We start from the raw sequence: 56,977 nt of genomic DNA on the forward strand, positions 1-56,977 counted from the left end.
AAACGCTCCGGCGCTGGTTCCCGCCACAGTGGGCGGAAGCGGTGATGGATGCAATGGCGGCGGAAAGCGCTCCTGAACTTCCCGCTGCGAGCGAATGTCGATCAGCCAGGCAATTCCGCCTGGCCGGAAATCGCCCTGGGGCCATTCCGGTGAAATCCGGTTCGCCGGAAAGGTTTTAGTTGGGAACCGTCGGCTTCGGCGGCGCCTGTCGCGCCAGGGCGTCGATGAGTTGCGGACGCAACCCTTTCAGGCTGGTCAGAAACGCCCGCGTCGCGTCATCGCCCTCCGCCCGCCGGCTGAGGCCAAACAGCGTCACCCCGCCGCCCTGGCGCGGCATGTAACGATAGGCGTTCCACTCGACGATATACTGACCGTCGGAACGCTTGCTGCTGAGCACGAAATCCAGCAGCACCTCGCCGCTGCGCGCATTGCGGATGACCGACATGTTGACCAGGGGATCATGCGGCTTGCGGGCGTTCAGGCTGGCGATCTGGGCGCGCACGGCGCCTGCGACGTCAGTGCCCTGGGCAATGACTTCGAGCAGGACCATGCGACTGTGCCGGCCTGGCGTTTCGCCAGCGGGCAGATATTCCTGCTTGAAATAGCCTGGCCGCGGGGCCGCGGACCAGGCCAGCCCGTAGTGGTCGCCAGCGATCTCGATGGGACCTGGAACGCCCAGATAGTCCCTGACCTGCTGCGCCAGCCCCGCAGGCGCCGGGAGCAGAATGGCGGCGACAAGCGCCAGGCGCGCCACCCAGCCCGGACGCCAGCCGGTCCGCCGGCCCAGCATCGTTGCACGCGCCGCCAATCCGCCCGTCATCTGGCTCACCCTGCACCGGTTGCCGCCTGGGGCGCGATGCGTTCAGGCTGCAACGCATCGCCGCTCCAAGCTTTTAATTTCGCGTGATTTTTCGACAACAAGCGGTATCAACCTGTTGGCATCATGCTCCAGGGACACAGGTTCGCCCGTCGCTCCCGGCTGGCCAAGCCAGCTTCACGCGATCGTCAGCCCTTCAGTTGCATGGGCAGGCCGGCGGCCAGAAACAGCACCCTGCCGGCGATGGCGGCCACCGCCTGGTTCAGACGGCCAGCTTCGTCGCGAAACCGGCGCGCCAGCGCATTGTCCGGAACGATGCCGAGGCCAACCTCGTTGGCGACAACAAACCACGGGCCGCGCGGGGCCTGAAGGGTAGCGACCAGGCGCCCGGTCGCCGCCGCCACATCGTCGCCAGACAGCATGACATTGGTCAGCCAGACGGTGAGGCAATCAACCAGAACCGGCTCGCCCGCCGGCAATCCCACCAGGGCGCCCGGAAGGTCGAGCGGCGCCTCCAGCGTGCGCCAGCCAGCGCCGCGGCGGTCAACATGATGGGCGATGCGATCGCGCATCTCATCATCAAACGGCTCCGCCGTGGCGATATAGCGCCACGGCGGAGCCAGCTGTTCGATCAGCAGTTCTGCGTGCCGGCTCTTGCCGGAGCGGGCGCCGCCGAGCAGCAGGGTCAGCGAAGGAGCCTGCAACTCACCCATGCAAGTTACCCATGACGCCCCCGCCCCTCGCCCGGCTTCAGTGCCGGAAGTGGCGATGGCCGGTGAAGACCATGGCGAGGCCGGCTTCATCGGCCGCCTTGATCACCTCGTCATCGCGCATCGAGCCGCCAGGCTGGATCACCGCCGTGGCGCCAGCTTCAGCGGCGGCCAGCAGGCCGTCGGCGAAGGGGAAGAAGGCGTCCGACGCCACCACCGACCCCACGGCGAGGCTCTCGGGCAGACCGGCGGCCTTCGCTGCTTCAGCAGCCTTCCAGGCCGCGATGCGCGAGGAATCGACGCGGCTCATCTGGCCAGCGCCGACGCCGACGGTCGCGCCATCCTTCACGTAGACGATGGCGTTGGACTTCACATGCTTGGCGACGCGGAAGGCGAAGCGCATGTCGGCCAGCTCACGCTCCGACGGCTGGCGCTTCGTCACCACGCGCAGGTCCATGTCGTCGACCACGGCGTTATCGCGGCCCTGCACCAGGAAGCCGCCCGAGACAGTACGCACGGCAAGGCCGCCTGCGCGCGGATCCGGCAGGCCGCCCGTCAGCAGCAGGCGCAGGTTCTTCTTGGCCGCGACGAGGGCGATGGCCTCCTCGCTGGCGTCCGGGGCAATGATCACCTCGGTGAAGATCTCGACGATCTTGCGCGCCGCGGCGGCGTCGAGCGTCTGGTTAAGGGCGACAATGCCGCCGAAGGCCGAGACCGGGTCGCAGCGCAGGGCGCGCTCATAGGCCTCGACGAGGCTCGCGCCCTCGGCCACGCCGCAGGGGTTGGCGTGCTTGATGATGGCGACAGCCGCCGTGCGGGCCGGATCGAACTCGGCGACACATTCGAAGGCGGCGTCGGTGTCGTTGATATTGTTGTAGGAAAGCTGCTTGCCCTGAAGCTGGCGGGCCGTGGCGACGCCAGCGCGGGCTTCCGGGCCACGATAGAACGCGGCGCTCTGGTGCGGGTTCTCGCCGTAGCGCATGGCTTCCGCCAGTTCGCCGCCAATGGCGCGGAACGCCGGATTGGCTTCGCCGAGCTGGGCCGCGAACCAGTTGGAGATCGCCGCGTCATAGCTGGCGGTGCGGGCGTATGCCTTCTGGGCCAGGCGCCGGCGCAGGGTGAGCGAGGTCGCCCCCTTGTTGGCCTCCAGATCGTCCAGCACCGCCTGATAGTCGGCGCCCTCCACCACCACGGCGACGTCGCCATGGTTCTTGGCGGCGGCGCGGATCATCGCCGGGCCGCCGATATCGATGTTCTCGATGCAGTCGTCGTAACCGGCGCCAGAGGCGACGGTCGCCTCGAACGGGTAAAGGTTGACCACCAGCAGGTCGATGGGGCCGATGCCGTTGGCCAGCATCGCCGCCTGGTGCTCCGGATTGTCGCGGATGGCGAGCAGGCCGCCATGCACCGCCGGATGCAGGGTCTTGACGCGGCCATCCATCATCTCGGGGAAGCCGGTGACTTCGGAGACGTCGAGAACCGGCAGCCCCGCCTGGGCCAGCGCCTTGCGGGTGCCGCCCGTCGAAATCAGCGTGATGTTGCGATCCGCCAGGGCCCTGGCGAACTCAATCAGGCCGGTCTTGTCCGACACGGAGAGAAGTGCGCGGGTCACGCGCCGCAGTTCGTTCGACATGTAAGATCCGTGTATTGTCCGATGTCATCCGGCCGCGCGGCGCCCGGCGCCAAAAAACGTCATGAAAGCGGCGCGATAGCACGTATGCGCCGGTGATCCAATCACCGTCGCGTCACATGCCCGCAAGGCAGGCATGCGCCAACGCCGCGTCAGGGCGCGCAATGGGTGAAATTCTCCGCTCAGGACGCCGGTTGCGACGCCTGGCCGGGCGCGACGCCATCCCAACCCTCGCGCACGAACCGCCAGGCGATCTCGGCGGAGGCCGTGCGCTCGGGCGCCGTCATGTCGATGACCAGCTGCCGTGAGGCGCGGGCCCCGCCTGGCGCGGCGAACCAGACGCTTTCCTCAATGTGCGCCACATGGCCAGGCGCCTCGAAGCGCCAGAACTGCCCGTCAGGCAGGCGCAACGACACCGCCATGCCATCTTCCTCCGGCGCAACCTCCACGGCGGGGTGCAGGTGGAAACGGATGACCGCCGAAACCCGGCCGGAGGCCGATTTGACCAGCCGGTCCATGCCGGCGAGCTGATCGCCCTGGGCCGAGAGGCGCCACTGGCGCTCATGCACCACGCCGTGGCGGGGGAAGAAACCATCATGCGATGCGGTGAGCGCATGGCCGCTGGCGTCGCTGGTGCGCTCGGCCTTCACAATGGCCGGTCCCGCGAGAATCACCGGGCCGAGCAGCCGCTCCAGCCAGCCGGCGAGGCGGTCGCCGCGCGGCGCGCCGGCAAAATGACACGACGAGGTGTCCTCCACCGTCACGGTGGAGTGGGCCGCCGTTGAGCGCGCCGCCAGCCGCGCCGCCGCCGAATCCACCGGCGAGGCGCCGCAATTGACCACCATCATCGAACCGGCGACAGACATCTCGAACGACAGGCATCCGGCGTGCGCCTCGGCGGAAAACGCCCGTGGCGGCGGCGCGCCAACGTCGGCGATCACCAGCGTCCGTCCCGCCGTCATGCGCTCGTAGCCGCTCCATGGCGCATGGGTCATCGGCCGGGCATGGGCGTCATCATAGGCCAGCACCGTCGCCAGCAGATCCGGCGCCGACTCCCCCATGCCATTGAACAGGGCGATGGCCCCATCCTCGTGCCGGAACAGCCGCAACATCGGCATCATGCGATCGATGGCGGTGATCAGGGCGAGCGGCGGCTCCATGCCGCGCGTGGCGTAGACCTGCCGCAACGGCAACAGATCGGCCAGCAGTTCGATCAGACGGCGCGGATTGCGGCTGACATGGCCGCCGTCCTGCAACACGTGCTCGCCGAGCAGCGAACCCAGCGTGGCGTCGGTGCGGGTCTGCGAGCGAGACGGCGCTGCGACACACAGGCTGGCGAAACTCTGGGCGATGGCGATCAGCAGCCTGTCATCCGCCGCCACGTCCGGGCCGGCGGCGACGCGCAACTGGGCCAGCGCACGACCGATCGTGCGCATGAAGCGCAGATAAAACGCGCGGTCCGCCCCCTCCAGAAGCAGCGGCGCCTGGGACAGGAACGAGATCAGGCGACGGGAAACGACGCGCGGCAGGGCGCCGCCGCCGCGCCGGTCGCCGTCATGACGCAAAAAGTCGTCGACAAGACTGCGGGCGTGGGCGCGGGCGATATCGGTATTGGCGGCGCGCAAATGGCGCAGCCAGCCGAAACCACACAATTCCTCATCCCAGGCCTGACTGGGGGGCGCAACGCCGAACGGCGAGCTGCCGCGGGTTTCCACCATCCGGCCAGCGAAAGCGAAGCGCCCGGCATAATAATCAGCCGCAAGGGTGGGATCGGCGGTGCGCAGATCCTGCGGCGCAACCAGCAGCCGCTCGGGCGCCCGCGCCGGGGCCGGGAAGATGCGGAGCGCGAGCGAACCGGCCAGCGACAGGGCGTTGCGCGCGGTTTCCCGCACAACAAGCGCATAGAGCCGCAATCTGTCGCCTGTCGCCGCCACCCAGAACATCCCTCCGGAGCATGCTTCCAGGACGTGGCGCGCCACATCCGGATCAAGCTCATGCCAGAGCGTCGCCGCCCAGACCGCCTGCGGAACCACGCCAATCCGCCGTCATCACCCACGGTCACGCGGCGCGGGCCTGTTTCGCCGGCAGTCGCGCGATCCAGCGACGCGAGAACCACCCAAGCCTGAAAACCGCGCCAGCAAGCCAGGGCAGGCCGGCGCGCTGGCAGGGGACGCTTCCAGGCCGTGTCGCCGTTGCCGGCGACTGGATGAAAGCGGCCAGTGAATCGGCCCGCCGCGCGCCCGGAGACTATACCGCGCCGCCCGGCGACGGGAAGCATGGCGCCGCCATGAATCCACGCGCTTTCAGGTTTTACGCTGCAATCGTGCGGCGAAAAATCCGTCAAGGCCGGACATGCGGGCTTCAGCGTCTGGCAGCATGGAGGGGAAAGTGCGCACTTCGCCAGCCGCATTGATGGCTTCCGGCAACCCGGGCAATTCCGCCGCAACGACGGGAACGCGCTGCATCTGCGGGTTGCGCTCAAGGAACCGGGCGATCTGCAATTCGCCCTCATCCGGCTCCAGCGAGCAGGTCGAATAAACCAGACGCCCGCCGGGCTTCAGCAATGCGGCGGCGCAATCGAGCAGCCGCGCCTGCAGATCGGCGAGCGAAGCTATATCGCCCGGGCGTTTGGTCCACGCCACGTCGGGGTGACGGCGGATGGTGCCCGTCGCCGAACAGGGCGCATCGAGCAGCACTGCATCAAACGGGCCGCCTCTGATCTGCTCCGGAGCGATCGTCGCCAGATTGACCACGTGGCGCTCCGGCGCAAAACCGAGCCGGCGCATATTCGCGGCCAGCCGGTCCATGCGGGTGGGGGAACGGTCAAACGCCGCGACCTGGCCACCCGCCGCCAGCAATTGCGCTGTCTTGCCGCCAGGGGCGGCGCACAGATCGGCCACGCGCTCGCCAGGCTGCACGTTCAGCAAGCGCGCTGGCAGCGCCGCCGCGGCATCCTGCACCCACCAGGCGCCTTCCGCATAACCTGGCAGCTCCTCGATGCCGCGCGTCGTGCGCAGGCGGACAGTCTGCGTCGCCGCCGAAGCCGGCGCCAGCGGCAGGGCCACGCCGTCGAGACGCTCCGTCCAGGCCTCGGCCGGGCCGCGCACGCTCACGTCTACCCCCGGCTCCTGACGGAGCGCTGCGGCAATGGCTCTGGCCTGCGTCTCGCCCCACGCGGCGCGCCAGCGGGCGGCGAGCCAGCGCGGCGCATCGACATCCAGCGGATCGTAGCCAGCAACGTCATCCTTGCGCGCCACGACATTGCGCAGCACCGCATTGGCGAGCCCGGCGAAGGGCCCGGCGTTCCTGTCGGCGCGGGCCAGGTTGATGGCGGTGTCGACAGCGGCGTGATCGGGCGTATCCATGAACAGGATCTGCGCCGCGGCCGTGACGAGGATCGCCTCCAGCGGCCCGCATTTGCGTGGGTAGCCACGCTCCATCAATTGCGCCAGCAGATGCTGGATCGAGCCCAGACGCCGCAGGGAGGCGGTGACGATGGCGCGGGCCAGCCCGCGATCGCGATCATCAAGACCGGCGGTGGCGTCCGCCAGCAGGGCGTCGACCTGCGGCGCCTCATCGGGCTGCTCCAGCACCGCGCGCAACACGATGACTGCGGCGCGCCGGGCGGCCATGCCCGGCCCCATAACGCCGCCGCCACCACCGCGCCCACCGTGACGTCCCTGGCCCTGGTGATTGCCGCGCGGCGCGCCGCCTTTTCCGGGGCCCTTGCCGGAACCTTTGCCTGAAGGACGGCCGGGAGCGCGCCCCTGACGACGTTCATCCATGGACTTCAACCCCACGGCCCGCTCCCGCGCGACCAGGGATTGCCGGCGGCGCCGGTGGTGAAGCCGCCGGAAGCAGGCGCGCCGGCCTCCCCGATCCGCCAGCCCTTGCCCCAGGCCGCGGCCAGCTTCTGCAGTTCATTGACGCGATTCTGCGTCGAAGGATGAGTGGAAAACAGATTGTCCATGCCACGCCCGGAAAGGGGGTTGATAATGAAGAGCGGCGCCGTGGCCGGATGCGCTTCCGCGCGCTCGTCGACCACCTGCGCCACGCCCTGCTCGATGCGCGCCAGGGCGGATGCAAGCCAGACCGGCTCGCCACAGATTTCCGCGCCCAGCCTGTCTGCTTCATACTCGCGCGAGCGGCTGACCGCCATCTGAATAACCATCGCCGCAAGCGGCGCGACAATGGCGACAAGCAGACCCGTCAGCGCCCCATGGCCATTGCCGTTCTGGCGGTTGCCGCCAAACAGCATGCCAAACTGGGCGATGGAGGAAATGGCGCCGGCGATGGTCGCGGCCACGGTCATGGTGAGGGTGTCGCGATTGCGGATATGCGCCAGCTCATGGGCAATGACCCCGGCAAGCTCCTGCCGCGACAGCGCCTGCATCAGCCCCGTGGTGACCGCTACAGCGCCCTTCTCCGGCGTGCGCCCGGTGGCGAAGGCATTCGGCTGGGGACTGTCGATCAGATAGACGCGCGGCAGAGGCAACTGGGCGCGACGCGCCAGCTCATGCGTCATCTGCACCAGCTCCGGCGCACTGTTCTGGTCAACTTCATGGGCATTGTAGGCGGCCAGGGCCAGACGGTCGGAATTCCAGTAGGCGAACAGATTCATGCCGGCCGCCACAACCAGGGCGATCAGCATGCCGCCAGCGCCGCCCAACATGTACCCCACAACTCCGAACAGCGCGGTCAGCGCCGCAAGCAGCAATGCGGTTCTGGCGAAATTCATCTGGCGTTCTCCCATTTTCGGGCGCCAGCCGGCGCGAAATTGCGTAAAATCAGCGGCGCGGCCCCCGGGCATCGTCCAGTGTCAATGTGGGCGCCAGATATGGTCTGCTGCAAGAGCAGAATGGCGCGCGACCATTGACATCCCGTGACTTTTGCTTCTTGGGCTGCATGTTCCGGGGCCCCGCCGCGGCGGCTTCATGTTCGAGTGTCAAGGAATCCGGCAGATGAGCGACAACAGCACCACCGCTTCCCCTGTCGCCAGCGGGCAGGAAAGCGGCGACCAGCAGCGCGCGCTGACCCCGGCTGCGCAGCGGGCGCTTGCCGAAGCCGAGGCGCGGCGCGCCGACATGGCGGCGCGGATCGCGGCGCTCGGCGACAAAACCGAACTCGGCGGCCGGGCGGGCCCAGATCCCGTCCGCTATCAGGATTGGGAAAACAACGGCATTGCCTCGGATTTCTGAGGTTTGCCGGCAACGGCCGCGCTCCCGCCTTGATGCAGCCACCGCGGCTCTGTAGGCAGCCGGCGCGCAACCGCGCATCCGGACAACACGATGATACCGTCCGCCTGGACGATTGGGGACACAGCACGTGACAGCGCAATCCCGGACGATCTCTCCGCTGGCCAAGTTCGCCCTCGAACTGGGTCCCCTCGGCGTCTTCTTCTTCGCCAATGCCCGTCCGCATCTGTTCACGCCGCTGGTGGGAGGGCTGGTTCCGGAAAATCTGGCGCAAACCGGCCAGTTGGGCATCCTTACCGCCACGGCGGTGTTCATGGCCGCGACCCTGGCCGCGCTGGTGATTCACTATGTGCTGGTGCGCAAGCTGCCGATCATGCCCCTGGTATCGGCTGTCGTCGTGCTGATCTTCGGCACGCTGACCGTCGTGCTGCGCGACGACCATTTCATCAAGCTCAAGCCAACCATCGTGAACTGCCTGTTTGGCGGCGCGCTGCTTGGCGGCCTTGCCCTTGGCCGTCCACTGCTCAATGTGGTGCTGGACAGCATGATCCGTCTGACGGACGAGGGCTGGCGCAAGCTGACGTTCCGCTGGGCGATGTTCTTTTTCGTGCTGGCGGCGCTGAATGAGATCGTCTGGCGCAACTGGTCAACCGACGCCTGGGTGAACTTCAAGGTGTTCGGCATCATGCCCCTCACCCTGATCTTCGCCCTGGCGCAAACGCCGCTGATCATGCGTCATAGCCTGCCGGAGGACGCAGAAACCCCGCCCCATGGCGATCCCAATTCGCTGATCGAGTAACGTCGGAAGCCTGCGGGCAGGCCATCGGGACGCGCTCCCTGAGCCTCACCCGGGCTTCGCGGGTCGCGGCCGCGCCAGTATTGCGGCCGCCCTGCCAGCCTGTTTGCCGCGTCAGTTCTGCGGACGTTGCGCCAGCCGGTCCGTGGCGAGCGGCGCATAAACCGGCACCGGCTCCAGACGACCGCGCAACTGCTCGGCGCCGACGAAACGATAGCCAGCCAGCCGTTTCGGCGCATCATCTCCCGCCGCAGCCACGGCATCGCCCGAAACCAGCAGCGGCGTATGACAGGCCTTGGTGGCCTGCTCCAGGCGCGCCGCGACATTCACCGCGTCGCCAAGCACGGTGAACTCCAGCCGGTCATCATTGCCGATGGCGCCGACGAACGCCTCGCCGAAATGCACCCCGGCCCCGACGCGCACCGGCGGTTCGCCTTCCATTTCGCGCTCACGCGACCACAGCTCCATGGTCTGCACAATCTCGACGGCGCAGGCGATGGTGCGGCGGGCGTCGTCCGGCCGCGAATCGAGCAGACCGCAAACCAGGAAGGCGCCGTCGCCAATGAATTTGTCGATCACCGCGTCGTGCTTCTGCGCGATGCGGGTCAGGTGATCGCGAAATGCGTTGATCATCACGCTGAGTGAGCGCGCGTCGAGACTTTCTTCCATCGAGGTGGAGTTGCGGATGTCAACGAACAGCAGCCCCACCTTTTTGCGGCTGCCCTGCTTGAGATCATCCATGCTTTCAGTGGCGAGGATCTGCGACAGCTCTGACGGCAGATAGCGGCCAAGGTTCATGCGCCGGCGCGTTTCATCCACGGCGCGCAACAACATCGCCCGACCGCGCACCGTGGCGACCCAGGTGATGATCGCCATGCCGATCAGGATCAGCACGCGCGTGGCGTTGGCGTTGTCGCCGAACATCGGGGCCAACGGCCCGACCAGCGGTTGCCGCTCGGCATAGTCCATGTGGCCGTGGACCGCCGCGATCGCCAGCGCCCCGGTGATAATCAGCAGGCCGGCGTAAGCCTGCACCGCCGGGCGCATGCGCACGATCGACGTCACCAGGATCAGCGGAATGCCGCTGGCGGCGGGATACGCGGCAAGAAAATCGCCGCTGAGTTTGTTCGACACCGCGGTCATGGCGAGATTGGCCAGCACCACGCCAGTGTCGACCGTGACGGTGAGATAGGCCATCCACGGCCGCCAGCGTTTGGTTTGCACCAGCGCCAGCGAGATCGCGCCCGAGAAGAAGAGCACAACGAGGGAGGCCTCGGCCGCCCACAGCATGACGGCTGACTCGTGGTTGGCGTAGTCTTCCGGCGTCGTCAGCAGCCACAGCACCACCAGCAGCAGCAGCGCGGTGGCGATGCGCACATAGCTGACCTGGCGTTCTGCCCCAAGGTCCGCACTGCGCAACAACTCCCGCCCCTGGGACGGCATCGGTCTGGCCATCGCACTCCTCAACCGCCCTGGCGGCGCCCCGGCCCGGAAACAGCAGCGCCTCTCAGCGCGCCACTTTGGCCAACGCCGCGCCGAAAGCCCCCTGTAACGCCTCTTCCGTCAGCGGCCCCACATGCCGGTAGCGGATGATTCCGGCCCCATCAACAATGAATGTCTCCGGAACCCCATACACGCCCCAGTTCACCGCCACCGCACCGTCCCGGTCGACCCCGACTGCGACAAAGGGGTCGCCGAGCTGGCCAAGGAAGCGGCGGGCGTTCTCCGGAACATCCTTGTAATTGACGCCGAGCAGGCGAATACGCCCCTCCTGCGCCAGCCGCATCAGTTGCGGGTGCTCAATCCGGCAAGGGCCACACCAGGAGGCCCAGAAATTCACAACAACGGGAGCCCCCGCCCCAACCAGCCCCTGGGTCAAACCCGGAGATGGCGCGCCATCTGACTGCTTCAGCCCATCGAGGGGCGGCAAAACCAGCGCCGGCGCTTTCCTGCCAATCAGCGCCGAAGGCACGATGGACGGATCGCCGCCGCTCCATAACCGCCAACCAAGCAAAGCCGCAAGCAGGACGAATATCACCAGCGGCGCGGCCATCAACAATCGTCGCGCGCCCACGCGCCCATTCGCACCGCTCATGGCTGCCGCCTCTGGTCCGGGGCCTTGCGGCCGGCGCGCCGGCTGGCGAAGCGGGCGCTCTCGGCCTCGACCCGGTCCAGTTCGCGCCGCGCCTGCCGTGCGCCAACCACCGTCCACAAGGTCAGGCCCGCCAACAGCACGAAAGCCACCGCATAAGCGGCGATCACATATCCCGCATAGGTTCCCGTCATGACGACGCGCCAGCCGGCTCAGCCGCCGCCCGCGACATCCGGTCCAGCAGCACAAGGCGCCTGGCCCGGACGCTGCGGCGTAGCACCTCGGTGCGCATGCCGGCCATATGCAGGCAGACGGCGACGAGGCTCATGGCGCCGGCCATCGCCAGCAACGGCCACAGCATGGCGGGGTGCATCGCCGGTCCCTCCAGGCGCAACACGGACGCCGGCTGGTGCAGGGTATTCCACCAGTCAACGGAAAACTTGATGATCGGCACGTTGATGAATCCGACAATGGTCAGGATGGCCACGGCCCGCGCCGCGCTCAGGGGGTCTTCAATCGCCCGCCAGAGGGCCAGCACGCCGCAATACATCAGGAACAGCACCAGCACTGACGTCAGCCGGGCGTCCCACACCCACCACGCCCCCCACATGGGTTTGCCCCAGATCGAGCCGGTAATCAGGCAGAGCAGGGTGAACACCATGCCGACAGGCGCAGCGGCGCGCTGGGAAACATCCGCCAGCGGATGCCGCCAGACGAGGGTCCCAAGCGCCGACGCCGTCATGATCGTATACATGAACAGCGCCAGCCACGCCGCCGGAACATGCACGAACATGATCCGCACCGAATCACCCTGCTGGTAATCGGCCGGCGCCCGCCAGGCCAGCCACAACGCCCCGGCGAGCGCCAGCGCAGCCACAGCAGCAAGCCAGGGCAACAGCCGCCCGGACCACTTCATGAACACCGCTGGATTGGCGAATGCCATCATTCTGAACGTCCCGGGGCAGTTAAGGGCCGGCATTGGCAGCGTCTCACGCCGCAGCGCCAGCGTCAGACCATCTGGCGCCGCCTTTGCCGCGCCACGACCTGCCCGGCAAGGAAAAGCACATACAATCGGGGGAAGGCCAAAACTCCTGCCCGACCAGGACGACTTCCTGGTCTTGCCGGCTTGCTGCCTTGCGCCTGTCCCGGTTAGACGCCCGCTCCCGCAGGAACGGGCGTCTAACCGGGAAATGGCCCGTCAGGCCCCCATCCTCAAAACAAAACATCCCGACCTCATGAGGCCGGGATGCTGTTTATACCGGAACGCGGCGAAAATCGCGCAAACCACCCTGCGTCAAATCAGGGCAGGCCTGCATCAGCTCTTCAGCTCTGCAGTAAACCGCGGACTTCCCTCAGCTGTCCAAGCCGCTCCAGAGCCACACGGCGCTGGTCGTCGTCCACGGCCGCATCGACAGCCTTCTCGGCGTCGGTGATGACCACGTCAATCAGGTCGTCAGTCAGTTCTTCAACCGGAACGGCCTGCTCGGCAAGGATGGTCAGCCCATCCGGACGGATGTCGGCGAAGCCGCCGCGAACGAAGATCGCCTGGGCCTTGCCGGCAGTCTGAACGGTGATGACGCCCGGCTTCAGCACGGACATCAGCGGCGCATGATGCGCCAGGACTGTCAGGTCGCCGTCCACGGACGGAACGATGACTGCCTCAACGTCGCCGGAGAACAGCAGGCGCTCCGGGGCGACCAGCTCGAAGTGGAAGTTTTCCGCCATGGGGCGCTGCTCCAATAGGGCGTCCGGCGCCTTGGCCGGATCACGTCGCGGGTCTGGACCTCGTCGCGCTCCTCTGGTGTCAAAACCGGAGCGGACGGTGCGCGGACCCGCTGCCGGGTCCGCGAGCCTTCATCAGGCCTCAGCGGCGAGCTTCTGGGCCTTCTCGATCGCCTGATCGATCGAACCGACCATGTAGAAGGCGGCTTCCGGCAGGTGGTCGTACTTGCCCTCGACCAGGCCCTTGAAGCCCTTGATGGTGTCTTCCAGCGAAACCAGCTGGCCAGGCGAGCCAGTGAACACCTCGGCGACGAAGAACGGCTGGCTGAGGAAGCGCTCGATCTTGCGGGCGCGGGCCACGACCAGCTTGTCCTCTTCCGACAGCTCGTCCATGCCGAGAATGGCAATGATGTCCTGCAGGGACTTGTAGCGCTGCAGCACTTCCTGGACCTGACGGGCGACGTTGTAGTGCTCTTCGCCGACGATCAGCGGCGACAGCATGCGCGAGGTCGAGTCGAGCGGGTCCACCGCCGGATAGATGCCCTTCTCGGAGATCGCGCGGTTGAGCACCGTGGTGGCGTCAAGGTGGGCGAACGAGGTGGCCGGCGCCGGGTCGGTCAGGTCGTCGGCCGGCACGTAAATGGCCTGCACCGAGGTGATCGAACCCTTGTTGGTGGTGGTGATGCGCTCCTGCAGGGCGCCCATGTCGGTCGCCAGGGTCGGCTGATAACCCACGGCCGAAGGAATACGGCCGAGAAGCGCCGACATTTCCGAGCCAGCCTGGGTGAAGCGGAAGATGTTGTCCACGAAGAACAGCACGTCCTGGCCCTGGTCGCGGAAGTGCTCGGCGACGGTCAGGCCGGTGAGGGCGACGCGGGCGCGGGCTCCCGGAGGCTCATTCATCTGGCCGAACACGAGGGCGCACTTGGAGCCGGCGGTCGAACCGTTGTTGGCGTGCGGATCAACGTTCACGCCCGACTCGATCATCTCGTGATAGAGGTCGTTGCCTTCACGCGTACGCTCGCCGACGCCAGCGAACACGGAGTAACCGCCGTGCGCCTTGGCGATGTTGTTGATCAGCTCCTGGATGAGCACGGTCTTGCCCACGCCAGCGCCGCCGAACAGGCCGATCTTGCCGCCACGGGCGTAAGGAGCGAGCAGGTCCACGACCTTGATGCCGGTGACGAGGATCTGCGCCTCGGTCGACTGCTCGGAATAGCTCGGGGCCGGCTGGTGAATGGCGCGGCGGCCTTCGGCGTCCACCGGGCCGGCTTCGTCCACCGGCTCGCCGATGACGTTCATGATGCGGCCGAGCGTGCCGGCGCCAACCGGCACTTCGATCGGGCGCCCGGTGTCAGACACCGCCTGACCGCGCACCAGACCCTCGGAGGTGTCCATGGCGATGCAGCGAACGGTGTTCTCACCGAGCTGGGCGGCGACTTCGAGCACCAGGCGGTTGCCCTGGTTGCTGGTCTCGAGCGCGTTCAGAATTTCCGGCAGATGGCCATCGAACTGCACGTCGACGATAGCGCCAATGACCTGCGTGATGCGTCCTGCGGGGGTTGTTGCAACCATGGGAAGCTCCCGTCCGAGCCCGTACGGGCCTCGCCTTGAAGTAATGTCGGACACTGCGGCCGCTGCCGCGCGTCGCGCTGGAATGGTTTGTGACCCGCGCCCTGCCCCGTCCGCCTCGCGTCAGGGCAGGCCGCCGGCCTGCAGTTGTCTGTTCAGAGCGCCTCGGCGCCGGAAATGATCTCGATCAGTTCCTTCGTGATCATCGCCTGACGCGTGCGGTTGTAGAGCAGCGTCTGCTTCCGGATCATCTCACCCGCGTTGCGGGTCGCATTGTCCATGGCGCTCATCTGGGCGCCGTAGAACGACGCGTTGTTCTCCAGAAGCGCGCGCAGGATCTGAACCGTCACGTTGCGCGGCAGAAGCGATTCGAGGATTTCCTCCTCGCTGGGCTCGTAGTCGTAGACCGCGCCGCCAAGCTTGTCGCCCACGCCGTCCGCCGGAATCTCGGCCGGAATGATCTGCTGCGCCGTTGGCACCTGCGAAATCACCGACTGGAAGCGGGCATAGAACAGGGTGGCGATGTCAAACTCGCCAGCGTCATAGAGCGCCAGGACCTTGCGGCCGATTTCGTCCGCCACGTCCCACGTCAGGTTCTTGACCGAACGCAGCTCGATGTACTCAACGATCTTGTCGTCGAACTGGCGGCGAAGGGCGTCGTAACCCTTCTTGCCGACAAGCAGCATCTTGACCGTCTTGCCCTCGGCGATCAGCGCCTGGGCCTGTTCACGGGCCAGACGGACGATCGACGAGTTGAAGGCGCCGGCGAGACCACGTTCGCCGGTACAGACCACCAGGAGATGCACCTTGCCGGAGCCCGTGCCGGCGAGCAGGCGCGGCGCGCCTGGCTGACCAACAACGCCCGAGGCGAGATTACCCAACACCTGGCCCATGCGCTCGGCAAACGGGCGCGCGGCTTCAGCCGCGCTCTGGGCGCGGCGGAGCTTTGCCGCCGCGACCATCTGCATGGCCTTGGTGATTTTCTGCGTCGCCTTCACCGAGGCGATGCGATTGCGAAGATCCTTGAGCGAGGCCATGCAATGCGCCCTTCAATCAGGCGAAGGTCTTGGCGACGTCAGCGACGACAGCCTGAAGCTTCGCGGCGACATCGTCGCTCAGGTCCCTGGACGTGCGGATGGCGTCGAGGATGTCCGTATGGCGGCCGCGCAGGGAGCCAAGCAGGGTGTCCTCGAACTCGCGAACCCGCGAAACCGGCAGGCTATCGAGATAGCCGTTGACGCCGGCGTAGATCACCGCAACCTGCTCTTCCATCTTCAGCGGCGAGAACTGCGGCTGCTTCAGGAGCTCGGTCAGGCGCGCGCCGCGGTTCAGCAGGCGCTGGGTGGTGGCGTCAAGGTCAGAACCGAACTGGGCGAAGGCCGCCATTTCGCGGTACTGGGCCAGCTCGCCCTTGATCTTGCCGGCGACCTTCTTCATCGCCTTCGTCTGGGCCGACGAACCGACGCGGGACACCGACAGACCGACGTTCACGGCCGGACGGATGCCCTGGAAGAACAGGTCGGTCTCGAGGAAGATCTGACCGTCAGTGATCGAAATCACGTTGGTCGGAATGTAGGCCGACACGTCGTTGGCCTGGGTCTCGATGACCGGAAGCGCCGTCAGCGAACCATTGCCGCTGGCGTCGTTCATCTTCGCCGCGCGCTCCAGCAGACGGGAGTGCAGGTAGAACACGTCGCCCGGATAGGCTTCGCGGCCCGGAGGACGACGCAGCAACAGCGACATCTGGCGGTAAGCGACGGCCTGCTTGGAGAGGTCGTCATAAGTGATCACGGCGTGCATGCCGTTGTCACGGAAGAACTCGCCCATGGCGCAGCCGGAGAACGGGGCCAGGAACTGCATCGGCGCCGGATCCGAAGCGGTGGCGGCGATGATGATCGAGTACTCCAGCGCGCCGTTCTCTTCGAGAACCTTCACGAACTGGGCGACCGTCGAGCGCTTCTGGCCGACGGCGACGTAGACGCAGTACAGCTTCTGCGATTCGTCATCGCCCTGGTTCAGGGGCTTCTGGTTCAGAATGGTGTCGAGCGCGATCGCGGTCTTGCCGGTCTGGCGGTCGCCGATGATCAACTCGCGCTGGCCGCGGCCAACCGGGATCAGGGCGTCGATCGACTTCAGACCGGTCGCCATCGGCTCATGCACCGACTTGCGCGGAATGATGCCCGGCGCCTTGACGTCGACCTGGCGGAACTCGGTCGCCTGGATCGGTCCCTTGCCGTCGATCGGATTGCCGAGCGCGTCGACGACGCGGCCGAGCAGCCCCTTGCCAACCGGCACGCTGACGATGTCGCCAGTACGCTTCACGGTCTGGCCCTCGGCGATGTCACGGTCGGAACCGAACACCACCACGCCGACGTTGTCGTTTTCCAGGTTCAGCGCCATGCCGCGAACGCCGGATTCGAACTCGACCATTTCGCCGGCCTGGACATTGTCCAGACCGTAGCAGCGGGCGATGCCGTCACCAACGGACAGAACCTGGCCAACCTCGGAGACCTCAGCCTCCTGGCCAAAGTTCTTGATTTGCTCTTTGAGAATGGCGGAAATTTCTGCGGCCCGAATGTCCATCAGCCGACCTCTTTCATCGCGAGACGGATCGAATTGAGTTTATTGCGCAGGCTGGCGTCGAGCATGCGACTGCCAAGCCTGACGACGAGACCGCCGATGATCGACGGGTCGATTTTGACGTTCAGATCGACGTCGCCGCCGGCGACATCGCGCAGCGCCTGCTTCAGGTCGTCAAGCGCCTGAACAGACGGCAACGCAGCGAGCGTCACGTCGGCGCGGACCACGCCCTTGCGGGCGGCGACCAGCGCCTTGTACGCCGCAATCATCTGCTGAACTGCGAACAGACGGCGACGGGATGCGACGAGTTTCAGAAAATTGGCGGCAAGTCCGCCAATTCCGGACCGATCGAGGATCGCGGTGACAGCCGCCAGTTGCTCATCCGCCGAGAAAACCGGACTGCGGACGAGGCGCTGCAGGTCGGCGCTCTCCCTCACCAGGGCGTCGAACCGGTCGAGATCAGCCTCAACGCGGTCGATCGCTGCAGCGCCAGATTCCGCTGCCGTATCGAGCAACGCGGAAGCATAGCGGCCAGCGACCCCTGAAATCGGACCTGTCATTGAAGGCTGTTCGGCCACGTCGGCGTCTCACTTTCAGGCTCACGGCGACTCACATGGCGTCAGTCAATGACGCACATGATCGGGCGAGCACATGGACAGGGAGCGGGAAGCGTTCTGCCACCCGTTGGGAGGTCCCCTATCATGGGGATTATTGACGTGCAACCGCTTGCAGGCGCCTCAACGTCGCAACGTGGTCATGTTTGCGCCGGGATTGGGGCATCCAGGGCAGAAACCCGCCGGAGGCTGGCGCCAAGGCTGGCAATTGCTGCGGACAACGGCCGGTTTCCTGATCGCCTCGCCAGCAGATACGCAGACAATCCCCAGCGTTCACAGCTTTTCACAGGCAGCGCCCGCCGACAGGCTCCCAGAGGCCGAAAAGCCTTGCGCTCATACCCGGTTGGTCGGTGTCGGAAGCGTCGAATCAGCAAATGCGCCCGGCCTGATCCGTCCATCCGCCTTTTCGTGCCTGGCGGACGATCCGCGCCAGACACCAGGCGTCAAATCCGCATCAGAAGAAACTCTGCGGGTCAACGTCGATGGTCACCCGCATCCGCGTTGCCGGATTTGGCGCGGCCGCCATGACGGCGCGCAGGAAGCCCTGCAGATCGGTATGACGGGCGGATTTGATCAGCAGCCGGAAGCGATGCATGCCGCGCACGATGGCCAGCGGCGCCTCCGCGGGGCCCAGCACGACGATATCGCCGGATGCGTCTGGCATGGCGTGGGCGACGCGGGCCAGCGCCTGTGCGTGCGCTTCCGTCGCGGTCCGGTCGGGGCCAGCGACGATGATTGCAGCCAGCCGGCCGAAGGGCGCCAGAGCCGCCGCCTCGCGCGTGGCTATCTCCTCGGCGTAGAACCGCTCGATTTGCCCGGACAGCAAGGCGGTCATTACAGGATGCTCCGGCTGGTGCGTCTGCAGGATGGCCCGGCCCGGCGCATCACCGCGCCCGGCGCGGCCTGTCACCTGCTGCAGCATCTGGAAGGTGCGCTCGGCGCCGCGCGGGTCGCCGGTTGCGAGACCGACGTCGGCGTCAACCACGCCCACCAGGGTCAGACGCGGGAAATTGTGGCCCTTGGCCACAAGCTGGGTGCCGATGACGATGCGGAAATCACCGGCGGCGACCGCGTCCAGTTCCTGGCGCATCCGCTCGGAGCCGCCAGCCAGATCGCTCGAGAGCGTGATCGCCGGAACCCCCGGAAACAGCCCGGCAACCTCCTCTGCCAGACGCTCCACGCCCGGCCCCGCCGGAACCAGCGCGTCGACTTCGCCGCAAGCCGGGCAGGCGTCGGGCCGCCGTTCGGTATGGCCGCAATGGTGGCAGATGAGGGCCCGGCGGAAACGGTGCTCAACCAGCGAGGCCGAGCAATTGGGACACTGGAAGCGGTGGCCGCACGACCGGCACAGGGTCAGCGGCGCATAGCCGCGCCGGTTGAGATAGAACAGCGCCTGCTCATCGCGGGCCAGAGTTTCGCGCGCGGCTTCGATCAATGGCTCTGACAGCCAGCGCCCCTTCGGCGGCGCCTGTTTGCGCAGGTCAATGGCCGACAGGCGCGGCATGGCGCGCTGACCGAAGCGTTCTGGCAGGCGCAGATGGCCATAGCGGCCGCGCATGGCGTTGACCCGGCTTTCGATCGATGGCGTCGCGGAGGCCAGCGCCACATGGCAATTTTCGATACGGCCGCGCACAACCGCCATGTCGCGGGCGTGGTAGTGCACGCCGTCTTCCTGCTTGTAGGCGGCTTCGTGCTCCTCATCGACGACAATCAGGCCGAGCTTGCTGAACGGCAGGAACAGCGCCGAGCGGGCTCCGGTCACCACCTGGATCTCGCCGCTGGCGACGCCGGCGTGGATGCGCTCGCGCTGGCGCGGGCTGACGCCCGAATGCCATTCGGCCGGACGGACGCCAAAGCGGGCGGCGAAGCGGTCAAGGAACTGGGCGGTCAGCGCGATTTCCGGCATCATCACCAGCGCCTGCCGGCCCTGGCGCAGCGTTTCGGCGATCGCTTCGAAATAAACTTCGGTCTTGCCCGAGCCGGTGACGCCCTCAATCAGGGTAACGCCAAATTGACCAGCGGCGACGGCTGCGCGCAAAACGGTTGCGGCGGCGGCCTGGCCGCCTGACAGCGCCGCTGGCGCGAACGCCGGATCCGGCGCCTGGGCCGGCGCATCAACCAGCACGCGGGTTTCGAGGCTGCCATCGTCGATCAGGCCATTGATAACCGCCAGGCTTACCCCCGCCGCCCCGGCCAGCGCCTTGCGCGACATCCCGTCATGGTCGGCCAGCGCCGCCAGGGCGCGCTGGCGCGCCGGCGTCATCCGCGCCGGCGTCTTGCCGGTAGCCGTCACTGCGACGCGCGGCGTTTCCGGCGGCAGTTTTTCCGGGTGACGCAAAGCCAGGCGCAACACCTGGCCCCGGGGCGCCAGGGTGTAACGGGCAATCCAGTCAAGCAGCGCCCGCAACCCGTCAGGCAATGGCGGAGCGTCGTATTTTCCACTGATGGTCTTGAGTTTGCGGCCGCTGGCTGCCGCCCCTGGCGGATGCACTGCCCAGACAACGCCGATGGCCTCGCGGGAACCGAAGGGGATGCGGACGATATCGCCCGCCGCCAGCGACAGCTCCGGCGGCGCCAGATATGACCAGACCGTATCGAGCGCCAGCGGCGCCAGCACGTCGACAATGACGGCGGCGCTGGCCAATGCTGCGTCATCGGCGAACAGCATCGGTTTCCTGTCCTGGTCGTCAGCCTTCATCATGGACGGGGAGATAACACCGATTCGGCGCCGGGCGGGCTTCAAAGCGTGCCCCGGCGCAATATCTGTGGGGGCGGCAATCTTGCGTTAAACCCCCTTCGGGCAAGGTGCGCATCTCAGCGCATCAATAAAATGCGCAAAGTCAGAGTGATAAAGCAAACCCTGCCCGGCTGGGCAGGTTTGCTCCGGCCCGCCGGCGCCAGACCGGAACCGACAAACCGCCGCCCAACGCCGGGCCAGGGGAGCAGCGGATGATCGCCACCGACGTCCAGACAGTATTCCAGCAATGGCTCGAACATATGGCCAGCGTCCGGCGCCTGTCGCCGCTGACCATTGAAGCGTATGGCCGGGATCTGCGGCAATTCTTCAGCTTCCTGACAACCCACCTCGGCGCGCCGCCCGCCATTGCCGGCCTTGCGGCGCTGAAGCCTCTGGACCTGCGCGCCTTTCTGTCGGCCCGGCGCCGCGACAACATCGATAATCGCACGCTGATGCGGCAGCTCGCCGCCTTGCGCTCATTCGCGCGCTATTGCGAGCGGGAGGGGATCGTCACCCTCGCCGCCATAGCCGCCGTGCGGGGCCCAAAGCTGGTCCGCAACCTGCCCAGGCCGCTGACCTCCGCCGCAGCCGTGGCGGTCACCGACGTGGACAGCCGCGCCGGCGAGGATCGCCCCGCCTGGGTCCTGGCCCGCGACGCCGCCGTGCTGGCGCTGCTCTACGGCAGCGGCCTGCGCATCAGCGAAGCCCTGTCGATCCGTCGCAAGGACGCGCCTGTGCCCGGCGTCGAGCAGGTCACTGTCACCGGCAAGGGGGCCAAGACCCGCACGGCTCCGGTTCTGCCCCAGGTTGCGGCGCTCGTCGGCGACTATATCGGCCAATGCCCGTGGGGCTTGCCAGCGGATGGGCCGCTGTTTGTCGGTGTGCGCGGTGGGCCGCTGTCGCCACGCATTATCCAGCTCGCCATGCAAAATTTGCGGGGGGCGCTGAGTTTGCCGGAAACCGCAACGCCTCACGCCCTGCGCCATTCTTTCGCCACCCATCTGCTGGGCAGCGGCGCCGATTTGCGCAGCATCCAGGAACTTCTGGGCCACGCCTCCCTGTCGACAACGCAGGGCTATACCAAGATCGACGCCGCCCGCCTGCTCACGGCGTATGATTCGGCCCACCCCCGCGCCTGACCCTGGCGCGCAACAGGCGCATGCGCCGGACGATGCGTTGCATGACGCCACCGCCGCGCATGCGCATTCTTGCGGCGATAGCGCTCAGGCGCGCGCGTAACGGGGCAGTCTGCTCCAGCGCCCAGCCATGCAGGCGCATCAGCCAGCCATAACCTGTCGCGAACCAGCCGATCGTCATCAGTTTCGGGCGCAGGATATCGAACAGGAACAGGCTGAGGCCAGCTGTCAGCAAATGGGCGACGACGAAGGTCAGAAGGCCGGATTTGAGCTTGCCCTGCGCCAGCAGCCATAGCGAAACCAGCTTGAGCGGCTCGACGCAGGCGAAGGGCACGATGAACACCAGCACCGCCGCCCAGGCCGGCAATCGCGAAAGCGCAGCCTCGAGCCGGGCGCGGATCCGCGCCCATGGCAACACGCGGCCAAGCCAGCGCAGCAGCGGCTGCAATTGCGCCCAGGCCCACGCTTCCAGCAGGAACGCCAGCGCCAGCACCAGCCAGAGAGCCTTCTTGATACGCCGCATGCGTCAGTCCTGCGCGCCGGAAACAGCAACGGCGCGAACCTGAGGTTCGCGCCGCCCGCATCGCCGGAATGTTTCCGGGGATCAGATGTGAATCGCGCGCTTGTCGACCGCGAGGGCCGCTTCGCGCACCGCCTCCGACATGGTCGGATGGGCATGGGTCGAACGGGCGAGATCCTCGGCCGAGCCGCCGAACTCCATCAGCACCACCGCTTCATGGATCATCTCGCCCGCATTGGCGCCAACGATGTGCACGCCAAGCACCCGGTCCGTCTCCTTGTCGGCCAGCACCTTGACGAAACCATCCGTCGCCAGATTGGCGCGGGCGCGGCCATTGGCGGTAAAGGGGAACTTGCCGACGTTGTATGCAACGCCCGCCTGCTTCAATTCATCCTCAGTCTTGCCGACGGAGGCGATTTCCGGCTGCGTGTACACCACGGCCGGAATGGCGTCGTAGTTCACGTGGCCAGCCTTGCCCGCCAGCATTTCCGCAATGGCGATGCCCTCGTCCTCGCCCTTGTGAGCCAGCATCGGCCCGACAACCACGTCGCCGACGGCATAGATGCCCGGAACATTGGTGCGGTAGTGATCATCAATCGCCACGCGCCCACGCTCATCAAGGGCGACGCCTACCTCCTGCAGGCCAAGGCCTTCAGTGTAGGGCTTGCGGCCGATGGCAACGAGCACGACATCCGCCTGCACCTGCTCGGCTTCGCCGCCAGCCGCCGGCTCAACCGTGAGGGTCACGCCTTTCGCGGTTGCCTTGGCGCCCGTCACCTTGGCGCCGAGACGGAATTTGACGCCCTGCTTCTGAAACAGACGCTGGGCCTGCTTCGCCACTTCTTCGTCCATGCCCGGCAGGATGCGGTCGAGGAATTCGATGACCTCGACCTCGGCGCCCAGACGCCGCCACACCGAGCCAAGCTCCAGGCCGATGACGCCGGCGCCGATGACCACGAGGCGCCCCGGAACCTTGCCCAGCTCCAGCGCGCCGGTGGACGATACGATGCGCTTCTCGTCGATCTCGACGCCTTTCAGCGGCATGACATCGGAGCCTGTGGCGATGACGATCGCCTTCGTCTCCAGCGTGCTCTTCGCGCCATCTTCGGCCGTCACTTCCACCGCATTCGGCGCGGTGATGCGTCCGGCGCCGATGAAGCTGTCGATCTTGTTCTTTTTGAACAGGAAGGCGACGCCATTGACGTTGGCCGACACGGTGTCGGTCTTGTGTCCCATCATCTTCGGCAGGTCGAGCTCTGGCGCGCTCACCTTGACGCCGAGCGCCGCCAGCCCGTGACCAGCTTCCTCGAACATCTCGGACGCGTGCAGCAGCGCCTTGGAGGGGATGCAGCCGACGTTGAGGCAGGTGCCGCCGAACGTCTTGCGCTTCTCCACCACCGCCGTCTTCAGTCCAAGCTGGGCGGCCCGGATGGCGCAGACATATCCGGCCGGGCCGGAACCGATGACGACGAGATCATAGGACATGATTGAACTCTCAGTGCCATGTGCAGGGAAGGCGATCGCCCCCGGCGCAGACGGTCAGGGCCGCGCCGCCGCCGGGATAATTGCGCGCCAGATCAGAGATCGAGCACCAGACGGGTCGGATCCTCAAGGTTCTCCTTGATGCGGACAAGGAACGTGACCGCTTCCTTGCCGTCGATGATGCGGTGGTCATAGCTGACCGCCAGATACATCATCGGCCGCGCCACGATCTGTCCCTTGTAGACAACCGGACGCTGCTCGATGCGGTGCATGCCCAGAATGGCCGACTGCGGCGCGTTCAGGATCGGGGTCGACATCAGCGAGCCGTAAATGCCGCCGTTGGAGATGGTGAACGTGCCGCCCTGCATGTCCTCGATCTTCAGCTGTCCGTCGCGGGCCTTGCGGCCGTAGTCGGAAATCTGCTTCTCGATATCGGCGATGGAGAGCGTATCGGCGTCGCGCACCACCGGCACGACCAGCCCCTTGTCGGTGCCGACGGCGACGCCGATGTGGTAATAGTTCTTGTAGACCAGATCGACGCCGTCGATCTCGGCGTTGACCGAGGGCACGTCCTTCAGGGCGGCGACGGCGGCCTTCACGAAGAAGCCCATGAAGCCAAGCTTGGCGCCATGCTTCTTCTCGAAGGCGTCCTTGTACTGCGAGCGCAGTTCCATCACCGCGGTCATGTCGACATCGTTGAACGTCGTCAGCATCGCGGCGGTCTGCTGGGCGTCCTTGAGACGACGGGCGATAGTCTGGCGCAGACGGGTCATGCGCACGCGCTCTTCGCGGGAGGCGTCATCCGGGGCGGACGGCGCGCGCACGGCGACCGGCGCCTCAGCCTGCTGGGCCGGCGCATTGGCGAGACGCGCCACCGCGCCAAGCATGTCGCCCTTGGTCACCCGGCCATCCTTGCCGCTGCCGGCGACAGCAGCCGGATTGACGCCGCTTTCCGCAGCGATGCGGCTGACCGCAGGGCCATTTTCCCCGGCAACCTTCGCAGCGACGGGCGCCGGCGCGGGAGCAGGCGGAGCGGCCTTCGCCTCTTCCTTTTTCGGTGCGGGCGCAGCAGCGGCAGCGCCAGCAGCGCCTTCCGCAATGGCGCCAAGCAGCGCCCCGGCGGCGACGGTTTCGCCTTCCTGGGCAACGATTTCGGCCAGCACGCCCGAAGCCGGCGCATTCACCTCAAGCGTTACCTTGTCGGTTTCAAGCTCACACAGGGGCTCATCCGCCTTGACGGCGTCGCCTGCCTTCTTGAACCAGCGGCCAATGGTGGCCTCGGTCACCGACTCGCCAAGGGTTGGAACGCGGATTTCGGTCGCCATGATCGTATCGGTCTTTCTGTCAGCGACGGTGCGCCTCCGGCATTTTCCGGCCAGGCCGGAAGCAGCGGAAGCGCCGCGTCAGATTTCGGATCGGGCGATTGGCGGACAGGCCGCAGCGACTCGCCGAATTGTCTATTCAGGCGCGCCCATATCCCGGCGGGACGCGCGCGCCTCCCTGTGAACTGTCGCCCGACGGGCGTCTGCAAGTCCAGTCGCCCCCTGTCACCAGGCTGGAGCGGCGCCTTGAAGGTGAGGCGCGCCGGAAGCTGGCTCCGGTCGCGCCTGCTGGGCGTCAGGACGCAAAAGCGTCGTCGAGGAAGGCCTGAAGCTGCGCCAGGTGCTTCGACATCTGTCCCACAGCCGGCGAAGCCGCCGCCGGACGCCCGACGTAACGGGGACGCTGCACCTTTGCGTTGCAATGCTCCAGCACCCAGTCGAGATACGGCTGCACGAACGTCCAGGCGCCCATGTTCCGCGGCTCTTCCTGACACCAGACCAGCTCGGCGTTCGGGAAGCGGCTGAAAATATTGGTCAGCGTCTTCACCGGGAACGGATAAAGCTGCTCGGCGCGCAGCAGGTAGACATCGTCAATCCCCCGCTTCTCACGCTCTTCCAGCAGGTCATAGTAAACCTTGCCGGTGCACAGGACGACGCGGCGGATGCGGTCATCCTTCACCAGCCTGATCGGGCTGGCGTCGGGATAACGCTCGGCGTCATCGTGAAGGATGCGGTGGAAGGTCGAATCCTCGCCCAGCTCCGACAGCTGCGACACGCAACGCTTGTGACGCAGCAGCGACTTCGGCGTCATCAGCACCAGCGGCTTGCGGAAGTCGCGCTTCTGCTGCCGGCGCAGGATGTGGAAGTAGCTGGCCGGCGTCGAGCAGTTGGCCACCTGCATGTTGTCTTCGGCGCAGAGCTGCAGATAGCGCTCGAGTCGCGCCGACGAGTGCTCGGGGCCCTGGCCCTCATAGCCGTGCGGCAGCAACATCACCAGGCCGGACATGCGCAGCCACTTGCGCTCGCCGGAGGAGATAAACTGGTCGACCACCACCTGGGCGCCGTTGGCGAAGTCGCCAAACTGGGCCTCCCAGATGGTCAGGGCGTTGGGCTCCGCCAGCGAGTAGCCATACTCGAAGCCAAGCACCGCTTCTTCCGAGAGCATCGAGTTGATGGCCTCGTAGCGCGCCTGCCCCTCGCGCAAATGGTTCAACGGCTTGTAACGACGGTCCGTCTCCTGGTCGTGCACCACCGAATGGCGCTGCGAGAAGGTGCCGCGCTCCACGTCCTGGCCGGACAGGCGGACCGGATTGCCGTCCAGCAGCAGCGAACCGAAAGCCAGCGCCTCGGCCGTCGCCCAGTCGATGCCCTCGCCGCTCTCGATCGCCTTGCGGCGGGTATCGAGGAAGCGGACGATGGTGCGGTGCGCGGTGAAGTCCTTCGGCAGCTCGGTCAGACGCAGGCCGATGTCCTTCAGTTCGGCCACCGGAACGCCGGTGTGACCACGGCGCGGATCGTCGCTGTCCTCGCGGACGGCCTTCATGCCGGACCAGCGACCGTCGAGCCAGTCGGCCTTGTTGGGCTTGTATGTCTGCGCCGCCTCGAATTCGGCGTCGAGATGGGCGCGCCATTCGGCCTTGCGCTCATCGACCTGCGCCTCGGTGACCACGCCCTCCTCGACCAGCTTCTTCGCGTAGATGTCGAGGGTGGTCTGGTGCTTGCGAATGGTCTTGTACATCAGCGGCTGGGTGAACGCGGGCTCGTCGCCCTCGTTGTGACCGAACCGCCGGTAGCAGAACATGTCTATGACCACCGGCTTGTGGAAGCGCTGGCGGAACTCGGTCGCCACCTTGGCCGCGAACACCACCGCTTCCGGATCGTCGCCGTTGCAGTGGAACACCGGAGCCTCAACCATCTTCGCCACGTCGGACGGATAGGGCGAGGAGCGCGAGAAACGCGGATTGGTGGTGAAACCGATCTGGTTGTTGATGATGAAGTGCAGCGAGCCGCCAGTACGGTGGCCTTTCAGCCCTGACAGGCCAAAGCATTCCGCCACCACGCCCTGGCCAGCGAACGCCGCGTCGCCATGGATCAGCAACGGCATGGCCTTCGAACGCTCGATGCGGTCGTCAAGCTGATCCTGCTTGGCGCGCACCTTGCCGAGCACCACCGGATCGACGATCTCAAGGTGGGACGGATTGGCTGCGAGCGACAGGTGAACGTGATTGTTGTCGAACGCCCGGTCTGAAGACACGCCAAGGTGATACTTGACGTCGCCCGAACCCTCGACATCGTCCGGCTTGAAAGAACCGCCCTTGAACTCGTTGAAAATGGCCCGGTGCGGCTTCGCCATCACCTGCGCCAGCACGTTGAGCCGGCCGCGGTGGGCCATGCCGAAAGAAATGTCGCGCACGCCAAGCGCGCCGCCACGCTTGATGATCTGCTCCAGCGCCGGAATGATGGCTTCACCGCCGTCGAGACCGAAGCGCTTGGTGCCGGTGTACTTGAGATCGATAAACTTCTCGAAGCCTTCGGCCTCGATAAGCTTGTTCAGGATGGCGCGCTTGCCCTCCGGCGTGAACGCGACTTCCTTGTCCGGCCCCTCAATGCGCTCCTGAATCCAGGCCTTCTCGACCGGATCGGAGATATGCATGAATTCAAAGCCAATGGTCTGGCAGTAGGTGCGCCGCAGGATATCCAGCATCTGGCGCACGGTGGCGAATTCAAGCCCGAGCACATTGTCGATGAAAATCTTGCGATCGTAATCTGCTTCCTCGAAACCATAGGACGAGGGATGCAGTTCGACATGATCGCCGCGCGGCTCAAGGCGCAGCGGATCGAGATCGGCGTGGAGATGACCGCGCATGCGATAGGCGCGGATCATCATGATGGCGCGGACGCTGTCGCGGGTCGCCTGGGCGACCGCGCCCTCGGACATGGCGACGCCCTGCTCCTGCGCCTTCTTGCGCAGCTTGTCGCCGACAACCTTCTCGGCCGGCCAGTCGCCGTCCATCGCCGAAACCAGTTCGCCATTGGCCGCCACCGGCCAGTTCGGCCGACGCCAGGAGGCGCCTTCGGCGTTCTTGCGCACCAGCGACGCGTCGTCGCTCAGACCACCGAAGAACTCCCGCCACTCGGCGTCAACGGAGGCCGGGTCGTTTTCATACCTGGCCTGAAGCTGCTCAAGGTAGGCGGCGTTACCTCCGTAGAGGAACGCTGTGTCGGCAAAAAGAGCGTTGTCGTCCTGTCGCGCCATAACTGTCTGTCCCTGCCGGAACCCGCTGGCCGCCACCAGAATGTGGCGCGCCATGGTGAGCTTTTCAGCCCGGTCCGTCTCTCTCCGGTTGGAGAGACGGAGCGCGAATCGGCCCCCGGTGGTCGATCCGCATTTGTTGATGATGTTGGCCTGGCCCCGTTACTGAAATCCAAAACTGGCGAGGATATGGTGATTTTCGCCAGTTTTGCCAGTGAACAGCGGCCTTTGTCTGGCCAGATCAGCCCTTGAGGACCTCGACAAGCGTCTTGCCAAGACGGGCCGGAGACGGCGACACGCGGATGCCCGCGGCCTCCATCGCGGCGATCTTGTCCTCGGCGCCGCCCTTGCCGCCCGAGATGATGGCGCCGGCATGGCCCATGCGGCGGCCGGGAGGAGCGGTGCGGCCAGCGATGAAGCCAACCATCGGCTTCTTGCGGCCCCGCTTCGCCTCGTCCTTGATGAACTGGGCGGCGTCTTCCTCGGCCGAGCCGCCGATCTCGCCAATCATGACAATCGACTCGGTCTTCGGGTCCGCCAGGAACATCTCCAGCATGTCGATGAACTCGGTGCCCTTGACCGGGTCGCCGCCGATGCCGACAGCGGTGGTCTGGCCGAGGCCTTCGTTGGTGGTCTGGAACACCGCTTCATAGGTCAGCGTGCCGGAGCGCGACACGATGCCGACGTTGCCGGGCTTGAAGATGTTGGCCGGCATGATGCCGATCTTCGATTCGCCAGCGGTGACGACGCCAGGGCAGTTCGGGCCGATCAGGCGCGACTTCGAGCCTTCCAGCGAACGCTTGACGCGCACCATGTCGAGCACCGGAATGCCCTCGGTGATGCAGACGATCAGCGGGATCTCGGCGTCGATGGCCTCGCAGATCGCGTCAGCGGCGCCTGGCGGCGGCACGTACACGACGGTGGCGTTGGCGCCAGTCTTGCCGGCCGCCTCAGCGACGGTGTCGAACACCGGCAGGCCGAGGTGGGTGGAGCCGCCCTTGCCCGGCGAGGTGCCGCCAACCAGGGTCGCGCCATAGGCGATCGCCTGCTCGGAATGGAAGGTGCCGGTCTTGCCGGTGAAGCCCTGGGTGATGATCCGGGTGTTCTTGTCGATCAGAATGGACATCAGCCCTGCTCCTTCACAGCCTTGACGATTTTCTGGGCCGCGTCATCGAGATCGTCGGCGGGAATCACGTTGAGACCCGACTCGCGAATGATTTTCTTGCCTTCTTCGACGTTGGTGCCCTCAAGGCGAACAACCAGCGGAACCTTCAGGCCAACGGTCTTCACGGCGGCGATGACGCCACGCGCGATGACGTCGCACTTCATGATGCCGCCGAAGATGTTGACGAGAATGCCCTTCACGTTCGGATCAGAGGTGATGATCTCGAACGCTGCAGTGACCTTCTCCTCACTGGCGCCGCCGCCGACGTCGAGGAAGTTGGCTGGCTCTTCGCCGTACAGCTTGATGATGTCGAGGGTCGCCATGGCGAGGCCGGCGCCGTTGACCATGCAGCCAATGGTGCCGTCGAGCGCGATGTAGGCGAGATCGTGCTTGGAAGCCTCGATTTCCTTCGGGTCTTCCTCAGTGATGTCGCGCAGCGCCACGATGTCGGCATGACGGTACAGCGAATTGCCGTCGAAGCTGATCTTGGCGTCAAGGCACTTCAGCTGGCCCTGGGTCGTGACGATCAGCGGGTTGATCTCCAGCATTTCCATGTCTTTGCTGGTGAACGCCGTGTAGAGGATCGCCGTGAGCTTCTCGGCCTGCTTGGCGAGATCGCCGGTCAGGTTGAGCGCCTTGGCAACAGCGCGGCCGTGGTGCGGCATGACGCCCGTCGCCGGATCAACCGAGAACGACACGATCTTCTCGGGCGTGTCATGGGCGACCTGCTCGATGTCCATGCCGCCTTCGGTCGACACAACGAATGCAACGCGGCCCGTCTCACGGTCCACGAGCATCGACAGGTAGAATTCCTTTTCGATGTCGGAGCCGTCCTCGATGTAGAGGCGGTTGACCTGCTTGCCAGCTTCGCCGGTCTGGATGGTCACCAGCGTGGCGCCCAGCATCTGCTGTGCGAATTCGCGGACTTCTTCCACCGACTTCGCAAGGCGCACGCCGCCCTTTTCGCCAGCCGAAGCTTCCTTGAACTTGCCCTTGCCGCGACCGCCGGCATGGATCTGGCTCTTCACGACCCAAAGCGGGCCGCCAAGCTCGCGCGCTGCGGCTTCGGCCTCATCAGCCGAGAAAATTGCCTTGCCGCGGGAGACCGGCGCGCCGAACTCCTTGATGACGGCCTTGGCCTGGTACTCGTGGATATTCATACGAAGCGTCCCTCTATGCCCGATGGGGCTTCCGTTGTGAGCGCGCCGGCCTCTGCGGAAGCCGCGCGAACCGTCTGTCTGGCCCCATCAAGGCGCCGTTCCAGTCTGGACAGATGCCGGAGCAATGTCCGCGCAGAGCGCCATGCGCCTTCTGAAGGCGGCGACAGCCCCTGCAAACGTCGCGCGCTCCGCATCATCCAGACCCAACCCGATGATGCGTTCGACGCCGCGCCGGCCGATGACGACCGGCGCGTTCACGACAACGTCGCGCTCGCCATAGTCCCCATCAAGGCGCGCCGCCAGCGTGAGCACGCGTTTCTGATCGCTCAGATAACTTTTTGCTGCGATGACAGCCAGGGCGGCCGGCGCGCTGGACGCCGAACCAGTCCTCAACCCGCTTCCAGGCTCGCCCGCAACCTTGCGCGCGCGCGCCACCGCAGCCTCGATCCACTCCCGGCCGGGCTGTCCTGGACGGACAACTTCCGGAAGCGGAACGCCGGCAACCGTCGAATAGCGCAGGAGGACCGCCGTGTCATCGGCATCAAACTCGCCGCCAATGATATTGATTCGCACATCGGCGACCGACACGTCGAGTTCGCCTGCAATCTGAAGGGACAACTCCGCAGCGAAAGCCGAGGCCGGAACGCCAACAACCCGCCCCGGCGCCAATCCTGACGCCTCCTGCAGGCGCGCCGTCATGACCGCCACAGGCCCGGTCAGGCACAGCACGAAAGCGTCGCGCGCTTCATGACCAATCGCCTCCCCAATCTGCGTCACCGTGGCGGCGTTCATCGCCAGCCAGTCATCGCTGGAGGCAAGGGAGGCGGCAGGCAGCCCGGCGGTGACGATGACAACGTCAGCGCCACGGATGTCGGCAAGATCTGCGGAGGCCGCGATATCAGGCGTTTCGCCGAACGCCATCGCAGCGCGGCGCATGTCGGCGGCCCGTTTCCCGGCGACGCCCGCGGCGGTGTCGATCAGGCGGAGCCTGGCCACGCCAGAGCGATGCAGCAACTGGGCCACAATCTGCCCCGCATGCCCCACGCCAACAATCGCAACGACACCCGTATTCATGCCTCTCCGGCCTGTCTTCCCTGCTCCCGCCACCATGGGGCCATCGGGCCCATCAGGGAATGCGGTTCCCGCGAAGGCAGGCCGTTTAGACAGGTTCCATATTATGTTTCAAGTGGTTGGGGACCGTGGCGCAAGGGCTCCGGCCTCGCTCCGATGGCTGCCAGAACGTCATCAAGTATTTGGAATTATTAATGAAAACATCTCCCAGCGCACGCCATCAATCGCCGGAAGGCGAAAATTTTGAAAGTTACAAATTTCTATTTCTGTAACCTGTCACACAATTCCGGCGCGCATGATGCGCAGCACAATGCGCACCGACGCCTGCAAGCGAGTGTCGATCAGGGCCCGGACCCGGGTCGCATCCACCGTCACGGAGGATGGGTGGGTAAACCGGTGCAGCGCATCGACAAGAAACGCCAGGGCAGCGTCCCGGTCGGAGACCTCGAAAATCCCGGCCCCCCGACCTTCATCAATCACATCGCCAAACAACCGACGCACCCGGCCGAGGTGCCGGCGCGCCAGGGGACGATTGCTTGCGGTTGCGCTGGCATAGAGTTCGAACACCCGCGGGTCGCGCTCCAGCAGGTCACGATACCCGCGCGCCAGGGCGAAGATCATCCGTTCGAGCTTGTCGTCGGCCGGATCCGGTGCGCCAGCCACATCCGCCAGATGCGCCTCAACCGGTCGCAGCGCCGCAGCGGCAACCGCGTCGAGCAAATCTTCGCGCGAGGCAAAATACCGGTAGACATTGGCGTGGGTCATGCCGGCTTCCTCAGCGACAGCGACCAGCCGGACCCTTTTGGCGCCGCCACGCCGAAGATGCTCTGTTGCGATGGTCAGCAACCGCCCCTTCGGATGACCGGAAGGGCGACGGCCAGCGGCGGTCATCCCGCACCCCCACCGGCATCGGCCTCTGCATCGTCCACGCCCTCCAGGTCCGTGGGACGCCCATAGGGCAGCGCCAGGTAGACCTCAGACTGCATCTCAATCAACCGTGAAACCGTGCGGTCAAACTCAAACGCCTCGCGGCCCGAGGTGGCGGTATACAGCGCCGTTGGCTCCGCTTCCGCCGACGCAAGCAACTTGACCCGGTACTCGTACAGGGTGTCGATCAACGTGATAAAGCGCTTGGCCTCGTTGCGTTTCTCCATCGCCATCACCGGAATGTTCTCGATGATGACCGTATGGAAATTCTCGGCTATGGCCCGATAGTCGGAAGCCCCGTAAGCCCGTGCGCACAGATCGTTGAATTCGAAACGGCCGACCCCAGGGCCAGCTTCCGGGACCGCTACCCGATGTCCTTTCACCGTCAGGGTCACCGCCCGCCCGTGAGCCATGCCAGACAGACGGCGGAAAGCCTCACGCAAGGCCGCATGAGCCTGTTGGTTCGCAGGCGTATGGAAAACCCGCGCGCCGGCGAGCTTCTCCAGACGAAAATCGGTGCGCGAATCGAGCTGGACCACGTCCATATGCGTCGTGATCAGATCGATAAATGGAAGGAACAGGCCGCGGTTGAGGCCATTCTCATACAGCCGCTGCGGCTCAACGTTCGATGTCGCCACAACAGTGACGCCCCGCTCGAACATCGCCCTGAAAAGCCGGCCGAGGATCATGGCGTCGGCGATATCCGTGACCGTGAATTCGTCGAAGCACAGCAACCGCGCTTCAGCAGCCAGTTCCCCAGCGACCACCGGGATCGGGTCGACGTCTTTCGTCCTCCCGTCCTTTACCTGTTGCCGGAAGGCAAAGATCCGGTCGTGGGCGTCGGCCATGAATTCGTGAAAATGCGCCCGCCGCTTGCGATCGATGGCGACCTCCTCAAAGAAGAGGTCCATGAGCATGGTCTTGCCGCGCCCAACCAGGCCCCAGATATAGAGGCCGCGCAACGGTTCCGGCGCCGGCGATTTGCGCCCGAACAGACGCCCCAGCAGGCTGCCGCCGCCCTGGGCCGCGCCGGCTTCCATGCGCGTGAGCAGCGCGTCGAATTCCTGAACCAGCGCCTCCTGCGCCGGATCACGTTCAATCGCCTCGCTGGCCACAAGCGCTTCATAGCGCGCCTGCACCTTGCCGGCGCCGTCACGCCGCGCGATCGCCGATGCAGACTGGACGCCCACTGTACCGCTCCAACCCGGGTCCGCCGGGAATATCAAAACCACCAGATGACAGACAAACGGCGCCTGCAGGCGCCGTTCTGTTTCCAATGCATCTGCAACGCAAGCCTTATTTGCTCAGCGACAGGGGCGCGCCAGATTTGGCGATAACGCCGCTAAACTGACCGCCGCTGTCTCGCAGGCGGGCGACGACGCCGCCACGGGCGTACAGGTAAACTTCGCCGTCACGGAACTCCCAGGCGTTGACGCTCTGAAGATCCTTGTTGGCGCAGCCCGAGGTGCTGGCCCGGTACAGATCAAGCGACGGGGTCGACGACAGGGTCACGCCACAATTGCCCGCCGCCTCCTTCGCGGTCCAGCGGCCGATGGCGCTGGACCGGCTTGCTGGCGGAGGCGCAGCCGGCGTCGCCGGCGGCGTCGTTGCTGGAGAAAGGCCAGCGACATTGGTCGATCCGGGGGCCGCCACGCCTGGCATATTCGGATCTGGCGCGATCACGGCCCCTGGCGCCGGTGGCAACGGACTGCTTTCCACGCGACCGGCAGGAGAGGCGCCAAGGCCGGGCTCGATATCAGATTCCACCACCGCCTGACGTTGGGGAGCGGTGCGCCGGTAACCGCCGCCGTCATCGAAACGGCTGGACTGGCAGGCGGCGAGCGTGGCGGCAACCGACACAACGGCGGCCAGGCGCAGCAGGCCAGCGCCGCTTTTCCGTTCAAGCTGGGAGTAAGTGCCTAGCAGCATATGCGGGTTTCCCGGACCTTTTTGAAGCGCTCCCCTTGGGAGAACCATGTCATGTCTAGCCCGGAACGTGTCCCGGGCGAAACGCCAGTCGCCCGATATTCACGTAAGTGTGGCCTCAAAACAATGCGGCGCCGGGCAAGGCCCGACGCCGCGCATGCAACCAGTGCCTGGCTATGGTCAGACCTGACGCACCACCATCATCTTCTTGATCTCGGCGATCGCCTTCGCCGGGTTCAGGTGCTTGGGGCACGCGTTAGCGCAGTTCATGATGGTATGGCAGCGATACAGGCGGAAGGGGTCTTCCAGCTTGTCCAGGCGCGCGCCGGTCTCCTCGTCACGGCTGTCGATCAGCCAGCGATAGGCCTGCAGCAGCGCGGCGGGGCCCATATAGCGGCTGCCGTTCCACCAGTAGCTCGGGCAAGAGGTGCTGCAGCAGGCGCAAAGAATGCACTCATACAGGCCGTCAAGCTTTTGCCGGTCTTCCGGCGACTGGAGCCATTCCTTCTCGGGAGCCGGAGTCACCGTCTTCAGATAAGGCTCGATGGCGGCGTGCTGCGCGTAGAACGTGCTGAGATCAGGCACCAGATCCTTGACCACCGGCATGTGCGGCAGCGGATAGATCCGCACCACGCCCTTGTCGACGCATTCATCAATGCCGATGGTGCAGGCCAGCGTATTGGCGCCGTTGATGTTCATCGAGCACGAACCGCAGATGCCCTCGCGGCAGGAGCGGCGCAGCGTCAGGGTCGGGTCGACGTTGTTCTTGATCCAGAGCAGCGCGTCGAGAACCATCGGGCCGCAATCATCGCGGTCGACATAATAGGTGTCGATGACCGGGTTCTTGCCGTCATCCGGGTTCCAGCGATAGATCCGGAACGTGGTGGTGCGGGCGGCCGAGGCAGGCTTCGGCCAGGTCTTACCCTCGGAAATCCGGGAGTTCTTGGGCAGGGAAAATTCGGCCATCTCGCGTCCAGCCTCAATCTCGTCATCGGCCCGGCGACCTTCGCCGGCCGGGCCATTTCAACGTCCGTCCGGCATCCGGACGAGGATGCTCAGTACACGCGCGCCTTCGGCTTGATGTACTCGATGTCGTCGGTCATCGTGTAGGTATGCACCGGACGATAGTCGATGGTGACGCTGCGGGCGTGATCATCGACCCAGGTCAGGGTGTGCTTCATCCACTCGTCGTCATTACGGTCCGGGAAATCCTCGCGCGCATGGGCCCCACGGGATTCCTTGCGGTTGACGGCGCCTTCCATGGTGACGACGGCCTGGGTGATGAGGTTATCGAACTCCAGCGTCTCCAGCAGGTCAGAATTCCAGACCAGCGAACGATCGGTGACGCGCACGTCGGCGGCGGAGCGCCACACGTCGTGGATGAGCTTCTTGCCCTCTTCCAGAACCTCGCCGGTGCGGAACACGGCGCAGTTGGACTGCATGGTCTTCTGCATGGCCAGCCGCAACTCGGCGGTCGGCGTGCCGCCATTGGCGTAACGGAACCTGTCCAGACGGGACAGGGCCAGGTCGGCCGAATCTGCCGGCAGGTCAGCGTGCTTCTGGCCGGGCTTGACCAGTTCGGCGGCGCGCAGGCCGGCGGCGCGGCCAAACACCACGAGGTCGATCAGCGAGTTCGAGCCAAGACGGTTGGCGCCGTGCACAGACACGCAGGCGGCTTCGCCAAGGGCCATCAGACCGGGCACCACCGCATCCGGATCGCCACCGACCTTGGTCAGCACTTCGCCATGATAGTTCGTGGGAATGCCGCCCATGTTGTAATGAACGGTCGGCAGCACCGGAATCGGCTCGCGGGTCACATCGACGCCGGCGAAGATCTTGGCGCTCTCGGAGATGCCCGGCAGGCGCTCCGCGAGGATCGCGGGATCGAGGTGATCCAGATGCAGGTAGATGTGATCCTTGTTCTTGCCGACGCCACGACCTTCGCGGATCTCGACGGTCATCGAACGGGAAACCACGTCGCGCGAAGCCAGGTCCTTGGCCGACGGCGCGTAACGCTCCATGAAGCGCTCGCCTTCGGAGTTGGTCAGGTAACCACCCTCGCCGCGCGCGCCCTCGGTGATGAGGCAGCCGGCGCCATAGATGCCGGTGGGATGGAACTGCACGAACTCCATGTCCTGCAGGGGCAGGCCGGCGCGCAGCACCATGCCGCCGCCGTCGCCGGTGCAGGTGTGGGCAGAGGTGGCCGAGAAATAGGCGCGACCATAACCGCCGGTGGCCAGCATCGTCAGATGCGAGCGGAAACGGTGAATGGTGCCGTCGTCCATCTTGATGGCGATGACGCCGCGGCAGGCGCCATTCTCCATGATCAGGTCGATGGCGAAATACTCGATGAAGAACTCGGTCGAGTTGCGCAGCGCCTGGCCATACAGCGTGTGCAGCATGGCGTGGCCTGTGCGGTCTGCGGCGGCGCAGGTGCGCTGGGCCGGCGGACCATTGCCGAAGTCGGTGGTCATGCCGCCGAACGGGCGCTGGTAGATCTTTCCGTCCTCGGTGCGGGAGAAGGGCACGCCCCAGTGCTCCAGCTCATAGACAGCGGCCGGCGCGTTGCGCACGAGGTACTCGATGGCGTCCTGATCGCCCAGCCAGTCCGACCCCTTGACGGTGTCGTACATGTGCCACTTCCAGTTGTCCTCGCCCATATTGCCAAGCGACGCGGCGACACCGCCCTGAGCGGCCACCGTGTGGGAGCGGGTGGGGAACACCTTGGTGATGCAGGCTGTGCGCAGACCGGCCTGAGAACAGCCGACAGTGGCGCGCAGACCTGCGCCGCCGCCGCCGACGATCACCACGTCGAAGGTATGGTCGGTGATCGGGTAGGCCCGGCCGTTAATGGTGTAGGTAGCAGAGGCTGACATCGATCACCCCGTTGAGGCTCTCCGGGGAAGCGCTAGGTTTCCGGCGGCGGAGAGGCGAAATATGACGATTGAAAAGGGCTGCCGGCGGCAAACCGCCAGACTGCCTCAGAGCAGCAGACGCCAGACGCTCAGCTTGACGATGGCGAACACGCCGACCAGTCCCACCGCCACGCTGAAGAAGGTGTTGGCGATGACGGCGGCAACGCGCTGCGCCCGGTTCGGCAGGTAGTCCGCGATGACCTCCGCCATGCCAAGCCGCATGTGGATGGCGACGGAAATGACCAGCAGCAGCAGAACAACCGCCGAAAATGGATGCGAAACGACCATGAACGCCGACACAAAGTCGCGGTTATAGGCGGCTGCCAGGATCCAGAGGAATGGGAGAATCAGCAGCAGATTGGCGAACGCCGACAGGCGCTGTCGCCAGAAATGCTCCGTGCCATGATGGGCGGCGCCGAGGCCGGTGACATTGGCGCGAGGCGTGCGGAAAGAACGGTTTTGCGTAGCCATTGCCCTGCCTCAGCCCACAAATGTGACGATCACCCAGAAGGCGACGGTGAGTATGATCGAGCCACCCAGCGTGAACTTCGCCAGGGTCATGCGGGCATCGCGCTCAAAGCCGGCGCCGGTGTCCCAGATGAAGTGACGAACGCCGCCGAGCATGTGGTGGAACAGCGCCCACGTGTAGGCAAAGAGCACCAGCTTGCCGAAGAACGAGGTCATCAGCCAGCGGGCGCACTCATACGCAGCCGGCCCGGAGGCGAGCGCAACGAGCCAGCCGACGATGAGCACCGTGCCGGCGTAGAGGGCTATGCCCGTCATACGGTGGAGCACGGACATCGCCATGGTCCACGTCCACCTGTAGATCTGAAGATGCGGCGACAGCGGCCGGATATCTTCCAGCCGCCTTGCGGGCGATTTCGCCTGAACCTCCGCCATGAAGACGTCTCCACTCAACCCGCGCGGCGTCCGCCGCAAATGATATCAACGCTGCGGCAACCCCGGCAGGTTCTGGACCTGCGCCGGTCGCGCCGTTCGCAAGGGGCTGCGACACATGGCCCGCCCTAATTTGGAATGGTTCCTAACCAATGTTGGCGTCGCCTGCAACGGAGGATTCGACAATCCTGCGTCGCACTCCGGCGAAACTGCGTGGCGGAACCCGCGCCAAAGACGCGTGACAGCCTGCGGATAGCCGCATCTGTTTAGAATGACGTTAATCTGTAATCACTCGCAATCAATGAGCTTTTCATGTACCCATCCTTCGCCATTCACGAAGGCTGGGCCATGCGCTTCGACCTCACCGACCTCCTGCTGTTTCGCAACATTGCCGAAGCCGGCTCCATCACCAGAGGCGCCGAGCGCAGTAATCTGGCGCTTGCGGCGGCTTCGACCCGAATCCGGCAGATGGAGGAGAGCCTCGGCGCGGCGCTTCTCGTGCGGCGAAGGCAGGGCGTCAGCCTCACCCAGCCTGGCCAGACCTTCCTGCAGCATGCCCGCACGCTGCTGGACCAGGCCGAGCGGTTGCGGGAGGACATGGGACGCTACACCGACGGGCTGGCCGGCCATATCCGCGTGCTGTCCAATACCAACGCCCTGACCGAGTTTCTGCCTGAAGCCCTCTCGGCATTCCTCGCCGCCCACCCGCATGTCTCGGTCGATCTGGAAGAACGGCTGTCGGGCGAGATCGTCGGCCTGATCGCAGAGGGCGCCGCCGAAATCGGCATTGTCGCCGGCACGGTTGATCCGGGCGCGCTGGAGACATTCCCCTTCCGCAGCGACCGTTTCGTGCTGGTGGTCGCCCAGGATCACCCCCTGAGCGACGATGGCTCCGCCGTTTCCTTCGCCAGCATTCTCGATCACGAATTCGTTGGGCTTGACCGGTCCAGCGCCTTGCAGCGCTTCCTCGCCGCCAAGGCCGCCCGGGCTGGCCGGCCACTGCGCCTGCGGGTGCAACTGCGTTCGTTCGACGGCGTCTGCCGGCTGGTGGAGTGCGGCGTCGGCGTCGGCGTGGTGCCTGAAACCACGGCGCAGCGGGCGAGGCGCACCATGAAGATCGCCGCCATCCCGCTCAGCGACGCCTGGGCCGAACGGGAACTGTTCCTGTGCGTGCGCAGCTACGCCGGGCTGACGCCGCTGGCGCGGGAACTGGTGAATCATCTGCAGAGCAGGTGATATTCCTGATCGCCAACAGAAGAGGCGCGCCAGCCCGAATGCGAAAAGGGGCGCCCTGACTGGATCAGGACGCCCCTTTTTGAATGGCCTTATTTACCCGCGCGAACGGTGACCTGCCGGGTTTAACGAACCACCAGAACCCAATAATCGAAGTCAAGAATGACCGACGGGTCCATGTCATCGCCTGCCTTGTACGGATGCGCGGCGCATGGCTGGTTCTTGGTGGCGATCGTCCGCAGGCGCAGCGCGCCAACGTCGGAACGGCCAGGCACCTCCGCCTTGTCCAGCACCTCGGTCCAGGCATAAACCGTATCGCCAGAGAACAGCGGCGCCACATGGCGGCCGCCATTGATCGCCGCGACGTGGAAAGCATTGCCGAGGCCATTAAACGACAGCGCCCGCGCCAGGGAAATCACCACGCCGCCGTAGATCAGGCGCTTGCCAAAGCGCGTATCCTTCGCGGCGTGGCCGTCGAAGTGCACCTTGGCCGTGTTCTGGTACAGGCGGGTGGCGATCTGCTGCTCCGCCTCCTCGACGGTCATGCCGTCGACATGGTCGATGCGCTCGCCCACCACATAATCGTCAAAGCGGTAGCGGCTGCCGGCCAGCTCGTTCGACCAGGCGCCCACATTGAGCGCCGGAACCGCTTCGCCCAGATCCGCTGCGGCGACAGCCTTGCCAAGCTGCGGCACGAGCTCGCCGGTGGGCGCGGCTGATTCGTCAGCCTTGCGCACCATCACCCAGCGCACATATTCCAGCACCGCATCATTGTGCTGGTTGTAGCCAGTGGAGCGCACGTAGACGACGCCGGTCTTGCGGTTGGAGTTCTCCTTCAGGCCGATCACCTCGGACACGGTGGAGATGGTGTCGCCGGGATAGACCGGGCGCAGAAAGCGGCCTTCCGCATAGCCGAGATTGGCAACGGCGTTCAGCGAAATGTCGGGAACGGTCTTGCCGAACACCACGTGGAACACCAGCAGGTCGTCCACCGGGCTGCGGGCATAACCAAGGCCACGCGCGAACTCGTCGGACGACTGCACCGCGAAGCGCGGACCATACAGGGCCGTATAGAGGGCCACGTCGCCAGTGGTGATGGTGCGGGGCGTCGCATGGCGGATCACCTCGCCGATACGGAAGTGCTCGAAGAAACGGCCCGGATCGGTCTTCTGCGATGCCCTGGACGCGGTGTTGTCTGCAGTCATGGCCAGCTCACATATTGAAGCACGCTCCGGCGAAATGCAGGTCAGTTCGCCAGGAGACAATGCCTGAAACCAGAAAGACGGATCGCCTGCGCGACCGGATGGATGCCTCGATCAGAGGGTAACGATCAGAACCGCACGATCACCTTGCCAAAGGCCTGGCGTCCTTCCAGGCGCTCCAGGCCCTTGAGGAAATCCGGCAGCTCGAACACCGAATCGATCACCGGGTCCATACCGCGCGCCATCTTGTCCAGCGACTGGACAATATTGCCCATGCTGCAACCGAACGAGCCGGTGATGCGGTATTGCTGCTGGAACAACTGCATCAGGTTCAGGGTGGTGGAAATGCCCGAGGTGGAGCCGCAGGTCACCAGACGACCGCCGCGCTTGAGGCAAAGCAGGCTGCCATTCCAGGTATCGACGCCGACGTGTTCAAAAACCACATCGACGCCCTTGCGTTTGGTCGCCTTGCGCACGACGCCCTCAAAGCGCTCGGTGCGATAATTGATAACCATGTCAGCGCCGAGCGCCCTGGCCCGCTCGCCCTTGGCGTCGTCGCCGACCGTCGTATAGACGTAGCAGCCGATGTCCTTGGCCATCTTGATGGCGGCGGTGCCGATGCCGGAGCCGCCCGCGTGCACCAGTATGGTTTCGCCAGGCTCAAGTTTTGCATTGTCGAACAGCATGTGCTGCACGGTGCCGAAACCGATTGGCGCGCAGGCGGCGTCTTCGAAGCTGACGTTGTCCGGAACCTTGATGACCAGACGCTCGGGCCGGTTGATCAGTTCGCGGGCAAATCCGTCGACATGGAAGCCAAGAATTCCCGCGACGTTCTCGCACAGATTATCGCGTCCTTCCCGGCAGGCCTTGCAGTGGCCGCAGGTCTCCGCGCCATACATCACCACCTTGTCGCCGGCCTGAAAGCGGCTGACGCCCTCGCCAACCGCCACGACCTCGCCGGAGGCCTCAACGCCGGCGACCTGGGGCATCTTGCGGCGGGCAAAAGCCATGCCGCGAAACCCCCAGACGTCCAGATAGTTCAGCGCAATGGCGCGCGTGCGGATCTGCACTTCGCCCGCTGCGGGCGGCGGCGGCGGCTCAATGTCAGTAAGGCGAAGATCCCGGTCACCAAAAAGCTGAAGTGCGCGCATGGCCTGTCCTGATGCGCCCGTTCCCGGGCGGTTGAATCCAGCATCCAAACGGGCTTCAGCACCGTTCGGCTGTCAGGTCCGGACCGCTTCAGCCCGGACCCATGGCCCCACCGGCGCGTCAGGCAACCGGCGGGCGAAGCGCCTCAGTACCGGTGTGCGCTGATCTGGGCCGACAGTCCGCCGTCGACCGGCAACACGGCGCCAGTGATGTAGGAAGCGGCGTCACTGAGGAGAAAAGCCGTCAAGGCGGCGACCTCCCCGGTCCGCGCAAAGCGACCGGCCGGGATCTGCTTTTCAAGCGTGGCGCGATGCTCGGCGTAACGCGCCATCATGTCGGTATCGATAAAGCCAGGCGCCACGGTGTTCACCGTAACGCCGCGTTTGGCCGTTTCCACCGCGAGCGTGCGCAGCCATGAGGCGACAGCGCCTTTCGACGCCGCATAGGCCCCGTTGCCGGCATTGGCATGAATCGACGTGATCGAGCCGATCGCCACGATGCGGCCAGAGCGCCCGCGAACCATGCCGCGCACCAGCGCCTTGGCAATCGTCGTCAGCGACCAGAAATTGACCTGCATGGCCTCATCAGCCTTCTCGCGGGACATCATGGCCGCCAGGGCGTCGTATGACTGTCCCGCATTGTGGACGAAGCCGTAGTAACCTTCGTCCTCATGCGCAGCGCAGAAAGCATCGACAGCAGCCTGGTCCGCCAGATCAAGCTGGAAGGCGCGCAGAGATCCGCACGATGACGATGCGGACAGTTCGGCAATCAGCGCCTCAGCGGCGGAGCCCGACGACCGGTAGGTGAAATCAACGTCGAACCCGGCCCCGGCCAGGGCGCGGACGATCGCCGCTCCAAGCCCCTTGCCGCCGCCAGTCACCAGAACGCGCCTGCTCATAAACCTTCCTTCAAATGAACACGGCGCCTATGGCGCCGCGTCGGTTTGCAGCCCGTTTCAGCCAATTCAGCCTGGCTCGCCCGAGAACACGAGACAGGTGTTTTGCCCGCCAAAGCCGAACGAATTCGACAAAACGTAACGCACATTGGCGTCGCGGGCGACATTGGGCACCACATCAAGCTCAATGGCCGGATCGGGAACGTGATAATTGATCGTCGGCGGGATCCGACCGTTGGCGATTGTCATCAGCGACGCCACCGCCTCAACGGCGCCGGCGGCTGTCAGGGTGTGCCCGACCATCGACTTGTTAGAAGAGATCGGCACGGATTTCATGCGGGCGCCCAGCACAGCCTCAAGCCCCAGCGCTTCCATCTTGTCGTTCTCCGGCGTGCTGGTGCCGTGCGCATTGACATAGTCGATATCGTCGGGCGACAGACCGGCGTCACGGATCGCGCCTTCTATGGCGGCGATCGCCGGCGCGCCGTCGGGACTGGAGCGCGTGCGGTGGAAGCTGTCGCCTTTCTCGCCACACCCCAGAACAAAACCAAGGATCTTCGCGCCGCGCGCCAGGGCGTGGTCATAGTCCTCCAGCACCACCGCAGCCGCGCCCTCGCCCATGACGAAGCCGTCTCGATTCTTTGAGAATGGCTTGGATGCGCCCTCCGGCGGATCATTCTGCGTCGACAATGCGGACAGCAGCGAGAACCGGATCAGCGATTCCGGGTGGACCGACCCATCGGTGCCCATGCAAAGCGCAGCCTGCGTCTCACCCCGGCGAATCGCCTCCACGCCAAGCTGGATCGAGGTGGCGCCAGACGAACAGGCCGTAGACAGCGAAATTGGCGAGCCCTTGGTGCCAAAACGCCTGGCCACGTTCTCTGCGACCGTTCCGAACAGGAACAGTTCATACCATTCCCGGAACTTTCCGGTGCGCGCGGCGGCCAGCAGGGTGGCGTAGGTCACGTCCTCACCATTGGCCCCGGCTTCCGCCAGCGCGCGCCGGTGTGGCCACTCCATTTCGACCGGCGGCACAGCGATAAACAGCGGCCCGGGAAAATCACCTGGCGCACCAATGCCAGCCTGACCGACAGCCTCAACCCCGGCCCGCATCGCCATTTCCTGCGACAGCGCCGGAGCGCAAAACGGCTCCGCCTTGATGAAGTCAACTGTCGCGGCAATCGTTGTCTTCAGTCCGGCGACCGGAAAGCGGCTAAGCCGTTTCACGCCCGAACGGCCCGCCGTCAGCGCGGCCCAATTGTCTTCCTTGCCCTCGCCGAGGGAAGTGACAATGCCAAGACCGGTAACGGCCACCAGTGGCCGGCCTGCCCTATCGCGATGTGGCGACGTCATGCGCGCTGCTCCGCCAGAAAACCCATGCGTTCAATCCACGCGCGACAGGCGCGCGGTTCCTTCTCCACGCCGGTGGCCAACGCCAGTCACCACCGCGTCGTCACACCACCCCTCCGAAAGGGCTGCGGCGGCCAGCGCGACGCCAGCCGGAAACTGTGGCTCAACCATATGTCCGAACAGATCGCCCGTGGCGTGAATCGGGGCGTTTCCGGCCCGCTGCGCCAGCACGGACTGCTCTTCGGCGGTCACGTCCGCAACGCCGGTGGCGCCTGAGAACACCGCGCCGCGCGACGGATTGAAGTCTGTTGCGATCCGCTCCCACATGCCATCCAGCGACGCCGCGACTGATCCCGGCTCACGGGCGGGCATATCGGACGCAACTGCGTCGAGGCGGGCCAGCGGCCTGGCTCCACGCGCCCTGGCGACATCCGCCGCCTCAACCACGAGGAAGGCCGCGCCAGAACCCAGAATGAAACCGCCGCCGCGTGTCGCGCGCTCCGCCACCGGCGCATAATCATGCATCCAGAGGTAGTCAGCCATGGCGTAAATCAGCAGCACGTCGGGGCGCTCGGCGTTGTAGGAGCCGCCAATCAGGAAGGCGTCAGCCTGACCGGCGCGAATCCGCGCTTCGGCGATGCGCAGAGCGTCAACGCCAGCCTGCTCCTCGCCCATAAAGGTGCGGGAGCCGCCGGTCACGCCATGGACAATCGAGATATTGCCGGCCAGCAGGTTGGAAAGCTGGGCCAGAAACATGGTCGGCCGGATATCGCCCATCAGACGCTCATTGAGCATCTCGGCCGGGCGCTCGGACAATGGCGCCTGGGTCAGGATCTGGCCATCGACAGCATAGTCACGCTCGCCACCGCCTGCGGCGACGATCATTTCAAGGCGGCCCAACCGCTCCGCGTCCCCCTTCAGGCCGGCGGCGTCCAGCGCCATGCCGGCGGCGAAGACGCCCAGCTTCTGCCAGGCCTCCATCTGCCGCTGGTCGGCCTTCTTTGGAATCTGCTGCTCGTAAGGAACCGCGACAACCGGATGAACGCGATAGGGCGAGAAACTGTCGCTATCGACCTGTGGGGCCACGCCGTTTTTCAGCGCTTCAAGATGCGCCGCAACGCCAACGCCCGCCGACGACACCATGCCAACGCCGGTAATCCAGATTTCGCGGTCCATTCAAGGCGCCTCCGAAGGAGCAAGACCGATATCGCGCGCGCGCTCCTGCATCAAAGCAGCCATGCCGTCCGGGAATGGCAGCAGGCGGAACATAAGCTCCGCATCGCAGATCATCCTGTCGTCGCTGCGGATCCGGGCCCTGGTCACCGCATAGCCGGACCCGAGGTGCTCAAGATTCGCTTCGATTTCAAGGCGCGCGCCGGGGCCGACGAATGAACGAAACTTTGCCTTCTCCACCCCGGCAAGGAAAGGCATGCGATCATAGTCACTCAGAGCGAGCAAAAGAAAGCCCGAGGCCTGCGCCATCGTCTCTGTCAACAGCACGCCTGGCATCAGCGGATATCCAGGAAAATGCCCTTCGAACACAGGACTTTCCATGGGAACGGTCGCTGTCGCAAGGATGCGCTTGTCGCCCATGTCGAGCGCAGCGACCCCGTCGATCATCCTGAAATATTCGAGATGCATAGAGGCGCCTTCAACGGTTTGAAGAGCCGCATCCAGCTGGATGCGCCCCTTCAAACGCGGAACAGATCGTTATTCAGCCCTGCTTTGCAGCAACAAGCTGGTCGATGCGGTCGCACAGGTTCTTCAGGACGAAATACTCTTCCGCCGGGACCTTGCCTTCATTGACTTCCTGGGTCCACTGCTCAAGCGGCAGCTTGATGCCAAAAGCCTTGTCGATCGCGAAGGCGATATCGAGGAACGCCAGCGAATCAACGCCAAGATCCTCAATGGCGTGCGACTCCGGCGTGATCTGCTCGCGGGGGATGTCGCAGGTGTCGGCAATGATGTCTGCAACGGTGTCGAAAGTGGACGCCATTACGCACTCCTGATCCTGTACAAGGCTGATGCCTCCGGAGAAACACCAACTTGCTGAAATGATTCCAGCCAGCGCGTGCTGGCCAGTTTGGGCGTACCTATACCGTCGCGGGGGGTGTTGTCCAATGGCGTTCGCCGGATTTGATCGCAGCGCTTTCCACGTCCATGTCGCAACGCCTCCAAAGACCTGACCGATTGTGACACGAACTGCCAGCCTGTCATCCACCACAAGACGGCGTATCGCGGCATCCGTGCATGATGTATAGGTGCGCCTTTCGATCTGGTGGCCGGACACACATACAAGGCCATATTTTTCCAGCAGAGCGGTGAGCTGGCGTCGCGCCCGCCCCGCCATCGCCCTTCGGCGGGCGACCAGGCTCCAGGAGTATCATGTCTCTCAAGCCATCACCCCGGGACTGGCAACGGGCGATCGCAGACGCGCGACAGGGTTTGTCAGCGTGGCATGTCTGGAACCTGCTGGCGATGACCGACATACGCCAGCGCTACAAGCGTTCGCGCGTGGGTCCTTTCTGGATCACGCTCAGCATGGCGGCCTTCGTGGGCGGCATTGGCCTTGTCTATTCAATTCTGTTCAAGCAGGACATCCGCACCTATCTGCCCTATCTGGCGGTGAACTACGTGGTCTGGACGCTGATCCAGGGCATCATCATGGACGCAACGGGCGTGTTCAGCAGCTCGGGCGTTTATCTCCGTCAGGAGGCAATGCCGAAAACCCTGTTCGCCATGCGGCTGATCATGCGCAATCTGATCATGTTTGCGCATAACATCATCATCATTCCGCTGGTGTTCCTGCTGTTTGGCGTCTGGCCCGATTGGGAGATGCTGCTCGCCATCCCGGGCATGATCCTGCTGCTGGTCGCAGCCTATCCGGTTGTGATGCTGATTGGCCTGATCTCCACCCGTTTTCGCGACACCCCGGTGATCATCCAGAACGTCCTGCAGATTGCCTTTTTCCTGACGCCCATCATGTGGAAAGTGGAACAGCTCGGGGCCGCCGCGCCCTTCGTGGTTGGTCTCAATCCCTTCGCCATCTTCCTGCGGATCGTCGCCGAGCCAATGAATGGGCGCGCGCCGAGCCTGTGGACCTGGGGCGTCGCCGTTTTCATGATTGTGCTGCTGTACGCCGTCACCGGCCCCCTGTTCGCCAGGTTGCGGGCGCGTATCGTTTACTGGCTGTGAGGGAGAGACGTCGTGGCCTCGATTATCCTTGAAAACGCCTGCGTCGAATTCCCGATCTACAACGCACGCGGACGCTCGATCCGGCGCAATCTGATGGCCCGCGTTGGCGGTTCCGTCGCCGCAGATGGCGACGTCGTTTCGGTCAACGCCCTGAAAAACGTCAACCTCAGGCTGACCAATGGCGACCGGCTGGGCCTTCTCGGCCACAACGGCGCCGGCAAGTCCACGCTGCTGCGGGTGTTGTCTGGCGCTTATGAGCCATCCTCAGGCTCCGCCGAGATCGAAGGCGCCGTGTCGTCACTGCTTGATATCACCATGGGCATGGACCCGGAGATGAGCGGGGCCGAAAACATCGTTCTGCGTGGAGCGATCATCGGCATGACCATCCCGGAAGCACGGGAGCGTATTCCGGAAGTCGCCGAGTTCGCGGAAATTGGCGACTTCCTTGATCTGCCCATGCGGACCTATTCATCCGGCATGAACCTGCGACTGGCCTTCGCCATTTCCACGGCAATCCGGCCCGATATCCTGCTGATGGACGAGCTGATCAGCGTCGGCGACGCCGCTTTCGCCAGCAAGGCGCGGCAGCGGGTGCAGGAACTGATCGCCAGCGCCGGCATTCTCGTGCTGGCTTCACATGACCCGAAATCGCTGCTGGAATATTGTACGCGCGGTATCGTCATGGAGCATGGCCAGATCGCCTTCGACGGCCCAATTGAGGAGGCTATCGTGCGGCATGGCATGGCGCTTCCTGAGGTTAAAAAAGAGGACGCCGCAGTGGGTGGCGCGTAGTTCTGGCGGGTTCCAGCCCAAGCTGGCCCGCCAGCGATTTACCCAGACAAACAGGGCCCGGGACACATGTCCCGGGCCCTTTCATCGGCGGTGTCTTGAGCCGATTGCCTCAGGCGGCGAGCTGGCGCAGCACATAGTGCAGGATGCCGCCGTTGCGGAAATATTCCAGCTCATCAAGGGTATCGATGCGGCAGATCAACGGCGCGCTGAGTTTCTCGCCATTGGCGCGGGTGATTTCCGCAGTCAGGGTCTGACGCGGGCGCAGGCTTTCGCCAAGACCGCGAATGGTAACCCTCTCGTCTCCCTTCAGACCCAGAGTCTGCCAGCTGGTTCCAGGCTCGAACACCAGCGGCAAAACCCCCATGCCGACCAGGTTCGAACGATGAATGCGCTCGAAGCTCTCGGTAATCACCGCGCGCACGCCAAGCAGGTTGGTGCCCTTGGCCGCCCAGTCACGCGATGAGCCGGTGCCATACTCCTTGCCGGCAAACACCACCAGCGGCGTGCCTTCGGCCTGGTACTTCATGGCGGCGTCGTAGATCGGCATCTGTTCGCCATCCGGGTAGTGAATGGTGACGCCCCCTTCCACGCCGGGAACCATCTGGTTCTTGATGCGGATATTGGCGAAGGTGCCGCGCATCATCACTTCATGATTGCCGCGACGGGTGCCGTACTGGTTGAAATCCGCCACCGCGACGCCGTGGTCCAGCAGATATTTGCCGGCCGGGCTGGCGGCCTTGATCGAGCCTGCTGGGGAAATGTGATCGGTCGTGATCGAGTCGAGGAACAGTCCCAGTACGCGCGCCCCGACAACGTCTTCCACCGGCTTCGGCGTCCGGGTGATGCCGACGAAATAGGGCGGGTTTTGCACATAGGTGGATTTGTTGTCCCACCCGTAGGTGTTGCCGCCGGAAACTTCAATTTTCCGCCAATTTTCGTCGCCGGTGAACACGTCGGCGTATCGGGCGCGGAACAGCGCCTGTGAAATGTTCCGGTCAATGAAATCCTGGATCTCGGCGGAGCTCGGCCAGATGTCGCGCAGATACACCGGCTGGCCGTCAGAACCGACCCCCAGCGCATCCTTCGTCAGGTCGATCTGCAAGGAGCCGGCCAGGGCATAAGCGACGACCAGTGGCGGCGAAGCCAGGTAGTTGGCGCGCACATCCGGATTGACGCGGCCTTCGAAGTTGCGGTTACCCGACAACACGGCGGCGGCGACAATATCATTGTCGTTGATCGCTTTGGAAATTTCCGCCGGCAGCGGGCCCGAGTTGCCGATGCAGGTAGTGCAGCCAAAACCGACCAGGTTGAATCCCAGCTTGTCGAGCTCAGCCTGCAGACCGGACCTGGCCAGATACTCACCCACCACCTGGGATCCCGGCGCAAGCGAGGTCTTGACCCACGGCTTCGATTTCAGCCCCCTGGCGGCCGCGTTGCGGGCCAGCAGGCCGGCGCCAATCATCACGCTGGGATTGGACGTGTTGGTGCAGGACGTAATGGCGGCGATCACCACGTCGCCATGGCCAAGGTCAAAGTTTTTGCCCTCAACCTGATAGCGTCTGGCGATGTCAGCAGCCTTGTTGAACTCGCTCTCCATTGAGGCGACGAAGCCCTGCTTCGCGCCGCTCAGGAGCACGCGATCCTGCGGTCGTTTGGGGCCGGCAAGCGACGGCTCCACGTCGTTCAGATCAAGGAACAGCGTATCACTGAAAACCGGATCCGGCGTATCCGTAGTGCGGAACAGGCCCTGGGCCCTGGCGTACTCGGCCACCAGCGCCACGCGCTCCGGCTCGCGGCCGGTTTTGGCCAGCCAGTCGACTGTTGCCTGATCGATCGGGAAGAAACCGCACGTGGCGCCATATTCCGGGGCCATGTTGCTGATCGTGGCGCGGTCTTCCACGGTCATGGCGTCAAGGCCCGGGCCGTAGAATTCGACAAATTTGCCGACCACGCCGCGCTTGCGCAGCATCTGGGTCACGGTCAGCACAAGATCGGTGGCGGTGACGCCTTCACGCAACCTGCCGGCAAGCTTGAAGCCGACCACCTCGGGAATCAACATCGACAGCGGCTGGCCCAGCATCGCCGCCTCCGCCTCAATGCCGCCAACGCCCCAGCCAAGCACGGCGACGCCGTTGACCATGGTGGTGTGCGAGTCGGTGCCGACCAATGTATCCGGATAGGCAACCTCGACGCCGTTTTCATCACGGGTCCATACGGTCTGCGACAGATATTCGAGGTTCACCTGGTGGCAAATGCCGGTGCCTGGCGGCACGACCCGGAAATTGTTGAACGCTTCTGAGCCCCAGCGCAGGAACTTGTAACGCTCTTCATTGCGCTGGTATTCCAGACGGACATTGTCGCCGAAGGCCCTTGGCGTGCCGAACTCGTCGACGATCACGGAGTGGTCGATGACCAGATCCACCGGCACCAGCGGGTTGATTTTCACCGGATCGGCGCCGAGGCTGTTCATGGCGTCGCGCATGGCGGCCAGATCCACCACCGCAGGCACGCCAGTAAAATCCTGCATCAGCACGCGCGCTGGACGAAAGGCGATCTCACGCTCTTCGGAACCCCGGTTTTTGACGAAGGCGGCGATCGCCAGAATATCGTCCTTGCGCACCGAACGATCGTCTTCAAACCGCAGCAGGTTCTCGAGCAGCACTTTCAGGGAAAATGGCAGGCGCGATACATCCGGCAGGCCATTTTCCTCTGCCTTCTGCAAGGAATAATAGGCATAGGCGCGGGCGCCGACCTGAAGCATCTGGCGGCTTTTGAAACTGTCGAGAGAAGTCATGATGAATCCTGAGCGTGACTGCGGGGAGACCGACCGACGCCTGTGTCGCCAACGCCTGCGGACAGGGCGACCGGTCACCTTCCGGATGACAGCAGGCAGCCTGACGTCGCCGGCATGGCCGGATTCATCTGGGCGCCCAATGCGCGCGCCGCCCCGGGAGTGCCCAGGCCCCGCGCGTCACGCGCGCGGCGCAGCTCGTTATTTTATAGTGCGTTTCTTCGTGCTCCGCCATAGCCGCGAGTCATTCTAATCTGGGCGCGCCGCCGTCTGCCGCACAACTTCGCGCCTTTACAGCCCGTTGCCCGGCGCTTCGCGGCATGGCACACAACCGTCATGATCCTCACAGCCAACACATTGTCGTGTCGCCGGGGCGGCCGGCTTATTTTCCGCGACATTTCCTTTCGCGTGGCGTCTGGATCGGCGCTCGTCATCACCGGCGACAATGGCGCGGGAAAGTCCAGCCTCATCGCCATGATCGCCGGACTTCTGGCGCCCGCTGAAGGCGAGATCACGCTCTCCGGCGATCCGGACCGGACGCCCGGCGAATTGATTGGCCTCATGGCGCATCGCGACGGCCTGAAGTCGTCCCTGACTGTTCAGGAGAACCTTTCCTGGGCGCGAAAGCTTCTGGGCGCCTCCACCACAGCAATTGATGAAGCGTTGGAGGCGGTTGGTCTCAGCCACGCCATGGACATGCCGGTGGAGCATCTTTCAGCCGGGCAACGCCGTCGGGTTTCCCTGGCGCGCCTCCTGTCATGCAGCCGGCCAATCTGGCTGATGGATGAACCAGCCGGCGCCCTCGACCAGCGCTCAATTCGCGGACTCACCGGCCTGATGCAGCGCCATCTGACGGGCGGCGGCATCATCATTGCAGCCACCCACCAGCCGCTTGGGCTCGACAACGCCCTGACGCTGCATCTCGCCCCCCCCATGGCCAACGCCGGCGACGACGAAGCGGCCTTTTGGGAAGACGACGCGTGCGAGGACGAACTGCTGCTGGGCTACGCGCCAGCGCGGGCCGGACAATGACCGGAGCGCTGGCGGCCATTCTCCAGCGCGATATCCGTCTCGCCCTCCGCCAGGGCGGCGGCGCTGCGCTGGGTCTGGTTTTCTTTCTGTTGATCGTCACCATGACGCCGCTGGCAATTGGGCCTGACCCGGCGTTGCTGGCGCGCATCGGGCCCGCAATGCTCTGGCTTGCCGCCGTCCTGTCCATTCTCCTCGGCCTGGACCGCCTGTTCCAGGCTGACCTGGAGGATGGGGCGCTGCAACAGATGCGCCTGTCATCAGCCCCGCTGGAATTCATTGTCCTGGCCAAAGCCATTGCACACTGGCTGGTGACCGGCCTGCCCCTGGTGATCGCGGCGCCAGCCTATGGACTGCTGCTGGCGCTATCGCCGGCCGCCATGCTGGCAGTCACCGTCACCCTGCTCGTTGGCAGCCCGGCCCTGGTGTTCATCGGCGCCACCGGAGCTGCATTGACCGCCGGCATGCGCCGCGGCGGCCTGCTGCTGGCGATCCTGTCGCTGCCATTGATGACGCCGGTATTGATTTTCGGCGTATCGGCCACCACGTCGGCGCTGGATGGCCTGACGCCGTTCCGCACCCCCATGCTGGCGCTGGCGGCCCTCAGCCTGTTCTCAATGGTTGTGGGCTGCGCGGCCTCGGCCGCAGCGCTCCGGGCAAATGAATGAGCCAGCTCCGGATCGATCTGAGGATTGACAGCAAGGCAATGGCGCCCACTCTGGGCCGGAAATGCGCCGCCATGACAGACGTCGGCGCCGATCCCTATTCACATAAAGCTGATACAGGCAGGTTATGGCGAAACGTTTTCTGGTTACCGGCGGCGCGGGCTTCATCGGATCAGCGGTGGTTCGCAAGCTGGTGCGCGACACGCCGCACGAGGTGCTCGTCGTCGATGCCCTGACTTACGCCGGCAACCTGGATTCAATTGAACCCGTCGCCAACAGTCCGCGCTATCGCTTTTTTCAGGCCGACATTCGCGATCAGGGCGCGATGGATGAGGTGGTGACCTCTTTCCGGCCGGACGTGATCATGCATCTCGCCGCTGAAAGCCATGTGGACCGCTCAATCGACGGCCCCGCCGAATTCCTGTCCACCAATGTCACCGGCACTTTCACCCTGCTCCAGGCTGCACTCGGCTACTGGCGCAATCTTGATGAAGCTGGCCGGGAGGCGTTCCGCTTCCATCACATCTCGACGGACGAGGTGTTTGGCTCGCTTGGCGCGGATGGTTTCTTCCACGAAGAAACGCCCTACCAGCCCAACTCTCCGTATTCCGCCTCCAAGGCGGCGTCCGACCACTTCGTCCGGGCCTGGCATCACACCTATGGCCTGCCCACGGTGATGACCAACTGCTCGAACAATTACGGGCCGTATCACTTCCCTGAGAAGCTGATCCCGCTGATGATCATCAATGCGCTCGAAGGCAAGCCGCTTCCGGTATACGGCAAGGGCGACAACGTGCGCGACTGGCTGTACGTCGACGATCACGCCGAGGCGCTGATTGAAGTGGCGATGCGCGGCCGCATCGGCGAGAGCTACAATATCGGCGGCTGGAACGAGCGGAAGAATATCGACGTGGTGCGCGCCATCTGCGCCCTGCTCGATGAACTGGCCCCGGACAGCGCGGCGGGCGGTCATGAGCGACTGATCAGCTGGGTCGCCGACCGCCCGGGCCACGACCAGCGCTACGCGATCGACGCCAGCAAAATTGAACGCGAGCTTGGCTGGAAGCCGAAAGAGACATTTGAAAGCGGGCTGCGCAAGACCGTGGAATGGTATCTCGCCAACCAGCAATGGTGGGAGCGGGTCCGCTCCGGCGGCTATCGCGGCGAACGCCTCGGCCTGTCCGCCTGATCCATACCATTGAACCAGTGTAGGCTTTACATGCTCTCCGTCACCCCAACGGCTTTGCCGGACGTCAAGATCATCACGCCAGTCCGTCATGGCGACCAGCGCGGCTTCTTCAGTGAAACCTGGAATCAGCAGGCCATGCGCGAAGCCGGCATTGACGCCAGTTTCGTTCAGGACAACCACTCGCTGTCCGGCCCGGTCGGAACGGTGCGCGGCCTGCACTTCCAGTCGGCGCCGTTCGCCCAGGACAAGCTGGTGCGCGTGTCGCGCGGGCGCATTCTGGATGTCGCCGTTGACCTGCGCAGGTCCTCGCCCACCTATGGACAGCACGTGGCCGTTGAGCTTTCGGCCGAGAACTGGCGCCAGCTCTGGGTTCCGGTGGGATTTGCTCACGGTTTTTGCACGCTCGAGCCGGATACCGAGGTTCAATACAAGGTCACGGCGCCCTACGCCGCCGCCCACGACCATGGCGTATTGTGGAACGATCCTGACATTGGCATTGACTGGCCGGTGTCCGGCGCCCAGGCGCTGCTTTCGCCCAAGGATGTGAAGCAGCCGCGCCTTGCGGATCTTCCGGTCTGGTTCGACTGAACGCGGGCGCCGCGACGGCCAACGGCGATGGAGAACACATGCGGATCCTGGTGACCGGAACGGAAGGGCAGCTGGCGCGTTCACTGCTGGAGCGAGCGGAGGCTGCAAATGACCTGTCGGTTGTTGCCATGGGCAGACCTGACCTGGATCTGACGCGGCCACACGCCATCGCCGGAGCCCTGACCGGCATCGACTGCGATGTAATTGTTAACGCCGCAGCCTACACGGCGGTGGATCAGGCCGAGTCGGAGCCCGAACTCGCTCTGGCCGTGAACTGCGATGGAGCCGAAGCCGTCGCCCAGGCAGCAGCGCTGGCCGGAATCCCCTTCATCCAGATATCGACCGACTACGTCTTTAATGGCCAGAAAGACGGCGCCTGGACCGAGGATGACAGCCCCGATCCACTTTCTGTCTATGGCAAAACCAAGCTTGCGGGAGAAATGGCGGTGCAGGCGGCGGCGCCCAGATCCGTGATCCTGCGCACGGCCTGGGTCTACAGCCCGTTCGGCAAGAACTTCGCCAAAACCATGCTCAGGCTTGCCGAAACTCGCGACGAACTGTCCGTTGTCGCCGACCAGACCGGCGCGCCAACCTCTGCCCTGGACATTGCCGACGGGGTGATTGCTGTAGCCCGCAATCTCGTCGCCCATCCGGATGATACGAAGCTCCACGGCGTCTTTCATATGACAGCCGCTGCCGGAGGCGCGGCCCCAACATGGGGCGATTTCGCTGAACAGATATTCATGGCCTCCCGTGAGCTTGGGGGACCCTCGGCCAGGGTGCGCCGCATCACCACCGCCGAATATCCGACGCCCGCAGCCAGACCACGGAACTCGCTGCTGGATTGCACCCGATTACAACAGGCCCATGGCGTCAGCCTGCCATCATGGCAAAAGCCCGTGATGGATGTCGTCAGACGCGTACTGGCGGACGGCTGAAGCGAACGTCCTTCCGCCCCAAGGCAGGGCATATTCTGCCCGGATCAGGCCTCAGCGCGGCACAGGGCGAGCCTCACCGTATCCGTTGCGCGTGGGACCCCGCCCTGCTCACGCCACCACCGCACCGTACTGGCGATGCCATCGCACAGATTTATCCGGGGAGACCAGCCAAGCGCCCGGATGCGGGAACTGTCCAGCAGTTTACGTGGCGCCCCCTCCGGGCGCGCAGGGTCAAAAACGATCCGGCCCTGGTAGCCCACGGCCTGGGCGATCAGCGTCGCCAGCGTGGCGATTGTCACCTCCTCACCTGAGCCAATATTGAGAGGGGCATCACCAGAATAGTGCTGCAGGGCATGAACAATGCCATTGGCGCAATCATCGACATGCAGAAACTCACGCCTGGCCTGGCCAGTCCCCCAGATCACGCATTCCGGCGCCCCGGTTGCTTTCGCTTCGCCCATCCGGCGAACCAGCGCCGGGATCACGTGTCCACGCTCCGGATCAAACCTGTCGCCTGGTCCGTAAAGATTGGTCGGCATGACCGATATGAAATCGCGCCCATCCTGCTGACGGATCGCACTGGCCATTTCAAGGCCGGCGATTTTGGCAATTGCGTAAGCCCTGTTTGTTGGTTCAGGCGCGCCCGTCAACAGGGCGTCCTCCGTTATGGGCTGCGAAGCATCTCTCGGGTAAATGCAGCTTGAACCCAGCAGCACCAGTTTTTTGACGTTGTACTTCCGTGAAGCCACCGCGATATTTGATGCAATTGTCAGATTATCGATCAGAAAATCGGCGGGACGGGCGACATTCGCCGCGATACCGCCGACGGTTGCGGCGGCGAGCAGGACGATGTCCGGCCGGCTGGCGGCCATCCAGCTTTCCGTCTCCAGTTGTCGCCGCAAGTCCAGCCGCTGGCGATCGACGGTCAGAATTTCGCAGCGCTCGCGTAACAGTCTTCGTCGCAACGCGGCGCCAACCAGCCCGGCATGACCCGCGATAAACACCCGCGCCCCCTCGAGCCGGCAGGACGGCGCCGGCAGATCATCATTCTCAGGTGGCGGCAGATCAATATACCCAACAAGACGTGGAAGCGGAAAAACTTCCGGTCGATAGATCTTCCGGTTCAGCATCTCGCCGTCTGGCGTCAAATGCTTATGGCCGACATATGAAAGAGCCTTCATGCAAATGCGCCCCATCAACCATGTTACTTTTCACCAATAAGCATCAAATAAAACGAAATAACAATACAGTAAATTATATAATTTTTTACAATTTCATCGCCCGTCATTCGAACGCAGCAATCAAATATATTTCATGATATCTATTTGTCTTCTAATGTAAAATGCGGTCAAATTATACAGTAACGCACATAGATGAGAATTTATGGACGTCAAAACCACATAAATAACGCCTGTGCAGGCCGGAAGCACAGAAAGGCCGCACGCTCCGTGAACCAGGAGAGCGCAGCGACCAGGCGGCAACGCACCCGGGCGAACTGGGAAATTCTTTCTATTTAATTGATTTTAAATACTTTCTTCACGTCTCCGACTGACGGTAAAATGCCAGGCAGTAGGCCGTCACCTGCGCGTGGGCGCGCTGACGCCAGCCGCTTCGCGGATCAGCATCTGCTTCAAAGTTGAAGAGCGTCCCGCCAGCCGTGCGCCGAGATCGCGAATCAACCGCACCGGCGTCAAATCATTCGAGAACAGCCGATTCAGGCCG

At 64.7% G+C, this 56,977-nt stretch carries 51 protein-coding genes (1 of these 51 cut by a window edge); 11 read left to right on the forward strand and 40 right to left on the reverse strand.

Features of this window, described 5'->3' with window-relative positions; translation table 11 throughout:
* Nucleotides 1-175 precede the first annotated feature (175 nt).
* The 6 genes from ACERNI_RS05465 to htpX all read right to left on the reverse strand — a co-directional run bounded on the left by ACERNI_RS05465 (nt 176) and on the right by htpX (nt 7,895).
* On the reverse strand, nt 176-820 hold the full coding sequence (locus ACERNI_RS05465) for a hypothetical protein (protein ID WP_448832262.1): 645 nt from the start codon (nt 818-820) through the stop codon (nt 176-178).
* A gap of 185 nt (nt 821-1,005) precedes the next feature.
* Entirely contained in the window at nt 1,006-1,530 is a 525-nt protein-coding gene (gene cobU / locus ACERNI_RS05470) for a bifunctional adenosylcobinamide kinase/adenosylcobinamide-phosphate guanylyltransferase (protein WP_448832263.1), read from the reverse strand.
* A 37-nt stretch (nt 1,531-1,567) separates the two neighbouring features.
* Nucleotides 1,568-3,160, reverse strand: a complete 1,593-nt coding sequence (gene purH / locus ACERNI_RS05475; protein ID WP_448832264.1) for a bifunctional phosphoribosylaminoimidazolecarboxamide formyltransferase/IMP cyclohydrolase — start codon at nt 3,158-3,160, stop codon at nt 1,568-1,570.
* Nucleotides 3,161-3,339: 179 nt separating this feature from the next.
* Nucleotides 3,340-5,190, reverse strand: a complete 1,851-nt coding sequence (locus ACERNI_RS05480) for a heparinase II/III family protein (RefSeq protein ID WP_448832265.1) — start codon at nt 5,188-5,190, stop codon at nt 3,340-3,342.
* A gap of 270 nt (nt 5,191-5,460) precedes the next feature.
* Nucleotides 5,461-6,789, reverse strand: coding sequence for an RsmB/NOP family class I SAM-dependent RNA methyltransferase (locus ACERNI_RS05485; RefSeq protein ID WP_448832266.1), 1,329 nt, complete (start codon nt 6,787-6,789; stop codon nt 5,461-5,463).
* A 158-nt stretch (nt 6,790-6,947) separates the two neighbouring features.
* Nucleotides 6,948-7,895, reverse strand: a complete 948-nt coding sequence (gene htpX, locus ACERNI_RS05490) for a zinc metalloprotease HtpX (RefSeq protein WP_448832267.1) — start codon at nt 7,893-7,895, stop codon at nt 6,948-6,950.
* A 223-nt stretch (nt 7,896-8,118) separates the two neighbouring features.
* On the opposite strand from htpX, the gene ACERNI_RS05495 reads away from it, so the two are divergent.
* Together ACERNI_RS05495 and ACERNI_RS05500 are read left to right on the forward strand one after the other, a co-directional pair.
* Nucleotides 8,119-8,355, forward strand: a complete 237-nt coding sequence (locus ACERNI_RS05495; RefSeq protein ID WP_448832268.1) for a DUF1674 domain-containing protein — start codon at nt 8,119-8,121, stop codon at nt 8,353-8,355.
* A gap of 127 nt (nt 8,356-8,482) precedes the next feature.
* Entirely contained in the window at nt 8,483-9,151 is a 669-nt protein-coding gene (locus ACERNI_RS05500) for a septation protein A (protein ID WP_448832269.1), read from the forward strand.
* A 111-nt stretch (nt 9,152-9,262) separates the two neighbouring features.
* Here ACERNI_RS05500 and ACERNI_RS05505 read toward each other — a convergent pair whose 3' ends face one another.
* The 10 genes from ACERNI_RS05505 to ACERNI_RS05550 all read right to left on the reverse strand — a co-directional run bounded on the left by ACERNI_RS05505 (nt 9,263) and on the right by ACERNI_RS05550 (nt 20,426).
* Complete coding sequence (locus ACERNI_RS05505) at nt 9,263-10,603, reverse strand: adenylate/guanylate cyclase domain-containing protein (protein ID WP_448832270.1); 1,341 nt, start codon at nt 10,601-10,603, stop codon at nt 9,263-9,265.
* Between the two features lie 52 nt (nt 10,604-10,655).
* Nucleotides 10,656-11,243, reverse strand: a complete 588-nt coding sequence (locus ACERNI_RS05510; protein WP_448832271.1) for a DsbE family thiol:disulfide interchange protein — start codon at nt 11,241-11,243, stop codon at nt 10,656-10,658.
* Nucleotides 11,240-11,434, reverse strand: a complete 195-nt coding sequence (gene ccmD, locus ACERNI_RS05515; protein ID WP_448832272.1) for a heme exporter protein CcmD — start codon at nt 11,432-11,434, stop codon at nt 11,240-11,242. The genes ACERNI_RS05510 and ccmD overlap by 4 nt, the downstream gene beginning before the upstream one ends.
* Complete coding sequence (locus tag ACERNI_RS05520; protein WP_448832273.1) at nt 11,431-12,186, reverse strand: heme ABC transporter permease; 756 nt, start codon at nt 12,184-12,186, stop codon at nt 11,431-11,433. The genes ccmD and ACERNI_RS05520 overlap by 4 nt, the downstream gene beginning before the upstream one ends.
* 377 nt (nt 12,187-12,563) lie before the next feature.
* A complete protein-coding gene (locus ACERNI_RS05525; RefSeq protein ID WP_448832274.1) occupies nt 12,564-12,965 on the reverse strand; it encodes a F0F1 ATP synthase subunit epsilon in 402 nt (133 codons plus the stop codon).
* A gap of 132 nt (nt 12,966-13,097) precedes the next feature.
* The gene (gene atpD, locus ACERNI_RS05530; RefSeq protein WP_448832275.1) at nt 13,098-14,537 is read right to left on the reverse strand and encodes a F0F1 ATP synthase subunit beta; all 1,440 of its coding nucleotides are present in this window, start codon (nt 14,535-14,537) and stop codon (nt 13,098-13,100) included.
* Between the two features lie 152 nt (nt 14,538-14,689).
* Nucleotides 14,690-15,571, reverse strand: coding sequence for a F0F1 ATP synthase subunit gamma (locus ACERNI_RS05535; RefSeq protein WP_448832276.1), 882 nt, complete (start codon nt 15,569-15,571; stop codon nt 14,690-14,692).
* A 16-nt stretch (nt 15,572-15,587) separates the two neighbouring features.
* Nucleotides 15,588-17,117, reverse strand: coding sequence for a F0F1 ATP synthase subunit alpha (atpA, locus tag ACERNI_RS05540; protein WP_448832277.1), 1,530 nt, complete (start codon nt 17,115-17,117; stop codon nt 15,588-15,590).
* Nucleotides 17,117-17,692: a F0F1 ATP synthase subunit delta gene (locus ACERNI_RS05545; protein WP_448832278.1), complete on the reverse strand. Its 576-nt coding sequence runs from the start codon at nt 17,690-17,692 to the stop codon at nt 17,117-17,119. The genes atpA and ACERNI_RS05545 overlap by 1 nt, the downstream gene beginning before the upstream one ends.
* A 490-nt stretch (nt 17,693-18,182) precedes the next feature.
* Nucleotides 18,183-20,426: a primosomal protein N' gene (locus tag ACERNI_RS05550; protein WP_448832322.1), complete on the reverse strand. Its 2,244-nt coding sequence runs from the start codon at nt 20,424-20,426 to the stop codon at nt 18,183-18,185.
* A gap of 251 nt (nt 20,427-20,677) precedes the next feature.
* Between ACERNI_RS05550 and ACERNI_RS05555 the strand changes: the two genes are divergently transcribed.
* On the forward strand, nt 20,678-21,604 hold the full coding sequence (locus ACERNI_RS05555) for a tyrosine recombinase XerC (protein WP_448832279.1): 927 nt from the start codon (nt 20,678-20,680) through the stop codon (nt 21,602-21,604).
* Here the strand turns inward: ACERNI_RS05555 and ACERNI_RS05560 are convergent.
* From ACERNI_RS05560 to sdhC, 14 genes are all read right to left on the reverse strand, one after another.
* Nucleotides 21,570-22,124 carry a hypothetical protein gene (locus ACERNI_RS05560; protein ID WP_448832280.1) on the reverse strand — a complete coding sequence of 185 codons (555 nt, stop codon included), beginning with the start codon at nt 22,122-22,124 and terminating at the stop codon, nt 21,570-21,572. The two genes, ACERNI_RS05555 and ACERNI_RS05560, sit on opposite strands and share 35 nt — an antisense overlap.
* A gap of 81 nt (nt 22,125-22,205) precedes the next feature.
* The gene (gene lpdA / locus ACERNI_RS05565) at nt 22,206-23,606 is read right to left on the reverse strand and encodes a dihydrolipoyl dehydrogenase (RefSeq protein ID WP_448832281.1); all 1,401 of its coding nucleotides are present in this window, start codon (nt 23,604-23,606) and stop codon (nt 22,206-22,208) included.
* Between the two features lie 92 nt (nt 23,607-23,698).
* Nucleotides 23,699-24,928 (reverse strand): 2-oxoglutarate dehydrogenase complex dihydrolipoyllysine-residue succinyltransferase, encoded by a 1,230-nt coding sequence (gene odhB, locus ACERNI_RS05570; protein ID WP_448832282.1) that lies wholly within the window; start codon nt 24,926-24,928, stop codon nt 23,699-23,701.
* 292 nt (nt 24,929-25,220) lie between these two features.
* Entirely contained in the window at nt 25,221-28,181 is a 2,961-nt protein-coding gene (locus ACERNI_RS05575; protein WP_448832323.1) for a 2-oxoglutarate dehydrogenase E1 component, read from the reverse strand.
* A 238-nt stretch (nt 28,182-28,419) separates the two neighbouring features.
* Nucleotides 28,420-29,304, reverse strand: a complete 885-nt coding sequence (sucD, locus tag ACERNI_RS05580) for a succinate--CoA ligase subunit alpha (RefSeq protein WP_191318525.1) — start codon at nt 29,302-29,304, stop codon at nt 28,420-28,422.
* On the reverse strand, nt 29,304-30,503 hold the full coding sequence (sucC, locus tag ACERNI_RS05585; protein WP_448832283.1) for an ADP-forming succinate--CoA ligase subunit beta: 1,200 nt from the start codon (nt 30,501-30,503) through the stop codon (nt 29,304-29,306). The genes sucD and sucC overlap by 1 nt, the downstream gene beginning before the upstream one ends.
* An 87-nt stretch (nt 30,504-30,590) precedes the next feature.
* Nucleotides 30,591-31,577, reverse strand: a complete 987-nt coding sequence (locus ACERNI_RS05590) for a lactate/malate family dehydrogenase (RefSeq protein ID WP_448832284.1) — start codon at nt 31,575-31,577, stop codon at nt 30,591-30,593.
* 273 nt (nt 31,578-31,850) lie between these two features.
* Nucleotides 31,851-32,465, reverse strand: a complete 615-nt coding sequence (locus ACERNI_RS05595) for a TetR/AcrR family transcriptional regulator (protein WP_448832285.1) — start codon at nt 32,463-32,465, stop codon at nt 31,851-31,853.
* A complete protein-coding gene (gene zapE / locus ACERNI_RS05600) occupies nt 32,462-33,691 on the reverse strand; it encodes a cell division protein ZapE (protein WP_448832286.1) in 1,230 nt (409 codons plus the stop codon). The genes ACERNI_RS05595 and zapE overlap by 4 nt, the downstream gene beginning before the upstream one ends.
* Nucleotides 33,692-33,797: 106 nt before the next feature.
* Nucleotides 33,798-34,430: an AprI/Inh family metalloprotease inhibitor gene (locus ACERNI_RS05605; RefSeq protein WP_448832287.1), complete on the reverse strand. Its 633-nt coding sequence runs from the start codon at nt 34,428-34,430 to the stop codon at nt 33,798-33,800.
* 177 nt (nt 34,431-34,607) lie between these two features.
* Complete coding sequence (locus ACERNI_RS05610; protein WP_448832288.1) at nt 34,608-35,393, reverse strand: succinate dehydrogenase iron-sulfur subunit; 786 nt, start codon at nt 35,391-35,393, stop codon at nt 34,608-34,610.
* A gap of 89 nt (nt 35,394-35,482) precedes the next feature.
* Complete coding sequence (gene sdhA / locus ACERNI_RS05615; protein ID WP_448832289.1) at nt 35,483-37,303, reverse strand: succinate dehydrogenase flavoprotein subunit; 1,821 nt, start codon at nt 37,301-37,303, stop codon at nt 35,483-35,485.
* 105 nt (nt 37,304-37,408) lie between these two features.
* On the reverse strand, nt 37,409-37,813 hold the full coding sequence (gene sdhD / locus ACERNI_RS05620) for a succinate dehydrogenase, hydrophobic membrane anchor protein (RefSeq protein WP_448832290.1): 405 nt from the start codon (nt 37,811-37,813) through the stop codon (nt 37,409-37,411).
* Between the two features lie 9 nt (nt 37,814-37,822).
* Nucleotides 37,823-38,242, reverse strand: a complete 420-nt coding sequence (sdhC, locus tag ACERNI_RS05625; protein ID WP_448832291.1) for a succinate dehydrogenase, cytochrome b556 subunit — start codon at nt 38,240-38,242, stop codon at nt 37,823-37,825.
* A gap of 345 nt (nt 38,243-38,587) precedes the next feature.
* Here sdhC and ACERNI_RS05630 point away from each other — a divergent pair, with 345 nt between their 5' ends.
* Complete coding sequence (locus ACERNI_RS05630) at nt 38,588-39,475, forward strand: LysR substrate-binding domain-containing protein (RefSeq protein ID WP_448832324.1); 888 nt, start codon at nt 38,588-38,590, stop codon at nt 39,473-39,475.
* Between the two features lie 122 nt (nt 39,476-39,597).
* Here the strand turns inward: ACERNI_RS05630 and ACERNI_RS05635 are convergent, their stop codons facing one another.
* The 7 genes from ACERNI_RS05635 to ACERNI_RS05665 all read right to left on the reverse strand — a co-directional run bounded on the left by ACERNI_RS05635 (nt 39,598) and on the right by ACERNI_RS05665 (nt 46,064).
* Entirely contained in the window at nt 39,598-40,677 is a 1,080-nt protein-coding gene (locus tag ACERNI_RS05635; RefSeq protein ID WP_448832292.1) for a MaoC family dehydratase, read from the reverse strand.
* 125 nt (nt 40,678-40,802) lie between these two features.
* A complete protein-coding gene (locus ACERNI_RS05640; RefSeq protein WP_448832293.1) occupies nt 40,803-41,825 on the reverse strand; it encodes a zinc-binding dehydrogenase in 1,023 nt (340 codons plus the stop codon).
* A 143-nt stretch (nt 41,826-41,968) separates the two neighbouring features.
* Entirely contained in the window at nt 41,969-42,721 is a 753-nt protein-coding gene (locus ACERNI_RS05645) for an SDR family NAD(P)-dependent oxidoreductase (protein WP_448832294.1), read from the reverse strand.
* 66 nt (nt 42,722-42,787) lie between these two features.
* The gene (locus ACERNI_RS05650; protein WP_448832295.1) at nt 42,788-44,071 is read right to left on the reverse strand and encodes a beta-ketoacyl-ACP synthase; all 1,284 of its coding nucleotides are present in this window, start codon (nt 44,069-44,071) and stop codon (nt 42,788-42,790) included.
* 30 nt (nt 44,072-44,101) lie between these two features.
* Nucleotides 44,102-45,244, reverse strand: a complete 1,143-nt coding sequence (locus ACERNI_RS05655; RefSeq protein WP_448832296.1) for a beta-ketoacyl-ACP synthase — start codon at nt 45,242-45,244, stop codon at nt 44,102-44,104.
* Nucleotides 45,245-45,709 (reverse strand): 3-hydroxyacyl-ACP dehydratase FabZ family protein, encoded by a 465-nt coding sequence (locus ACERNI_RS05660; protein WP_448832297.1) that lies wholly within the window; start codon nt 45,707-45,709, stop codon nt 45,245-45,247.
* Nucleotides 45,710-45,782: 73 nt separating this feature from the next.
* Nucleotides 45,783-46,064 carry an acyl carrier protein gene (locus ACERNI_RS05665; protein ID WP_132004164.1) on the reverse strand — a complete coding sequence of 94 codons (282 nt, stop codon included), beginning with the start codon at nt 46,062-46,064 and terminating at the stop codon, nt 45,783-45,785.
* Nucleotides 46,065-46,546: 482 nt separating this feature from the next.
* On the opposite strand from ACERNI_RS05665, the gene ACERNI_RS05670 reads away from it, so the two are divergent.
* On the forward strand, nt 46,547-47,263 hold the full coding sequence (locus ACERNI_RS05670; RefSeq protein ID WP_448832298.1) for an ABC transporter permease: 717 nt from the start codon (nt 46,547-46,549) through the stop codon (nt 47,261-47,263).
* A 12-nt stretch (nt 47,264-47,275) separates the two neighbouring features.
* Nucleotides 47,276-48,055: an ABC transporter ATP-binding protein gene (locus tag ACERNI_RS05675; protein ID WP_448832299.1), complete on the forward strand. Its 780-nt coding sequence runs from the start codon at nt 47,276-47,278 to the stop codon at nt 48,053-48,055.
* Between the two features lie 109 nt (nt 48,056-48,164).
* Here the strand turns inward: ACERNI_RS05675 and acnA are convergent, their stop codons facing one another.
* Nucleotides 48,165-50,849 (reverse strand): aconitate hydratase AcnA, encoded by a 2,685-nt coding sequence (gene acnA, locus ACERNI_RS05680; protein ID WP_448832300.1) that lies wholly within the window; start codon nt 50,847-50,849, stop codon nt 48,165-48,167.
* 333 nt (nt 50,850-51,182) lie between these two features.
* Here acnA and ccmA point away from each other — a divergent pair, with 333 nt between their 5' ends.
* From ccmA to rfbD, 5 genes are all read left to right on the forward strand, one after another.
* Nucleotides 51,183-51,878, forward strand: a complete 696-nt coding sequence (gene ccmA, locus ACERNI_RS05685; RefSeq protein WP_448832301.1) for a heme ABC exporter ATP-binding protein CcmA — start codon at nt 51,183-51,185, stop codon at nt 51,876-51,878.
* Entirely contained in the window at nt 51,875-52,543 is a 669-nt protein-coding gene (gene ccmB, locus ACERNI_RS05690) for a heme exporter protein CcmB (RefSeq protein WP_448832302.1), read from the forward strand. The genes ccmA and ccmB overlap by 4 nt, the downstream gene beginning before the upstream one ends.
* 124 nt (nt 52,544-52,667) lie before the next feature.
* Nucleotides 52,668-53,729, forward strand: coding sequence for a dTDP-glucose 4,6-dehydratase (gene rfbB / locus ACERNI_RS05695; protein WP_448832303.1), 1,062 nt, complete (start codon nt 52,668-52,670; stop codon nt 53,727-53,729).
* Between the two features lie 30 nt (nt 53,730-53,759).
* Nucleotides 53,760-54,317 (forward strand): dTDP-4-dehydrorhamnose 3,5-epimerase, encoded by a 558-nt coding sequence (gene rfbC / locus ACERNI_RS05700; protein ID WP_448832304.1) that lies wholly within the window; start codon nt 53,760-53,762, stop codon nt 54,315-54,317.
* 38 nt (nt 54,318-54,355) lie between these two features.
* Nucleotides 54,356-55,255: a dTDP-4-dehydrorhamnose reductase gene (gene rfbD, locus ACERNI_RS05705; RefSeq protein WP_448832305.1), complete on the forward strand. Its 900-nt coding sequence runs from the start codon at nt 54,356-54,358 to the stop codon at nt 55,253-55,255.
* A gap of 44 nt (nt 55,256-55,299) precedes the next feature.
* On the opposite strand, the gene ACERNI_RS05710 is transcribed toward rfbD, so the two are convergent.
* The gene (locus ACERNI_RS05710) at nt 55,300-56,436 is read right to left on the reverse strand and encodes a GDP-L-fucose synthase family protein (RefSeq protein WP_448832306.1); all 1,137 of its coding nucleotides are present in this window, start codon (nt 56,434-56,436) and stop codon (nt 55,300-55,302) included.
* A gap of 396 nt (nt 56,437-56,832) precedes the next feature.
* A protein-coding gene (locus tag ACERNI_RS05715) for an FAD-dependent monooxygenase (protein WP_448832307.1) crosses the window boundary here: on the reverse strand, nt 56,833-56,977 show its 3' portion. Its footprint extends 1,115 nt past the window's final position; the window shows 145 of its 1,260 coding nt (coding positions 1,116-1,260); the start codon falls outside the window, past its right edge; the stop codon is at nt 56,833-56,835.

Source organism: Camelimonas sp. ID_303_24 (assembly GCF_053543495.1).

What these genes read in the sequence shown, in the direction of transcription:
- ACERNI_RS05465 (WP_448832262.1), bottom strand. Translation starts at nt 820, where the DNA reads ATGACGGGCGGATTGGCGGCGCGTGCAACGATGCTGGGCCGGCGGACC.
- cobU (WP_448832263.1), bottom strand. Translation starts at nt 1,530, where the DNA reads ATGGGTGAGTTGCAGGCTCCTTCGCTGACCCTGCTGCTCGGCGGCGCC.
- purH (WP_448832264.1), bottom strand. Translation starts at nt 3,160, where the DNA reads ATGTCGAACGAACTGCGGCGCGTGACCCGCGCACTTCTCTCCGTGTCG.
- ACERNI_RS05485 (WP_448832266.1), bottom strand. Translation starts at nt 6,789, where the DNA reads ATGGCCGCCCGGCGCGCCGCAGTCATCGTGTTGCGCGCGGTGCTGGAG.
- htpX (WP_448832267.1), bottom strand. Translation starts at nt 7,895, where the DNA reads ATGAATTTCGCCAGAACCGCATTGCTGCTTGCGGCGCTGACCGCGCTG.
- ACERNI_RS05495 (WP_448832268.1), top strand. Translation starts at nt 8,119, where the DNA reads ATGAGCGACAACAGCACCACCGCTTCCCCTGTCGCCAGCGGGCAGGAA.
- ACERNI_RS05505 (WP_448832270.1), bottom strand. Translation starts at nt 10,603, where the DNA reads ATGGCCAGACCGATGCCGTCCCAGGGGCGGGAGTTGTTGCGCAGTGCG.
- ACERNI_RS05510 (WP_448832271.1), bottom strand. Translation starts at nt 11,243, where the DNA reads ATGAGCGGTGCGAATGGGCGCGTGGGCGCGCGACGATTGTTGATGGCC.
- ccmD (WP_448832272.1), bottom strand. Translation starts at nt 11,434, where the DNA reads ATGACGGGAACCTATGCGGGATATGTGATCGCCGCTTATGCGGTGGCT.
- ACERNI_RS05520 (WP_448832273.1), bottom strand. Translation starts at nt 12,186, where the DNA reads ATGATGGCATTCGCCAATCCAGCGGTGTTCATGAAGTGGTCCGGGCGG.
- ACERNI_RS05525 (WP_448832274.1), bottom strand. Translation starts at nt 12,965, where the DNA reads ATGGCGGAAAACTTCCACTTCGAGCTGGTCGCCCCGGAGCGCCTGCTG.
- atpD (WP_448832275.1), bottom strand. Translation starts at nt 14,537, where the DNA reads ATGGTTGCAACAACCCCCGCAGGACGCATCACGCAGGTCATTGGCGCT.
- ACERNI_RS05535 (WP_448832276.1), bottom strand. Translation starts at nt 15,571, where the DNA reads ATGGCCTCGCTCAAGGATCTTCGCAATCGCATCGCCTCGGTGAAGGCG.
- atpA (WP_448832277.1), bottom strand. Translation starts at nt 17,117, where the DNA reads ATGGACATTCGGGCCGCAGAAATTTCCGCCATTCTCAAAGAGCAAATC.
- ACERNI_RS05550 (WP_448832322.1), bottom strand. Translation starts at nt 20,426, where the DNA reads ATGAAGGCTGACGACCAGGACAGGAAACCGATGCTGTTCGCCGATGAC.
- ACERNI_RS05555 (WP_448832279.1), top strand. Translation starts at nt 20,678, where the DNA reads ATGATCGCCACCGACGTCCAGACAGTATTCCAGCAATGGCTCGAACAT.
- ACERNI_RS05560 (WP_448832280.1), bottom strand. Translation starts at nt 22,124, where the DNA reads ATGCGGCGTATCAAGAAGGCTCTCTGGCTGGTGCTGGCGCTGGCGTTC.
- lpdA (WP_448832281.1), bottom strand. Translation starts at nt 23,606, where the DNA reads ATGTCCTATGATCTCGTCGTCATCGGTTCCGGCCCGGCCGGATATGTC.
- odhB (WP_448832282.1), bottom strand. Translation starts at nt 24,928, where the DNA reads ATGGCGACCGAAATCCGCGTTCCAACCCTTGGCGAGTCGGTGACCGAG.
- ACERNI_RS05575 (WP_448832323.1), bottom strand. Translation starts at nt 28,181, where the DNA reads ATGGCGCGACAGGACGACAACGCTCTTTTTGCCGACACAGCGTTCCTC.
- sucD (WP_191318525.1), bottom strand. Translation starts at nt 29,304, where the DNA reads ATGTCCATTCTGATCGACAAGAACACCCGGATCATCACCCAGGGCTTC.
- sucC (WP_448832283.1), bottom strand. Translation starts at nt 30,503, where the DNA reads ATGAATATCCACGAGTACCAGGCCAAGGCCGTCATCAAGGAGTTCGGC.
- ACERNI_RS05590 (WP_448832284.1), bottom strand. Translation starts at nt 31,577, where the DNA reads ATGAATACGGGTGTCGTTGCGATTGTTGGCGTGGGGCATGCGGGGCAG.
- ACERNI_RS05595 (WP_448832285.1), bottom strand. Translation starts at nt 32,465, where the DNA reads ATGACCGCCGCTGGCCGTCGCCCTTCCGGTCATCCGAAGGGGCGGTTG.
- ACERNI_RS05605 (WP_448832287.1), bottom strand. Translation starts at nt 34,430, where the DNA reads ATGCTGCTAGGCACTTACTCCCAGCTTGAACGGAAAAGCGGCGCTGGC.
- ACERNI_RS05610 (WP_448832288.1), bottom strand. Translation starts at nt 35,393, where the DNA reads ATGGCCGAATTTTCCCTGCCCAAGAACTCCCGGATTTCCGAGGGTAAG.
- sdhA (WP_448832289.1), bottom strand. Translation starts at nt 37,303, where the DNA reads ATGTCAGCCTCTGCTACCTACACCATTAACGGCCGGGCCTACCCGATC.
- sdhD (WP_448832290.1), bottom strand. Translation starts at nt 37,813, where the DNA reads ATGGCTACGCAAAACCGTTCTTTCCGCACGCCTCGCGCCAATGTCACC.
- sdhC (WP_448832291.1), bottom strand. Translation starts at nt 38,242, where the DNA reads ATGGCGGAGGTTCAGGCGAAATCGCCCGCAAGGCGGCTGGAAGATATC.
- ACERNI_RS05630 (WP_448832324.1), top strand. Translation starts at nt 38,588, where the DNA reads ATGCGCTTCGACCTCACCGACCTCCTGCTGTTTCGCAACATTGCCGAA.
- ACERNI_RS05635 (WP_448832292.1), bottom strand. Translation starts at nt 40,677, where the DNA reads ATGACTGCAGACAACACCGCGTCCAGGGCATCGCAGAAGACCGATCCG.
- ACERNI_RS05640 (WP_448832293.1), bottom strand. Translation starts at nt 41,825, where the DNA reads ATGCGCGCACTTCAGCTTTTTGGTGACCGGGATCTTCGCCTTACTGAC.
- ACERNI_RS05645 (WP_448832294.1), bottom strand. Translation starts at nt 42,721, where the DNA reads ATGAGCAGGCGCGTTCTGGTGACTGGCGGCGGCAAGGGGCTTGGAGCG.
- ACERNI_RS05650 (WP_448832295.1), bottom strand. Translation starts at nt 44,071, where the DNA reads ATGACGTCGCCACATCGCGATAGGGCAGGCCGGCCACTGGTGGCCGTT.
- ACERNI_RS05655 (WP_448832296.1), bottom strand. Translation starts at nt 45,244, where the DNA reads ATGGACCGCGAAATCTGGATTACCGGCGTTGGCATGGTGTCGTCGGCG.
- ACERNI_RS05660 (WP_448832297.1), bottom strand. Translation starts at nt 45,709, where the DNA reads ATGCATCTCGAATATTTCAGGATGATCGACGGGGTCGCTGCGCTCGAC.
- ACERNI_RS05665 (WP_132004164.1), bottom strand. Translation starts at nt 46,064, where the DNA reads ATGGCGTCCACTTTCGACACCGTTGCAGACATCATTGCCGACACCTGC.
- ACERNI_RS05670 (WP_448832298.1), top strand. Translation starts at nt 46,547, where the DNA reads ATGACCGACATACGCCAGCGCTACAAGCGTTCGCGCGTGGGTCCTTTC.
- acnA (WP_448832300.1), bottom strand. Translation starts at nt 50,849, where the DNA reads ATGACTTCTCTCGACAGTTTCAAAAGCCGCCAGATGCTTCAGGTCGGC.
- ccmA (WP_448832301.1), top strand. Translation starts at nt 51,183, where the DNA reads ATGATCCTCACAGCCAACACATTGTCGTGTCGCCGGGGCGGCCGGCTT.
- ccmB (WP_448832302.1), top strand. Translation starts at nt 51,875, where the DNA reads ATGACCGGAGCGCTGGCGGCCATTCTCCAGCGCGATATCCGTCTCGCC.
- rfbB (WP_448832303.1), top strand. Translation starts at nt 52,668, where the DNA reads ATGGCGAAACGTTTTCTGGTTACCGGCGGCGCGGGCTTCATCGGATCA.
- rfbC (WP_448832304.1), top strand. Translation starts at nt 53,760, where the DNA reads ATGCTCTCCGTCACCCCAACGGCTTTGCCGGACGTCAAGATCATCACG.
- rfbD (WP_448832305.1), top strand. Translation starts at nt 54,356, where the DNA reads ATGCGGATCCTGGTGACCGGAACGGAAGGGCAGCTGGCGCGTTCACTG.
- ACERNI_RS05710 (WP_448832306.1), bottom strand. Translation starts at nt 56,436, where the DNA reads ATGAAGGCTCTTTCATATGTCGGCCATAAGCATTTGACGCCAGACGGC.